Annotated in this window: 49 protein-coding genes and 5 tRNA genes (1 of these 54 cut by a window edge); 26 read left to right on the top strand and 28 right to left on the bottom strand. The window is 64.2% G+C overall.

Features of this window, described 5'->3' with window-relative positions; translation table 11 throughout:
• On the top strand, positions 1 to 600 hold a 600-nt coding region (locus tag R3280_RS03065), incomplete at its 5' end, for an exonuclease domain-containing protein (RefSeq protein WP_318997112.1).
• A gap of 66 nt (positions 601 to 666) precedes the next feature.
• Here the strand turns inward: R3280_RS03065 and R3280_RS03070 are convergent.
• On the bottom strand, positions 667 to 2,652 hold the full coding sequence (locus R3280_RS03070; protein WP_318997113.1) for an SDR family oxidoreductase: 1,986 nt from the start codon (positions 2,650 to 2,652) through the stop codon (positions 667 to 669).
• A gap of 359 nt (positions 2,653 to 3,011) precedes the next feature.
• Between R3280_RS03070 and R3280_RS03075 the strand changes: the two genes are divergently transcribed.
• The gene (locus tag R3280_RS03075) at positions 3,012 to 3,320 is read left to right on the top strand and encodes a hypothetical protein (protein ID WP_318997114.1); all 309 of its coding nucleotides are present in this window, start codon (positions 3,012 to 3,014) and stop codon (positions 3,318 to 3,320) included.
• Between the two features lie 37 nt (positions 3,321 to 3,357).
• Positions 3,358 to 6,213 (top strand): insulinase family protein, encoded by a 2,856-nt coding sequence (locus R3280_RS03080; protein ID WP_318997115.1) that lies wholly within the window; start codon positions 3,358 to 3,360, stop codon positions 6,211 to 6,213.
• On the opposite strand, the gene R3280_RS03085 is transcribed toward R3280_RS03080, so the two are convergent.
• Both R3280_RS03085 and R3280_RS03090 read right to left on the bottom strand, forming a co-directional pair.
• Positions 6,195 to 6,860 (bottom strand): TIGR04282 family arsenosugar biosynthesis glycosyltransferase, encoded by a 666-nt coding sequence (locus R3280_RS03085; protein ID WP_318997116.1) that lies wholly within the window; start codon positions 6,858 to 6,860, stop codon positions 6,195 to 6,197. The two genes, R3280_RS03080 and R3280_RS03085, sit on opposite strands and share 19 nt — an antisense overlap.
• Entirely contained in the window at positions 6,847 to 7,557 is a 711-nt protein-coding gene (locus R3280_RS03090; RefSeq protein ID WP_318997117.1) for a TIGR04283 family arsenosugar biosynthesis glycosyltransferase, read from the bottom strand. The genes R3280_RS03085 and R3280_RS03090 overlap by 14 nt, the downstream gene beginning before the upstream one ends.
• Before the next feature lie 88 nt (positions 7,558 to 7,645).
• Here R3280_RS03090 and R3280_RS03095 point away from each other — a divergent pair.
• Together R3280_RS03095 and R3280_RS03100 are read left to right on the top strand one after the other, a co-directional pair.
• Positions 7,646 to 7,722 (top strand) — tRNA-Arg (locus R3280_RS03095).
• A gap of 122 nt (positions 7,723 to 7,844) precedes the next feature.
• Positions 7,845 to 8,375: a YqiA/YcfP family alpha/beta fold hydrolase gene (locus R3280_RS03100; RefSeq protein ID WP_318997118.1), complete on the top strand. Its 531-nt coding sequence runs from the start codon at positions 7,845 to 7,847 to the stop codon at positions 8,373 to 8,375.
• A 1-nt stretch (position 8,376) separates the two neighbouring features.
• On the opposite strand, the gene nfsA is transcribed toward R3280_RS03100, so the two are convergent.
• Positions 8,377 to 9,114, bottom strand: coding sequence for an oxygen-insensitive NADPH nitroreductase (nfsA, locus tag R3280_RS03105; protein ID WP_318997119.1), 738 nt, complete (start codon positions 9,112 to 9,114; stop codon positions 8,377 to 8,379).
• A gap of 260 nt (positions 9,115 to 9,374) precedes the next feature.
• Between nfsA and R3280_RS03110 the strand changes: the two genes are divergently transcribed.
• Positions 9,375 to 10,091, top strand: a complete 717-nt coding sequence (locus tag R3280_RS03110; RefSeq protein WP_318997120.1) for a glutamine amidotransferase — start codon at positions 9,375 to 9,377, stop codon at positions 10,089 to 10,091.
• A 24-nt stretch (positions 10,092 to 10,115) separates the two neighbouring features.
• On the opposite strand, the gene R3280_RS03115 is transcribed toward R3280_RS03110, so the two are convergent.
• Positions 10,116 to 11,345, bottom strand: a complete 1,230-nt coding sequence (locus R3280_RS03115; protein WP_318997121.1) for an OmpA family protein — start codon at positions 11,343 to 11,345, stop codon at positions 10,116 to 10,118.
• Positions 11,346 to 11,580: 235 nt separating this feature from the next.
• Here R3280_RS03115 and R3280_RS03120 point away from each other — a divergent pair, with 235 nt between their 5' ends.
• Positions 11,581 to 13,680 (top strand): TonB-dependent receptor plug domain-containing protein, encoded by a 2,100-nt coding sequence (locus R3280_RS03120; protein ID WP_318997122.1) that lies wholly within the window; start codon positions 11,581 to 11,583, stop codon positions 13,678 to 13,680.
• Positions 13,681 to 13,683: 3 nt separating this feature from the next.
• On the opposite strand, the gene R3280_RS03125 is transcribed toward R3280_RS03120, so the two are convergent.
• Positions 13,684 to 14,034, bottom strand: coding sequence for a hypothetical protein (locus R3280_RS03125; RefSeq protein ID WP_318997123.1), 351 nt, complete (start codon positions 14,032 to 14,034; stop codon positions 13,684 to 13,686).
• 22 nt (positions 14,035 to 14,056) lie between these two features.
• On the bottom strand, positions 14,057 to 14,947 hold the full coding sequence (locus R3280_RS03130; protein WP_318997124.1) for a chemotaxis protein: 891 nt from the start codon (positions 14,945 to 14,947) through the stop codon (positions 14,057 to 14,059).
• Between the two features lie 192 nt (positions 14,948 to 15,139).
• Here R3280_RS03130 and R3280_RS03135 point away from each other — a divergent pair, with 192 nt between their 5' ends.
• On the top strand, positions 15,140 to 15,925 hold the full coding sequence (locus R3280_RS03135; RefSeq protein WP_318997125.1) for a ZIP family metal transporter: 786 nt from the start codon (positions 15,140 to 15,142) through the stop codon (positions 15,923 to 15,925).
• Positions 15,926 to 15,940: 15 nt separating this feature from the next.
• Here the strand turns inward: R3280_RS03135 and R3280_RS03140 are convergent, their stop codons facing one another.
• The gene (locus tag R3280_RS03140; protein WP_318997126.1) at positions 15,941 to 19,660 is read right to left on the bottom strand and encodes a DUF1631 family protein; all 3,720 of its coding nucleotides are present in this window, start codon (positions 19,658 to 19,660) and stop codon (positions 15,941 to 15,943) included.
• A 260-nt stretch (positions 19,661 to 19,920) separates the two neighbouring features.
• Here R3280_RS03140 and R3280_RS03145 point away from each other — a divergent pair, with 260 nt between their 5' ends.
• A complete protein-coding gene (locus tag R3280_RS03145) occupies positions 19,921 to 20,100 on the top strand; it encodes a hypothetical protein (RefSeq protein WP_318997127.1) in 180 nt (59 codons plus the stop codon).
• Positions 20,101 to 20,102: 2 nt separating this feature from the next.
• The gene (locus tag R3280_RS03150; protein WP_318997128.1) at positions 20,103 to 20,582 is read left to right on the top strand and encodes a DUF6231 family protein; all 480 of its coding nucleotides are present in this window, start codon (positions 20,103 to 20,105) and stop codon (positions 20,580 to 20,582) included.
• 6 nt (positions 20,583 to 20,588) lie between these two features.
• On the opposite strand, the gene R3280_RS03155 is transcribed toward R3280_RS03150, so the two are convergent.
• Positions 20,589 to 21,953 carry a ribonuclease J gene (locus R3280_RS03155; RefSeq protein WP_318997129.1) on the bottom strand — a complete coding sequence of 455 codons (1,365 nt, stop codon included), beginning with the start codon at positions 21,951 to 21,953 and terminating at the stop codon, positions 20,589 to 20,591.
• A 95-nt stretch (positions 21,954 to 22,048) separates the two neighbouring features.
• Between R3280_RS03155 and R3280_RS03160 the strand changes: the two genes are divergently transcribed.
• Positions 22,049 to 22,693 carry a hypothetical protein gene (locus R3280_RS03160; protein WP_318997130.1) on the top strand — a complete coding sequence of 215 codons (645 nt, stop codon included), beginning with the start codon at positions 22,049 to 22,051 and terminating at the stop codon, positions 22,691 to 22,693.
• A 59-nt stretch (positions 22,694 to 22,752) separates the two neighbouring features.
• On the opposite strand, the gene R3280_RS03165 is transcribed toward R3280_RS03160, so the two are convergent.
• Together R3280_RS03165 and R3280_RS03170 are read right to left on the bottom strand one after the other, a co-directional pair.
• A complete protein-coding gene (locus R3280_RS03165; protein WP_318997131.1) occupies positions 22,753 to 23,373 on the bottom strand; it encodes an L-threonylcarbamoyladenylate synthase in 621 nt (206 codons plus the stop codon).
• A 13-nt stretch (positions 23,374 to 23,386) separates the two neighbouring features.
• Complete coding sequence (locus tag R3280_RS03170) at positions 23,387 to 23,719, bottom strand: BolA family protein (RefSeq protein WP_318997132.1); 333 nt, start codon at positions 23,717 to 23,719, stop codon at positions 23,387 to 23,389.
• 207 nt (positions 23,720 to 23,926) lie between these two features.
• Here R3280_RS03170 and R3280_RS03175 point away from each other — a divergent pair, with 207 nt between their 5' ends.
• From R3280_RS03175 to R3280_RS03190, 4 genes are all read left to right on the top strand, one after another.
• A complete protein-coding gene (locus R3280_RS03175) occupies positions 23,927 to 26,143 on the top strand; it encodes a DNA topoisomerase III (RefSeq protein ID WP_318997133.1) in 2,217 nt (738 codons plus the stop codon).
• Between the two features lie 96 nt (positions 26,144 to 26,239).
• Positions 26,240 to 26,974: a response regulator transcription factor gene (locus R3280_RS03180; RefSeq protein ID WP_318997134.1), complete on the top strand. Its 735-nt coding sequence runs from the start codon at positions 26,240 to 26,242 to the stop codon at positions 26,972 to 26,974.
• Positions 26,975 to 26,978: 4 nt separating this feature from the next.
• Positions 26,979 to 28,610, top strand: coding sequence for a FecR domain-containing protein (locus tag R3280_RS03185; RefSeq protein ID WP_318997135.1), 1,632 nt, complete (start codon positions 26,979 to 26,981; stop codon positions 28,608 to 28,610).
• 33 nt (positions 28,611 to 28,643) lie between these two features.
• Positions 28,644 to 31,241 carry a CHASE2 domain-containing protein gene (locus R3280_RS03190; RefSeq protein ID WP_318997136.1) on the top strand — a complete coding sequence of 866 codons (2,598 nt, stop codon included), beginning with the start codon at positions 28,644 to 28,646 and terminating at the stop codon, positions 31,239 to 31,241.
• Positions 31,242 to 31,252: 11 nt separating this feature from the next.
• On the opposite strand, the gene R3280_RS03195 is transcribed toward R3280_RS03190, so the two are convergent.
• Positions 31,253 to 31,453 carry a fibronectin type III domain-containing protein gene (locus R3280_RS03195; protein WP_318997137.1) on the bottom strand — a complete coding sequence of 67 codons (201 nt, stop codon included), beginning with the start codon at positions 31,451 to 31,453 and terminating at the stop codon, positions 31,253 to 31,255.
• A 16-nt stretch (positions 31,454 to 31,469) separates the two neighbouring features.
• On the opposite strand from R3280_RS03195, the gene R3280_RS03200 reads away from it, so the two are divergent.
• Entirely contained in the window at positions 31,470 to 31,829 is a 360-nt protein-coding gene (locus R3280_RS03200) for a hypothetical protein (RefSeq protein ID WP_318997138.1), read from the top strand.
• A 194-nt stretch (positions 31,830 to 32,023) separates the two neighbouring features.
• On the opposite strand, the gene R3280_RS03205 is transcribed toward R3280_RS03200, so the two are convergent.
• Positions 32,024 to 32,100: transfer RNA gene (locus R3280_RS03205), tRNA-Met, on the bottom strand.
• A gap of 234 nt (positions 32,101 to 32,334) precedes the next feature.
• Complete coding sequence (locus R3280_RS03210) at positions 32,335 to 33,654, bottom strand: acetyl-CoA C-acetyltransferase (RefSeq protein WP_318997139.1); 1,320 nt, start codon at positions 33,652 to 33,654, stop codon at positions 32,335 to 32,337.
• A 215-nt stretch (positions 33,655 to 33,869) separates the two neighbouring features.
• On the opposite strand from R3280_RS03210, the gene R3280_RS03215 reads away from it, so the two are divergent.
• Positions 33,870 to 35,279, top strand: coding sequence for a 3-oxoacyl-ACP reductase (locus tag R3280_RS03215; RefSeq protein ID WP_318997140.1), 1,410 nt, complete (start codon positions 33,870 to 33,872; stop codon positions 35,277 to 35,279).
• Between the two features lie 139 nt (positions 35,280 to 35,418).
• On the opposite strand, the gene R3280_RS03220 is transcribed toward R3280_RS03215, so the two are convergent.
• From R3280_RS03220 to R3280_RS03245, 6 genes are all read right to left on the bottom strand, one after another.
• Positions 35,419 to 35,494, bottom strand: a tRNA-Val gene (locus R3280_RS03220).
• A 25-nt stretch (positions 35,495 to 35,519) separates the two neighbouring features.
• Positions 35,520 to 35,596 (bottom strand) — tRNA-Asp (locus R3280_RS03225).
• A gap of 68 nt (positions 35,597 to 35,664) precedes the next feature.
• Positions 35,665 to 35,740 (bottom strand) — tRNA-Val (locus tag R3280_RS03230).
• A gap of 130 nt (positions 35,741 to 35,870) precedes the next feature.
• The gene (locus R3280_RS03235; protein WP_318997141.1) at positions 35,871 to 36,143 is read right to left on the bottom strand and encodes a hypothetical protein; all 273 of its coding nucleotides are present in this window, start codon (positions 36,141 to 36,143) and stop codon (positions 35,871 to 35,873) included.
• Between the two features lie 136 nt (positions 36,144 to 36,279).
• A complete protein-coding gene (locus R3280_RS03240; protein ID WP_318997142.1) occupies positions 36,280 to 37,140 on the bottom strand; it encodes a DUF2846 domain-containing protein in 861 nt (286 codons plus the stop codon).
• Between the two features lie 150 nt (positions 37,141 to 37,290).
• Positions 37,291 to 38,217 (bottom strand): hypothetical protein, encoded by a 927-nt coding sequence (locus R3280_RS03245; protein WP_318997143.1) that lies wholly within the window; start codon positions 38,215 to 38,217, stop codon positions 37,291 to 37,293.
• Between the two features lie 185 nt (positions 38,218 to 38,402).
• Between R3280_RS03245 and purE the strand changes: the two genes are divergently transcribed.
• From purE to R3280_RS03275, 6 genes are all read left to right on the top strand, one after another.
• On the top strand, positions 38,403 to 38,894 hold the full coding sequence (gene purE, locus R3280_RS03250; protein ID WP_318997144.1) for a 5-(carboxyamino)imidazole ribonucleotide mutase: 492 nt from the start codon (positions 38,403 to 38,405) through the stop codon (positions 38,892 to 38,894).
• Between the two features lie 112 nt (positions 38,895 to 39,006).
• Complete coding sequence (locus tag R3280_RS03255) at positions 39,007 to 40,146, top strand: 5-(carboxyamino)imidazole ribonucleotide synthase (protein ID WP_318997145.1); 1,140 nt, start codon at positions 39,007 to 39,009, stop codon at positions 40,144 to 40,146.
• Between the two features lie 227 nt (positions 40,147 to 40,373).
• Positions 40,374 to 40,952 (top strand): superoxide dismutase, encoded by a 579-nt coding sequence (locus R3280_RS03260; protein WP_318997146.1) that lies wholly within the window; start codon positions 40,374 to 40,376, stop codon positions 40,950 to 40,952.
• 285 nt (positions 40,953 to 41,237) lie between these two features.
• A complete protein-coding gene (locus R3280_RS03265) occupies positions 41,238 to 43,298 on the top strand; it encodes a putative bifunctional diguanylate cyclase/phosphodiesterase (protein ID WP_318997147.1) in 2,061 nt (686 codons plus the stop codon).
• Between the two features lie 40 nt (positions 43,299 to 43,338).
• Positions 43,339 to 43,923 carry a LemA family protein gene (locus R3280_RS03270; protein ID WP_318997160.1) on the top strand — a complete coding sequence of 195 codons (585 nt, stop codon included), beginning with the start codon at positions 43,339 to 43,341 and terminating at the stop codon, positions 43,921 to 43,923.
• Positions 43,924 to 43,934: 11 nt separating this feature from the next.
• On the top strand, positions 43,935 to 45,905 hold the full coding sequence (locus tag R3280_RS03275; protein ID WP_318997148.1) for a M48 family metallopeptidase: 1,971 nt from the start codon (positions 43,935 to 43,937) through the stop codon (positions 45,903 to 45,905).
• A gap of 42 nt (positions 45,906 to 45,947) precedes the next feature.
• Here the strand turns inward: R3280_RS03275 and gspD are convergent, their stop codons facing one another.
• The 6 genes from gspD to R3280_RS03305 all read right to left on the bottom strand — a co-directional run bounded on the left by gspD (position 45,948) and on the right by R3280_RS03305 (position 52,441).
• Positions 45,948 to 47,894 carry a type II secretion system secretin GspD gene (gspD, locus tag R3280_RS03280; protein ID WP_318997149.1) on the bottom strand — a complete coding sequence of 649 codons (1,947 nt, stop codon included), beginning with the start codon at positions 47,892 to 47,894 and terminating at the stop codon, positions 45,948 to 45,950.
• A 47-nt stretch (positions 47,895 to 47,941) separates the two neighbouring features.
• Complete coding sequence (gspC, locus tag R3280_RS03285) at positions 47,942 to 48,775, bottom strand: type II secretion system protein GspC (protein WP_318997150.1); 834 nt, start codon at positions 48,773 to 48,775, stop codon at positions 47,942 to 47,944.
• Positions 48,775 to 49,566, bottom strand: coding sequence for a type II secretion system protein N (gspN, locus tag R3280_RS03290; RefSeq protein ID WP_318997151.1), 792 nt, complete (start codon positions 49,564 to 49,566; stop codon positions 48,775 to 48,777). The genes gspC and gspN overlap by 1 nt, the downstream gene beginning before the upstream one ends.
• 157 nt (positions 49,567 to 49,723) lie before the next feature.
• Positions 49,724 to 51,376: a chaperonin GroEL gene (gene groL / locus R3280_RS03295; protein ID WP_318997152.1), complete on the bottom strand. Its 1,653-nt coding sequence runs from the start codon at positions 51,374 to 51,376 to the stop codon at positions 49,724 to 49,726.
• An 84-nt stretch (positions 51,377 to 51,460) separates the two neighbouring features.
• A complete protein-coding gene (gene groES / locus R3280_RS03300) occupies positions 51,461 to 51,751 on the bottom strand; it encodes a co-chaperone GroES (RefSeq protein WP_318997153.1) in 291 nt (96 codons plus the stop codon).
• A gap of 162 nt (positions 51,752 to 51,913) precedes the next feature.
• Positions 51,914 to 52,441, bottom strand: coding sequence for an FxsA family protein (locus tag R3280_RS03305; RefSeq protein WP_318997154.1), 528 nt, complete (start codon positions 52,439 to 52,441; stop codon positions 51,914 to 51,916).
• 143 nt (positions 52,442 to 52,584) lie between these two features.
• Between R3280_RS03305 and R3280_RS03310 the strand changes: the two genes are divergently transcribed.
• Together R3280_RS03310 and R3280_RS03315 are read left to right on the top strand one after the other, a co-directional pair.
• Positions 52,585 to 53,346 (top strand): SDR family oxidoreductase, encoded by a 762-nt coding sequence (locus R3280_RS03310; RefSeq protein ID WP_318997155.1) that lies wholly within the window; start codon positions 52,585 to 52,587, stop codon positions 53,344 to 53,346.
• Positions 53,327 to 53,656, top strand: coding sequence for an MGMT family protein (locus R3280_RS03315; protein WP_318997156.1), 330 nt, complete (start codon positions 53,327 to 53,329; stop codon positions 53,654 to 53,656). The genes R3280_RS03310 and R3280_RS03315 overlap by 20 nt, the downstream gene beginning before the upstream one ends.
• Position 53,657: 1 nt before the next feature.
• On the opposite strand, the gene R3280_RS03320 is transcribed toward R3280_RS03315, so the two are convergent.
• Complete coding sequence (locus R3280_RS03320; protein ID WP_413468735.1) at positions 53,658 to 55,178, bottom strand: AmpG family muropeptide MFS transporter; 1,521 nt, start codon at positions 55,176 to 55,178, stop codon at positions 53,658 to 53,660.
• A complete protein-coding gene (locus R3280_RS03325) occupies positions 55,099 to 55,581 on the bottom strand; it encodes a YajQ family cyclic di-GMP-binding protein (RefSeq protein WP_318997157.1) in 483 nt (160 codons plus the stop codon). Before R3280_RS03325 ends, R3280_RS03320 begins: the two co-directional genes overlap by 80 nt.
• A gap of 236 nt (positions 55,582 to 55,817) precedes the next feature.
• Between R3280_RS03325 and R3280_RS03330 the strand changes: the two genes are divergently transcribed.
• Positions 55,818 to 56,683, top strand: the 5' portion of a protein-coding gene (locus tag R3280_RS03330) for a response regulator (protein ID WP_318997158.1). 106 nt of this gene lie beyond the right edge of the window; 866 of the gene's 972 nt are visible here — the first part of the coding sequence; the start codon lies at positions 55,818 to 55,820; the stop codon falls past the right edge of the window.

Consider the following 56,683-nt stretch of genomic DNA (forward strand, 5'->3'; position numbering starts at 1 on the left):
AGACGAGGTCCCCGAAGACGAAGAACGACGCCTGCGCGGTCGGCGAGCCCGATCCGGCGGCCCGGCCGCCGACCGTGTCACCGGTACAGCCCGCGAGGGCTCCCACCACGAGCGCCCCGGCCGCCCCCCCCCATCGAAGGCGCCAATCTGGAGCAGTCGGCGCTGGATTTCACCGGTATCGATCCCTACGACATCGAACGGGAGGCGGTGCCGGAGCGGGAAGCCCTCAGTGAGATCCTCAGCGCCGTTCGCAAGGCGGTGAAGGCCCACGGCTGCAAACGGGCGATCCTGGTGGGCCACAACGCCACCTTTGATCACAGTTTCCTGTTTGCCGCCGCCGAGCGCGCCGACATCAAGCGCAACCCTTTCCACCCTTTCTCGACCTTCGACACGGCCACCCTCGCAGGCCTCGCCTATGGCCACACGGTGCTGGCCCAGGCCTGCAAGCTGGCGGGCATTCCCTTCAGCAACAAGGAAGCCCATTCAGCCGCCTACGACGCCGAGAAAACCGCTGACCTGTTCTGCGGCATCGTCAACCGCTGGAAACAGCTCGGGGGTTACCCGCCGCCTGAGCCGGCCGATCCGGACAGCGCGGCCTGACGGACCGACCAAAAAAAACCCGCCACAGCGTGAACTGTGGCGGGTTTTTTCTTTCAGGGCAGACTGTTACCAGTAGATACCCCGCATGATGGCGGCGAAGGCCACCTGCTCACTGGACACCTTGGGCTTGGCACCACCGGGCACCCCGGCGGCCGCAGTGCTGTCCGGGAACATGCGGTAACCGGTGTTCATCACGATCTCACCCATCTTTGGCGCCACCGCATGCAGCACCTGGGCAAAGGTGCCCAGCCGTGTGGCGATGCGCTTGGGCCGGTAAACGATGGCGTCCGCCACCATGTCGGCGGCCTCGTCCGGCGTTAACGTCGGCACCTGATCATAGATCTTGGTGGGGGCGATCATCGGGGTCTTCACCAGCGGCATGTTGATGGTGGTGAAGGTGACGTTGCGATCCGACCACTCCGCGGCGGCACAGCGGCTGAAGGCATCCAGCGCGGACTTCGACGCCACATAGGCGGAGAAGCGGGGCGCATTGGTGAGCACACCAATGGACGAGATATTGACCACATGGCCACGGCCACGCTCCAGCATGGAGGGAGCGAAGCCCATGATCAGGCGCACGGAACCGAAGTAGTTCAGCTGCATGGTGCGCTCAAAATCATGGAAACGGTCAAAGGACAGGTTCAGTGAACGGCGGATGGAACGGCCGGCGTTGTTCACCAACACGTCCACGTGGCCGTGGTTGTCCAGCACGGTCTTGATGAACCGGTCGGCGTCCTCCATTTCAGAGAAGTCACACTGGTAGGCGTGAACGCTGGCGCCACGGGCCTCCAGCTGCTTGGCCACTTCGGCCAGGCGCTCTTTCTTGCGGGCACCGATCACCAGGATGGCACCGGCGTCCGCCAGCTTCTCGGCGGTGGCCAGACCGATACCGGAGGTGGCACCGGTGACCACGCAGACCCGGCCCTCGACAGCGCCCTTGAGGGTGCGGTCCTTGAACAGGTCCGGGTCCAGGTGACGCTCCCAGAAGTCCCAGATCACCGGCGCGTAGCTTTCCAGCCGCGGCACTTCAATTCCGGTTCCCTTCAAAACCCGCTCGGTCTCACGGGCGTCAAAGCGGGTCGGATAATTGATGAAGGACAGCACCGAGGGGGGAATACCCATGTCGTCCAGCAGGGCGCTGGTGATGCGCTTGACCGGCGGCAGGTTCTTTACACTCTGGCGGATGAAGGGCGGAATGAAACCGAACATCCGGGAGTCCACCCGCATGGCCATGCGGGGCGCATGACCGGCCTCGGCGAAAATGTTGAGGATCTCGCCCACCTTGTAGGGGTCGGTATCCACCAGGTGGAAGCAGTTGCCGTCCTCACCGTCCAGGTGGGCGATGTGGTCCAGGGCATCCACCACGAAATCCACCGGCACCACGTTCAGGCGGCCGCCCTCGATACCGATGGTGGGTACCCACTGGGGCAGCGCACGGCGGATCTTCTGAATCAGCTTGAAGAAGTAGTAGGGGCCGTCGACCTTGTCCATTTCACCGGTCTTGGAGTGGCCGATCACCATGCCCGGGCGGTAGATCCGGAACGGCACCTTGCACTCGGTGCGCACCACCTTCTCGGACTCATGCTTGGTCTTGAGATAGGGATGGTCGAGTTTCTCGGCTTCCTCGAACATGTCCTCCCGAAAGGTGCCCTTGAACAGGCCGGCCGCCGCAATGGAGGAGACATGGTGAAAGCGCTTGGCATCCATGGCTTCAGCGGCATTGATGGCGTTGCGGGTACCCTCGATGTTGGTGGCCGCCTGGGCGTCTTCGTCGGCGCCCATGTCGTAAACCGCCGCCAGGTGGAAAAAGTGGTCCACATTGCCCTTGAGCGCCTTCAGATCCTTGGCACTGATGCCCAGCTTGGGCTTGGCCAGGTCGCCGATCACCACCTTGACCTGGTCATCGGTGGCACCCCAGCGCTCCTTGAGCTTGTCGATCTTGAAGCGGGACTCCTCCCTCACCAGCACATGCACGGTGCCGCCACGAGCCAGCAACTTCTCTACCAGAAACCGGCCAATGAAACCCGTTCCACCTGTCAGAAAGTAATTCATCGATACTCCATCCTGCTTGTCGTTTTATTTTCCTGCGATCCCCGCGTGGGGCCAATCGCCAGACGCCCGAAAATCGTGTCGTATTCTACGTAATTGAGTTTCTCATGTATTGTACTTTTTTAGAGCAAATGCTCTTTAAGCCCTTGATTTACATAGAGCAAAAACTCTAATCTCGCCGCCGGACCGGGCCCTGCCGGCAACTGTCGCGGCCGACAGTCTAGATTGAGATTAGCACAGCACCGCCAGGCTGCCCGCCGGACCCGGCGCCATGGTCCAGGCCATTAAAAGATCGACATGAAATGCACTGACGCCGATGACATAATCGGGGTTCCCTTCGCCATCAGATACCGGATATCACCATGCCCAGACAGCCCAAACCGGATGCCAACGCAGATCGTTACATCGCCATTGCCCGAGCCTGCCTGAGAGCCATCAACGACACCGCGGCCAACCAGGGCAGCCGGGAGGAAAAGATCCAGGCGGTCTACCAGGCCATCGACGACGCCTTCCAGCAGGAATTCGCGGATTACCGTCAATCCACCGCCGTCATGGCCAGCGTATTGGAACGTATCGCCTCGGGTGATCTGGACGGCGAGGCCGCGGCCAGTCTTGCACGCAAGACCCTGGACCAGCAGCCGCGCCAGACCCGGAACAGCATCGTCCACTGAGCGGCCTCACCCGATTCCATCACGAACGGAGCACGCCATGCGGTTCACACCATCGCCAACAGAGTCCGCGCGCAAGCGCCTGTCGTTTGTCCTCCTGATCCTCCTGACGGCGCTGGCCCCGCTGGCCAATGCCGCCGTCACGCCCCTCAAGAGCCCCAACGATGACAACCGCTACCGTTACCTCACGCTGGACAACGGTCTTGAGGTTCTGCTGGTGTCCGACCCGGACTCCGACAAGGCGGCGGCCTCGCTGAATGTGTCGGTGGGCAGTGGCGATGACCCGGCGGATCGGGCCGGCATGGCGCATTTTCTCGAGCACATGCTGTTTCTGGGCACCGAGAAGTACCCTGAGCCGGGCGAATACCAGCAATTCATAAAGAGTCACGGCGGCAGCCACAACGCCTTTACCGCCTTCCAGGACACCAACTATTTCTTCGACATCCAGGCCAGCTTTCTTGAGCCGGCACTGGACCGCTTCGCCCAGCAGTTTTCCGCGCCGCTGTTCACGCCTGCCCTGGTGGAGAGGGAGCGTCGGGCTGTGCATTCCGAATTCAGTTCCGGCCTTCGAGACGACGGCCGGCGCATCTACGCGGCCAAGAAAGCTGCCGCCAACCCCGAACATGCCTTCAGCAAGTTTTCCGTGGGCAACATAACCACCCTGGAGGATACCGAGACGAATCCCCTGCGACCGGATCTGCTGGAATTCTGGCGCAATCATTACTCTGCCAACATCATGCATTTGGCGGTGTACGGGCCGCAAAGCCTGGACGAGCTGGAGGCCATGGTGCGGCCCCGGTTTACCGAGATTGAAAACCGCAAACTGGAACCGATGGTCCATGACCAGCCCATCTACCGACCCGGGTCACTGCCGTCACGGCTTGAGGTGGAGGCGCTGAAAGACCTCCGCCGCCTGACGCTGACCTTCCCGATCCCGTCCCAGCGCGAGCATTACCGCAGCAAACCGGGTCACTACGTATCCAATCTGCTGGGGCACGAAGGCCCGGGCAGCCTGTTCGACGTGCTGCGCCGTGAAGGCCTGGTGGAAAGTCTGTCCGCCGGCAGTGGCCTGGAAACCGGCAGCCACAGCACCCTCGAGCTGAGCATGACGCTGACTCCGGAAGGCCTTGAGCACCAGGACCGGGTGACCAGCCTGGCCTTCGACTACATCGACAAGGTCCGCGACCAGGGCATCAGCGAGCGCCGGTTCGAGGAGATGCAGCGCCTGGCCCAGATCGATTTCCGTTTCCGCGAGACCCCGACGCCGATCCAGCAAGTCATGCAGCTGTCCATGCAGATGCAGCACGTGGCGCCGGAGGACGTACTGCGGGCGCCCTACCTGATGGAGCGCTTTGCGCCGGAGCTGTACCGCGAAATCCTGGCCGAACTCCGTCCCGACAATGCCCTGGTGACCGTGGTGGCGCCGAGGAAACCCGACGGTGAGGTCCAGAAGACCCGCTGGTACCGAACCGTCTACAAAGTCGAGCCGACCACAGCGCAGGCCCTGCGCCAACCTGACCTGCCGAAGCTGGCGGCGGAACTGGCGCTGCCCGATGCCAACCCCTTCATCCCGGAAGAACTGGAGATGGTGGCCGGCGAGACCATGGCGGCCCCCAAGGAGCTTGCGCCCCTGCCCAGGGACCTGGACGGCCTGGAGCTGTGGTATGCCCGGGACACCCGCTTCGACACGCCGAAAGCCAACGTCTATCTGAGTCTGCGCTCGCCGCTGCCGCTGGCGTCTGCCCGCAACCATGTGCTGGTGCAGCTGCTGGTGGACGCCATCAACACCAACCTCAATGCCTGGGCCTACCCGGCCCGCCTGGCGGGCCTGGATTACGCGGTCTATCCCCATCTGCGGGGTGTCACCATCCGGGTGGGCGGCTACAGCGACAAGCTTCATACCCTGTTCAGCCGCATCCTGGCCCAGGTTGCCGATCCCATGCTGGACCAGCAGCGTTTCGAGATTGCCCGTAACCAGCTGGTGGAAAGTCTGCTGAACCAGGCCAAGGAACGTCCGGTGGAGCAGGCCTCAAACTTCCTGCAGAGCGCCCTGATCCAGGGTACCTGGACCACTGACGAGAAGCTGGCCGCGGCCCGCGACGTCAGCCTTGAGGAGCTGAAGGCCTTCAGCGGCCGCTTCCTCGACCAACTGGACCCGGTCATGCTCACCCATGGCAACCTCACCCTGGCCTCGGCCCTGAACCTGAGCCGCCTGACCCGGGCCGTGGTGCTGGAGGACACCGAAATGGTGACGGTGAATCGCAGCGGCGTGCGTGACCTGCCAGCCGGTGAGACCGAGGTGAGCCTGCAGGTAGAGCATCCGGACACCGGCTACCTGCTGTACCTTCAGGGCAGCAACACCGAAATGGAAACCCGGGCCCGCTACCGCTTGCTGGGCCAGATCGTCAGCAGCCCCTTCTACGAGGAAATCCGCACCACCCGCCAGCTTGGCTATGTGGTCTACGCCACCCCCTACGAAATGCTGGAAACCCCGGCCCTGGGGTTCGTGATCCAGTCACCGGAAGCCACCGGCCCGGCCCTGGATCAGGCTGTCCGTGAGTTTTCCGGCCAGTTCCGGCAGACCCTGACGGGCCTGACCGACGCCGAGCTGGAACGGGAAAAACAGGCGGTGGTCAGCCGGCTGCTGGAGCAGGATCGCACCCTGTCAGAGGTGTCTGAGCGCTACTGGCGGGAAATTGATCGCAACCAGACCGGTTTCAACTCCAGGGAACTGCTGGCGGATGCCGTGCAGCGGACCGGTCTTGACCAGCTCCAGGCGCTCTATGAGTCCGCCGTCATGGAGCGAAACCAGGCGTTGCGCATTATTACCAGCCCGGAGCCGGGCAACGCTGAACAGAAGATGGAGATGCTTAGGGATCAACCGCCGGTGGACTGATCCGCCGAGGCCCAGGCCATGAACCGGTGCCAGTCCGCCGGTTCGTCCACATCCCAGCGGGGCTGCAGTTGGGTCACCGTGAGCCCCGCCGCCGCCAGGCGCTGGCAGGTTTGCGCCAGCACCTCCGGTGTGCCCCACTGTATGCCCGTCAGCATGGCCGGCACCACGCGGCGGGCGCCGATCAGCACATAGCCGCCGTCATCCGATGGGCCCAGCACTACGTCAGCATGATCCATGGCCGCGATCGCCTCGCGCACATAATCCGCGTCCACCGACGGGCAGTCGCTGCCAACGATGATGGCACGGTCGTATCGCGTCAGGGCCCGGCCGAGGGCATCCTCCATACGCTCCCCCAGATCTGCGCCGGCCTGGGTTTTCTGCACCACGGCACGCTGACTCAACGCCGCCACCAGCTCCCTGGCCGCCGCCGGTGTCTCGGCCACCGGCCGGTCCCACCAGAACTGCATGGTCAGGTTGGTGGCCGAAAGCTGGGTGAATACCGAGGTGGTGAGCTGCAGGTGGGCCGCTAGCGCGCCCTGCTCCCCCAGTTCGGGAATCAGGCGGGTTTTGACCCGCCCGGCCTCCGGCCACTTGGCGAACTGCATCAGCAGTGTGGATGGCGCCTTGACAGCCTCACTGTCGGACATCGGATCGGTACTCCCTCGCCAGTGTTTCCGGGGCGACGCCCCGCCAGTAACGCCACCGCAGCCGCCACATCAGGACGATCGTGCGCCAGGGGCCATGAATTTCCCAGCGCCGGCTGCTGGTGACCACCGGCGCCCGGATGCACCAGGGCGCCGAGGCCAGCCTCAACCGGCTGCACAGTTCCACATCCTCCATCAAAGGCTGCTCCTCGAAACCCTGCAGCGCCTCAAAGGTGGCCCGGCGCACGAAGATCGCCTGGTCGCCGGTGGCGATGCCGGTCAGCCGCGAGCGCTGGTTCATGAACCAGCCGATGACCCGGAACAGCGGTCTGTCGCCGCTCAGGCGCACGTCGAAACGGCCCCAGTGACGAGCCGACGCCGCAAAGCGCATCAGCTCCGGCCGTGCTTCGGCCGGCAAGCGGGTGTCGGCATGGAGAAACAGCAGGATGTCGCCCGTGGCCTCGGCGGCGCCCGCGTTCATCTGGGCGGCCCTGCCACGGCCGGCCACCAGCAGCCGATCGCAATGAGGCCGGGCCCGCTCGGCGGTACCGTCATCACTGCCGCCGTCCACCACGATCACCTCATGGCCCGCCTGTCGCCAGGGTGCCAGTGCCGCCAGCGCCGCCTCGATGCCCGCCGCCTCCCGCCACACCGGCAGGATCACACTGACCCGGACTGTACCCGGCTCCGCCTGTCCCATAATCGCCCTTACCAACCCCTGCCTGTGAAAACAACGCGCCTTGAGCCCCAAGGCCGCTGCCGCTATCATAGCGCCCTTGCCGTACCATGTCTCAGTAGCTCAGCTGGATAGAGCAGCCCCCTCCTAAGGGGCAGGTCGCAGGTTCGAATCCTGCCTGGGACACCACCTTCCTGCGCTGCTCATCGGCGCAGTCCGCTTCGCGGCCGATGACTACCCTGTTCAGACTCCCTGCGTTACGCTGGCCGTAATACCGCATTCAAATCACCAGCCACCTGCAAGGAGCCGAGATGTCTACCAATACCCTGCACGTCTTTCTTTCCCACGGCCTGGAAAGCGGCCCCGAGAGCACCAAGATCCAGGCCCTCAAGGCCGAGGCGGAAACCTTCGACAGCGTCGAGGCCGTCGCCCTGGATCACCGCAACACCCGGGATCCGAAAGAACGGCTGGCGCAGATGCGCGAGGCCATGGAATCGGCGGGCGCTTATGGCTACCGCAGTGTGCTGGTGGGTTCGAGTATGGGAGGCTGGGTCTGTGCCCAGACCAGCGCCGACACCCCGGTGCTGGGCTGTTTCCTGATGGCGCCGGCGCTGGGCATGAAGGAATACCCCGAATCCAGCCCGGTCATCCAGGCCCGCCACTGCCAGATCATCCACGGCTGGGAGGACGACGTGGTGGAGCCCATGCCGGTGGTTCTGCTGGCCCAGGAGCAGACCCTGCCCATCCTCGTGTTGCCGGACGGACACCGCCTGCAGAACAGCCTGGACCGGGTGGTGGCCGAATTCCGGCTGTTCATGCAGCGCTGCCTGGGTGAGGCCTGATCTACTTCATCTCAAAGCCCTGTTTTGCCAGGAACTCGCGCATGTGGGGCCGCAGCTTGCCGGTGAACAGCGGCATCAGCTGCTCCGACCAGGTGGTGTCCTTGTTGCCGCCGGTACGCTCGAGGTAGTAGCGGTTCATGGTGTCATCGAACTCCCTCACCTGCCGGCTGTCCTCGTCACTGTGGTAGCGGTCTTCCTTGAGAATGGCCTCCAATGGCAACCGGGGCTTCACCTCGGGATCCTGGTCGGCGTAGCCCATGCACAGACCAAACACCGGGTAGACAAACTTGGGCAGCTCCAGCAGCTCGCTGATAGGGCCGGGGTTGTTGCGCACGCCACCGATATAGCAGATGCCTAGGCCGGCGGATTCCGCTGCTACCGCCACGTTCTGCGCCATCAGGGCGGCGTCCACGGTGGCGACTATGTGCTGTTCGGTCATGCCGGTCTGAACCTCGGCCCCGGCCCGGGCGGCGGCATCGATAGAACGCTTCATGTCGGCGCAAAACACCAGGAAGTCGGAGCAGTCCGCCACATAGGATTGCCCCCCGGCCAGCTCGGCCATCTGCCGGCGCTTCTCCGGGTCCCGGATGTGGATAATCGAGCAGGCCTGGACGTGGTTGGAGGTGGCGGCGCTTTGGCCGGCCTCAAGAATGCTCCGGAACAGATCCCGGGGAATGCTCTGACCGGTGAACTTGCGAATGGATCGATGGGATTTCAGCAGATCTATGACGGGATTCATGGCGCCTCTCTGGATGAGTGAGGAGTGATTACGGCTGCCTGCCCTGGCCGACGACGTTGTGGGATCTTGAATGCTTCACAAAACGGGGACCAGTGTCAAAAGCACGACCGGTGGTTACCGGCGTTCTGTCCGGTCCGCCCCTGCGCAGCTGGCATGCGGGAGGCCCGGTCCGGCACTGGCCTGTATTGCTCCGCCCGCGGCAGAAAAGGTACTGTCAAACGAGAAAAACCGATCAGTACGTCACCTCAGGAGACACCCGCTTGAAAAAACTCGCCATCCTCAAGACCGGCAGCACCTACGATCACATCCGGGCAGAGTACGGGGATTTCGAGGACTGGTTCCGGGCCGGACTCGGCACTGGGCTGGCCATCGAGGTGGTGGACGTCAGCCGTCAGGAGCATCCGGGTGAACCCCGGGACTGGGACGGCGTGTTGGTCACCGGTTCACCGGCAATGGTGTCGCAGCGGGAGCCCTGGTCGGAACAGACCGCCGAGTGGCTGGCCCGTGCGGTGGCAGCGTCATTACCCGTGCTTGGGGTCTGCTACGGCCACCAGTTGCTGGCCCACGGTCTGGGTGGTCGGGCCGATGACCGGCCCCAGGGACGCGAGTCCGGCACCTTCGAGATCCGGCTGCTGCCGGAGGCCGCGGACGACCCCCTGTTCGGCCAGCTGCCGGATCGTTTCCTGGCCCACCTGACCCACCGTCAGTCGGCGCTGAGCCTGCCAACCGGCGCGGTGCGGCTGGCCCACTCCGAGCACGAACCCAATCAGGCCTTTCGGCTCGGCCCTTGTGCCTGGGGTGTGCAGTTCCATCCGGAATTCACCCCCCAGGTGATGACTGCCTATCTCCGGACCCAGGCCGATGCCCTGAGCGCCGAGGGCCAGTCCCCGGAGGATCTGCTGGCGGGGGTGCGACCTTCCGAGGCGGCGGCGTCCCTGCTGGCGCGGTTTGGCGAACTGGTCAAACGGGGCGTCTAACCCCGGTGACCGGCTTCGGGCACCTCACTCTACCGTCGACAGGGCCTGGGGCCGGATGGTGAGCGAGTCCGGGTAGAGCAGCACTTCGATGCGACGGTTCTTGCGGCGGCTGGCAGCGTCGGTTTCTGCCACCAGCGGGCGGGTGTCGGCGTAGCCCACCGCCTGCATGCGGTCGGGCTGGATACCGGTTTCCTTCAACACGCGCACGGCAGATGCCGCCCGGGCGGCGGACAGCTCCCAGTTGGTGGGGTATTTGTCCTGCAGGGCCGGTGTAATGGGCCGGCTGTCGCTGTGACCCTGGATGCTGATCTGGTGATCCGGGAAGCTGACCAGGGCATTGGCCAGTAACTGCAGGGTTTGGCGGCCGGAGGCACCGATGCGGGCGGAGCCGGAGTCAAACACGATACTTTCCGGCAGCTTGATCACCGTGGTGCCGTCCTCAAGCCGCGACACCAGGGTTTCCTTCTCATTGCTCAGTTCCTGCAGGCGGCTCTCGAGGGTGTCCATGGCGGCTCTTTCGGCCGCCAGCCGGGCCTCCAGCTCCGCCACGGTTTCCGAGGCGGTCTCCGCCCTGGCCTGCTGGAGCGCCAGCTGCTCACGGGCCTGGCGGTAGCGGCTGGTGGCGGATTCCCGCTCCTGCGCCAGTTCCGCCAGCTCCGCCCGTTGGCGCTCGACGGTCTGCCGGGCCTCGGCGAGCGCCTGTTCAATATCGGCTTTCTCGGCCGCAAGGCGCCGTTCTGCCTCGGTCGCCACGGTGAGGGCCGCGCTGAGCCGATCCCGCTCCGCCGCCAGCGCTTCGACTTCCTGTTTCGCTGACGCCAGCTCGTCGGTCAGTGCCGAAACCCTGGCCTGACTCTTTTCCAGGTCATCGCCGAGGCGCCCCAGCAGGGTCTGGGTGGCATTGAGTTCCGCCGCCAGCCGATCCCGCTCCGACTCCAGCTCGTCAACCGTTCGGGTAAACTTGCGCAGCTCTTGCTCGGTGGCCGCCAGGGCCTGCAGGGCCTGGTCCAGCTCCGCCTCAAGCTGGTCGGCGCTGGTGCTGCGCTGGGCCAGACGCTGGCGGGCCCCGGCCAGTTCGTCCTCGAGCCGGCGGCGCTCAGCCATGAGCCGGTCGATCTCGCCCTCGGCCAGGGCAAGCTCGGCGTCCAGTCTCTCACGGTCCGCCTGCCGACTCTGGTAGAGGTGGTACGCCAGGACAGAGGCCGCAATGAGCAGAATTACCAGGACAACGGACAACCAACCTTGTCGAGACATGCGACTTTCCCTCACCTGACGCGCCGGACTTCGAGGTCTGCCAATGAGTCTAGCAGAGCCCCGGCAATCCGACCCTGGCTCAACAGTACTTCCTGTGGGTTACAAACTGCGGCGCTAAAAATTCCTTTACCGACTTACATCCGTGACCAGATTACTATAAATTAATGCCTGGTCGTTGTTGCATGGACCCATCGGCTGAAACACTACCCGAACTACTACAAGAACACTGTCCATCATGACTCCACCCGCAGTAAAAGACCGTACCCGTTCCATCGTTTTCCTTGGCACTGTCAGCTTCTTTACGGCCCCATGGGCCCTGGCCCAGGACACCCCTGAGAGCTCCGGCATGGACGAAGAAATCATCTTCGACGAGGCCTGGCCGGCCGACCAGGGCCTGATGTTCGAATCCGACGTGCCCGAAGTGCTCACCACCACCCGCCTGCGCCAACCCAAATCGCGGGTACCGGGCACCACCACCGTGCTGCAGGGCGACCTTATCCGTCAGCTGGGCATTCTTAATCTTGTCGAGGTCTTCCGGCTGGTACCGGGCATGACCGTGGCCGAGGTAGGCAGCAACAAGCCGGTCACCAGCTACCACGGCACCGTGGCCTTCGACCAGCGCAGGCTCCAGGTCCAGATCGACGGCCGTACCGCCTACCAGCCCAACCTGGCGGGGGTGGAATGGCAGGCCATGCCGGTGGCCATCGAGAACATCGAACGCATCGAGATCAGCCGCGGACCCAACGCCGCCGCCTACGGCATCAACGCCTTCCTGGGCACCATCAACATCATTACCCGATCACCGGAAGATACTCAGGGCGTGCGCCTGCGCACCACCTACGGCAGCGGCGGCCACAAGACCCTGTTCGGCTCGGTGGGGGATGTCAGCGAGGATCACGGCTGGCGGCTGTCCTACCAGCGCCGGGACGATGACGGGTTCGATTATCAGATCGAAGGCGGGGAAGAAATTCCCTTCCACGACGGTTACTCCTTCAACCTGGTCAACTACGATGCCAACACGCGCCTGACCAGCAACCAGAGCATCGACTTCCGCGCTGGCATCATCGAGGGCGTGGACGAGGAAGACCGCTTCAAGATGGGGGATTACGAGACCAACCCCGACATCGATGTCTACGACTATTACCTCCAGGCCCGCTGGAACGTGAGGCTGTCGGACCGTCACTTTTTCCACATCCAGAGCAGCTACCAGGATTACAACCACCGCCAGCGCTGGCGCTGGTGCCCCGAAGGCTTCGGCCGCTGTTTCGACACCAACCAGGACATCGATGAATCCCGGCTCGAGTTCGAGCTGCAGGACACGATCACCTTCAACCCGAGCCTGCGGCTGGTATCGGGCATCGATTACCGCCACGACCAGGTGGTGTCCGACACCTATTTCAACGGCGAGGAGAACAACTACCAGGGCCGAATCTTCGGCAACCTGGAGTACACCCCGATCGAGCGCCTGACCCTGAACTTCGGCGGCAGCTGGGAGCGCACCACCAACCTGGAGGGTAATTTCTTCTCACCCCGGGTGGCGGCCAATTTCCAGCTGGCGGAGCAGCATACCCTGCGGTTTGTCTATTCCAAGGCGGTCCGCATCCCCAGCACCTTCGAGCAGAATGCCGACTGGGGCTACCGCATGACCAACGTCACGCCGCCGGGGCCCAACGGTGAGTTCGAGGGTGAGCGCTTCATGCCGTCCGAGTTCGAGTTCGTCCAGACCGAGCCCTTCGACGAGGAAAGGATCACCTCCCATGAGATCAGCTATTTTGGCCAGAAGCGGTTTGCCGGCGGCCTGGCGTCCCTGGAGGTCAAGTACTTCCACGACTACATCCGGGATGTGATCAGCGGCTTCCTGAACCCCGAGGACTGGAACCTGGAAAACAATACCGATCTGCTGCAGCGGGGTTTCGAGGTGGAAACGTCCGTTGAATTCCAGGCCAGCCAGTTCCGCGTCACCTACGCCTACATGGACCAGGACGGCACCTACACCGGTGAGCCCCAGATCCCTGCCCTGACAGAGAAGCAGAAGCGCCGCTTCATTGACCTGGAGAGCCGCCTGACCGCGGAGCACTCCGGCAGTCTGGCCTGGATCCAGCGCTACGCCTATGACATTTCATCAGCAACGGCGTTCTACTGGACCGACAGCCTCAAGGAAAACCAATTCCAGCGTATCGATTTCCGCCTGGCCAAGGCGTTCCACCAGCCCCGCCTGAGCTATGAGCTGGCGTTCATCATGCAGCACTATATGGACGACCAGCCGCCCCAGAGCGTGGACAACAACATCCGTGACCTGAACCAGTACTTTGTCGAAGCCAGCCTGCGGTTCTGAAAACTACTGGATCTGGATCGAAGGCGTATCGTCCATGGTATTGGCCCGGTAATCGCAGATCCGGCAGTCCTCCACCTTGACGGTGGGGGGCTGGGCTCCGCTCCAGGGCAGCTCGGCACGACCACCCACGATCAGTTCGGTTCGCTGCACCCCGTCCAGCCGGTAGGTCACCAGACTGCATTGGCGGCTGAACGCATTCAGTACGATACGGTCGGTTTCCACGCTGGGCAGCACCTGACAGAGCGCGATTTTGCGGCTGCAGTCGCAGGGACTCTCATCCAGCGTCGCTGCCGTCAACGGAGCCGCTACCGCCAGCAACGCCAGCAACCCAATTAATGACCTCGATTCACCCATCAAACCCTGCTCCTTTAGCGGGTCACTCGTGTTGGAGAAACTCGGCGCCCCGGAGCATGGCCTGCAGCAGCTCCTCGGCATCAAACTTGGTGAGCGCCTCGTTGGCCCCTACCTGGTTGGCATAGCTCAGGCTCATCTCACTGTTCAGGGAGGTGTGCAGAATGATGTAGGGCTGGCGCAGAGAGGTATTGTCCCGCACGTTGAACGCCAGTTCGTAGCCGTCCAGGCCGGGCATCTCGATGTCGCTGACCAGTACGTCCACCGGTGACCCGTCCCGGGCACCCGCCAGAATGCGGTCCAGGGCGTCCTGGCCGTTACTGGTCACCTGATAGGAGATGTCCTTGCCGTCCAGCACATCGGAAAGCTGTTTGCGGGCCACCTGGGAGTCGTCCACCAGCAGGATGTTGAGGGCTTTCAGCTTCTCGCTCTGCACATCCGTCAGGGTCAGACTCTGGACATCCACCGCGCTGGGATAGACCAGTGACAGCAACAGCTCCACATCCAGCAACTGCACCGTTTCGTCATCCACCTGGATCAGGCCGGTCAGGAAGGCCTTGTTGCCCAGGGCCTTCGGCGGGGGCATCACGTCCTTCCAGTCGGTTTCTATGATCTTGCGCACCCCCCGCACCAGAAAACCCATCTCCTTGCGCTGGATGTCGGTGACGATGATCGAGCCTTTCTCGCGTTCCTCCGCCGACAGGGGCGGATAGCCCACCGCCGCGGCCATGTCGATCACCGGCACCGCGGCACCCCGGAACGTCATGGTACCGATCACCGCCGGGTGGCTGTGGGGCAGCTTGATCAGCCGGGTCATGCCCATGATCTCGCGGACCTTGAGGGTGCCGATGGCGAAGGATTTCCGGCCAGTCAGGTAGAAAAGCAGGAGTTTCTGGGGATGGGATCTGTTGGACATGGATACCGCCGAGCCTGGTGTTTGGAGACGCCGGGCCAAAGCCCGATGGAGCCAGTATAACCGCTCCGGTTTGACTGCATAAACGCCGGATTGCACCCTGAACCAAACCGCGATGGCTGAGCGTAAGCTACTGTATACTCATCGCGAATCCCCCGGTGCCGGTAATACCCCGTGCCCGATTCAGGAGTTTGAATGCTGGAAGACGTCAACATTGTAGTCCTCGGCACGGTGGCCAGCCTCATCGCCGGCATGGGCACCGGCCTCGGCGCCTTGGGGGTTTTCCTGGTGCGCAGGCTGTCCGACCCGCTGCAGGACAGTCTGCTGAGCGCCGCCGCCGGCGTGATGCTGGCGGCTTCCTTCTTCTCGTTGCTGCTACCGGGCATCGAATACGGTGAGCAGCTGACGGGCCAGACCTGGAGTGCCGCCCTGATCGTCATCGCCGGATTGCTGATGGGTGCCCTGGCCCTCTACGCCATCCACCAGCGCCTGCCCCATGAGCATTTCAATCTGGGCCGGGAAGGCCCGGATGCGGCCCACATCCGCCGGGTATGGCTGTTCATCATCGCCATTGCCCTGCACAATTTCCCCGAGGGCATGGCGGTAGGCGTGGGTTTTGGCGGCGGCAACATCGGCAACGGCCTCGCCCTGGCGGTGGGCATCGGCCTGCAGAACATTCCCGAAGGCCTGGCAGTGGCGGTGTCGCTGCTGGCCATCCAGCACTCCCGGATCAAGTCGTTCGCCCTGGCCTTCCTGACCGGGCTTGTCGAGCCTCTGGGCGGTCTGTTCGGGGCCGGCATGGTGTGGCTGGCAGAACCCCTGATGCCCTGGACCCTGGGCTTTGCCGCCGGAGCCATGCTGTTCATCATCAGCGACGAGATCATTCCGGAAACCCACCGCGGCGGCTACAAGACCCTGGCCACCTTCTCGCTGCTGGGAGGGTTTGTGGTGATGATGTTCCTCGATGCCACCCTGGGCTGAGGTGCCAGGCAGAGTTCAGCTGCCCGCCGGCCTGCTGGCAACCGGCGACTGGGACAGGCTTTCCAGGGGCTTGGGACGGGCAATCCCGAAGCCCTGGGCGTAATCCACCCGGATCTCCCGCAACGCCTCGAGGGTTTCCATGTCCTCCACGTATTCGGCAATGGTGCGGGCACCCAGGAAGTGGCTCAGCTCGTTGATGGAGCGAACCATGGCGTAGTTGGTGAGATTGTCCGCCAGCCCCCGGATGAAGACTCCGTCAATCTTGACGAAATCCACCGGCAACTGCTGCAGATAGGCGTAGGAGGACAGTCCGGTGCCGAAATCGTCCAGCGCAAACCGGCACCTGAGACGTTTCATCTCCATCATGAAGTCCGCCACGTAGTGCAGGTTGGCCACCGCCGCCGTCTCGGTGACCTCGAAGCAGAGTTTTTCCGCGGGCACCTGGCCCTGGCGCACCCGCTGCTCCAGATAGGCCAGGAAGCCGTCGTCGCTCAGAGAGGCGCCCGAAAGGTTGATATTGAGGGCGCCCAGAGCCTCCACCTGGGCCGGGTTGGCGGCCATCCAGTCAAAGGTGTGTTCCACCACCCAGCGATCCACCCGGGCACTGCGGCGATAATGCTCGGCAGCCTCGATGAAGGGCTGTGGCGACACCTCCCGGCCCCGGTCATCGGTCAGCCCCAGCAGAATTTCATAGGACGGCAGGTCCTGAGCGCCGTCAATGGGGGCAATCCTCTGCGCACGCAGCGACAGGCCACCCTTTTCCAGGGTGCGGTCGATGGTGGATACCCAGGACAGCATGGTTTTCTGGTTCTGCTGCTGGCCCACCCCCACGAGCTCCACCCTGTCACCACCGGCCTTCTTGGCGCCCTTGAGGGCGAGGTTACTCTGGTTCAGCACTTCGCTGCTTTCCGGCGACTCCGGGCTGAACGGGTTGACGCTGATACTGACGGTGGTGGGGAATTCCTTGTCATCGTGCCGGAAGCGGGCCTCCCGGATACTCTTGCGCAGGCGCTCCGCCAGATCCAGCAGGTCTGCCGTTGCAACGGGCGCCAGCGCCAACCCGAACTCGTTGCCGCCCAGCCGCCCCAGCAGGTTATGCTCCGCCTCCGGCCGGGCCTGGCGAATGAGGTCGGTGATGGACTTGAGCAGGCTGTCGCCGGCGGCGGTACCATAACTGGCGTTGACCACACTGAACTGGTCGATGTCGAAACACAGCAGGCCACCGTCCATCTCGTCGCTGCGCAACCGCCCCAGCAGCAGACCCAGCTGTTTTTCGAATTCGTGGCGGTGCATGCAGCCGGTGAGCGGGTCGTGGGTGGCACGGTGGGTCATTTCCCGATGCAGATCCTGCACGATGTCATACAGGCTCTGGTCGATGAAGGGCACCTCATCCTGTTCCACCAGGGCGATCTCACCCCGCTCAAAGCGCTCCACCAGTTCGTGCAGCTGGAAGTCCACCTCATGCATGCCCTGGGAGGTGAGGAAAACGAAGCGATAGACGTCCCTGCCACCCCAGACCAGGCGCATGCGTTTGTAGCTGCCGTTGGGCTGGCGCTCGGCGATCCAGTCCCCGACCTGCAGCTGGTGGGCCCGGCGCGACCAGCGGCTGGCATCGGGGGCTGGCACCGGCGGCGGCGCTTCGTGGCTTTCTCCCACCGGATACACCACCACTTCCTGGCGGGGGGACGGCGCCTCATCGGACAACTCCGCTGCCAGGCGACGGAGCACATCCCGTTGCCCCTGGGGATGGCCGAGGCTCGCCAGGGAGCGCTCGACCATCTGCAGCAGGGCTCCGCTTTCCAGTTCCCGTTCGAAAGCCAGTTCTTCCCGCCCTGCATCCGGTCCCAGCCACGCCAGAAGCTGGGCCAGCAGGTCAAACTGCTCCGACAGCGCCGCACTCTCCGGACCCTCCTTGAGCAGGGTCAGCACCATCAGCTGGTCCCAGCCCTCCGCCAGCAGATCCAGCACCACCGAGGGCACCTGCTGGCCGGCCAGCAGGTCGTTGAGTCGCAGCCGCACGTGCTGCCGGGCCTCGCTCAGGCGCTGCTGGCCCTCCAGGGTCTTGGCGATACGCTCGGCGTTACGCAGGAACGACTGTTCCTGGCGCTGAACCAGGGTCCGCAGCCGTCCTCCCAGTTCCCTGAACAGGCCATCATCAAGACGGTCGGCGCTCACCAGCCGGTCGATCACATCCGATACCGTGCGCTCCAAGTGCTGGCTTGAGATGCGCTCTGCCAGACACAGGCTCATCAGGTCGTTGACCATGGCCCGGGCCGGGTGGGATTCGTCGCCGAGGAAGGCAGGGTTGGAGAGCATCACCTCGAACACCGGCAGTTTGAGCTGGTCCAGTTGCTGCTTCAGGTTGTCCCGCAGCCTGGGGGACGCCGCCAGGGGGTCGAACAGACGGTCCACCAGCCCGGCCCGGTCCCAGTCCTGGCTACCCAGAGCCTGCATCAGCTGCGGGTGACTCTGGCCGGCATGTTCCAGCAGGCGGGTCAAACGGCCCTGGTGCTGGGCCAGTTTCTGGCCCAGGGCGGCCCGCAGGGGCTGCAACTGCGACATGAGTTCCCCGGCCGATGCGGCCGGCGTAACGGGTACCCTGTCCGGCTCGCGAACCAGCGCCATCATCCGCAATACCGCGCTACGGTCGGTATCGCCATTGCGGATGGTTCCGTTGCCGGCCCCGGCTGCAACCGGGTCAGGCCGGTCCGTGACCTCCAGGCCGGCCCGGGAAGCCGGTTCCGACGGCCAGGTCAGGGGCAGCTGCTCCATGTCCAGCACCCGCAGGCCATGCTGGCGGAAACTCTCCAGCAACGCCCGGACCATCACCGGCCAGTGTTCGTTGAGTGCCGCACGGAAACCCTGGTACAGCAGGTGGCGGGCCCCGGATTCCAGACCGGCCTGGAAAGCCGCGTACTGCAGGCACTGGCACAGCGGTATGGGGGCCAGCGGGTTGCTGCGCTCATTGATGTCGGTGAGGGCGAGTTGGGCCACCGCCTGGTTGATCTGGAAGCAGCGATTGCGATGACCGGTCACCAGCGACGAGGCCACCGCCTGCAGCTCCAGCCAGTCCTCGAACAGGACCTTGTCCACCACCGCCAGCTTTGGCCTCGGCTGGACCGGCGCATCGCCATTATCCAGGGCCTGCAGAAACGGCTGCCAGTACGCCCGGAAAGCCCGCTCCAGCCGCCCACCCTGAGTGGTGAGCAGCTTCCGCAGGCCCTTAAGCTCAGTGACATCCGGCAGGGAGCCGGACTGCTCCAGGCGGGCCCGGACAAGCCCGAGGGTTTCTTCGGCGGTGGTCTGCAGCAGCCGCCCCATCAGCTCCCGGCAGCATTCCTCCAGCAACTGCCAGAGCCGCTGGCGGGTAGCGGAATCCACAATCGCTAGACGGCGGTGGGTGGGTTGATTGCGGATCAGGCTCTCCACCAGCTCCTGCGCCGGATACAGAAAGGCCACGCCAATGCTGGTGCCCGACACCCGGCGCACCCGTGCCATGGCGCGAACGTGACGCTCCCGGCCGGCCTCGGTGAGGAAAAGATGCACTTCCAACACCGGCGCCCGGGCGCCGGCCAGGTGCGTCAGCAGTTGCCCGGACGGCAGGTTCTCCAGCCACATTCCACCTGCGCACACGTTGGCCAGTTCGCAACCCACCGGGTCGAAACCACGGGCCACCACCAGCGCTTCATGGCGAACCGGGTGGCGATAGTGGTGACGGCGATCAGCAGTCGGCATGGCGGGCTCCCGGCCGAACGGGGGAAACGCGATCCGGGCGGAGCATTGCGCCGCAAAGAGAGGGACCGAGTCGAGGGCGAGAGACGAACGGCTGGGTGTGAGACAACATCAACGGCATCCTGTCCAACTTCTAACCCCCAAGTTTAGGCCAATTCGGAGCTTAATACCGAACGAAATCCACGGTATCACCCGCGGTCGTCCAATGCGGGCAGGTTTGACGTACACTTTGATAACGTCGACAACCCTGACAGGAGGACGCCATGTCCGTTGTGAGCCAGATCAACGCTGAACTCGAGCAACTGCCCGCGGCCGCCCGGCAGCAGGTCCTGGAGTACGCCCGCGCACTCCGCCAGGGCCTGGAACACAGTGCGGCCCGGTCCGAGGCTGAAACCGAGGATGCCGAGCAGGTGGAAAGACAGTCCACCCTGGGCCATTCCTGACCATGGCACCCTCACCCACCAGCGTGCTGCAGGACCTGATCAGCCACTGCCAGCCCAGACGTCTGCTGGCGATCGGGCCACTCGCCGGGGAACTGGCCCGGGCCTGGCTCAGCCACCAACCGGAGGCTGAGATCGCGGTGGCGGAGTCGCCGGACATCGCGGCTGAAGCTGATCTTTCCCGGCCCCACGACCTGGCCCTGGTGACCGACACCCTGGAAGCCCTGAGCCCGCAGCAGGCAATCCTGCTGCTGGGACACCTGCGCAACTTCGGCACCCAGCAGATCGCCGCACTCAGCGACGACCATCGAGGCCTCGAATTCAGTGACTTCATCGGCCTGGGCTTTGTCCGCCAGGCCCATTTCGAGGGCCCGCCACCGCAGACCCTGTTCACCTACAACCTGGCCAGCTACAACCGCAAGCGGGACTGGAACAACGCCCGCAACTGGGCCAATCCCGAGATGTGGGACAAGGCCCGCTGGTAACGCCGCCTAGGACAGCGGTGTCAGCGTGCCTTTCACCAGCCCCCAGCGACCGGTGGGCGCCGCCCCCCGGCGAATACCCGCCACCGGTTTGATCATGAACAGGTCGCCGTTTTGGCCCACCAGCTGCCTGGGCACCCCCACCGCCTTGGCCAGGCCGGCGTTGGCCGCCATGTGAACGGCTTCGCCATGAACGGGAATCGCCACCCGGGGCCGCACCCACTGGTACATCAGCCGAAGCTCGTCCGCCGCCGGGTGGCCCGAGGCGTGGATCGGCAGCTCGGTCTGGTCGGCGGTGATGACTTCCACCTGTCTGTCCCGTAGCCGGTCCACCACGCGCTGGATGGCGTCTTCATTGCCGGGTATGGCGCGGGCGCTGAACACCACCCGGTCGCCCGGCTCCAGGGTCAGGTCGGGATGACTGTCAGCCGCCAGGCGGTGCAGCGCGGTTCTTGGCTCGCCCTGGCTGCCGGTGGCCACCGCCAGTACTTCCCGTGCCGGCAGGTAGCCCAGGTGACCGGGCTCGATCAGGTCGGAGCGGCTGTCCCACAGGTCCGCGGCCCGGGCCGCCGCTGCCATGTTCATCAGCGAGCGCCCGAGCAGGCCCATGTAGCGGCCGGTTTCCCGTGCCACCGCCGCCAGGGTGTGCAGGCGGGCAATGTTGCTGCCAAAACAGCACACCACCACCCGGCCTGGTGCCGAAGCCACCACTTCCCGAAGACCGTGGCGCAGCTGGCCTTCCGAATGGGTGTGACCGGCCACCAGGGCGTTGGTGGAATCACAGACCATGGCCTCGACGCCCTCTTCGCCCAGTGCCTGGAAGGTGGCAGGGGAATAGCCATGGCCCAGCACCGGGTGATCGTCCAGCTTCCAGTCACCGCTGTGGAACAGGCTGCCGGCGGGGGTGCGGATCATCAGGGCGTTGGGATCGGGAATGGAATGGGTCAGGGCCAGCCACTGCACCTCGAACGGGCCGATGCGGCGGCGTTCGTCCACCGCCACCTGAAAGATCGGCACCTGCTCCAGCAAGCCGAATTCCGCCAGCTTGCGGCGCAGGATCTCCGCAGTGAAGCGGCTGGTATAAACCGGGCAGCGCAGCAACGGCCACAACAGGGGTACCGCCCCGATGTGGTCTTCGTGGCCATGGGTGATCACCAGGCCCGCCAGCTGCTCCCGGCGGTCGGCGATGAAGGCGGGGTCCGCCATCAGCCGGTCGGCGCCGGAATCGGCCCCGGGCTCGCCGGGGCGGGGAAAGGTAACGCCGCAGTCCACCATCAGCCACTGGCCGTCATGGCCGTAGAGGTTGAGGTTCATGCCGATCTCGCCGCATCCCCCAAGCGGCAAAAACCAGAGGTCCTTTTGATCAGGTGTCATAGGGTCGGTATCCCGAGTCGTTCAGAATTTTTTGGCGCGAAAACTGCTTATACCCTGGAAAACGTCTGTTTTACGTCGGCACGGGAGGGTTCGTTGTGTCACTACTCACTTCGCTGGCTCGCGCCAGCGCCAGTTTTCTGCAGGCCACCGAGCAGCGCGGCCAGGCCACGCCGGCGGCCGGCACAGCGCCGGCCGCCAAGGCTCCGGAGCAGGCCAGCGGCAAGCGCGACGGCGACGTCACCCTGAATGGCGGCGATCTGCCCAAGGCCTGGTCCCGGCTGGCGGTCAAGCAGTACAAGACTGACGTGGGGCAGGATTCTGCCTTCGTCAAAGAGACTCTGCGGCACAAACTTGCCGAGTACAACCTGAACCCGGCCACCCGGGTGGGCCTGGAAAAATCCGCTGACGGCAGGCTCAGCCTGAGCGCACGGCTACCGGAAAACACCCGGGTGCAAATCGAGCAGGATCTAAACAACAACAAGCCGTTCCGCGAGGCCTTCAGCCGCCTCAGCGTCAACGAGCCCACCCTGGCGTTCGTGGACACCGCGGTTAAGCTCAATCGCGCCTACGGTGTCAGCAACCCCCTGCTGGATACTCTGGTAAGCGAGAATCAGCAATTCAATGGCCTGCAGGACCTGGTCCACCGCTACGACAGCCTTCGCCGCACCGTCAGCTCGGAGCAGGTCGAAGCCGCCGGTGGTCAGCGTGGCTACGCCTTCAGTTTCAATGCCCAGGCCTGACCAGCCCTGGGCCCTTCGCCCATGCCTGGCCACGGCCGGCGCGGCTTGATTGGGCCGGCTTACTGAAACGGCGCCGGGTCGCCCTTGCCCACCCGCGTCACGGCGGGAATCTGATCGGTCATGTCCACCACGGTGGTGGCTTCCGCGCCGCAGAAACCGCCGTCGATGATCAGGTCCAGCTCGTGCTCCAGACGGTCGCGGATCAGTTCCGGGTCGGTCATCGGCTGCTCGTCCCCGGGCAGGATCAGGGTGCTGCTCATGATCGGCTCGCCCAGTTCCTCCAGCAGCGCCTGCACAATGGCGTTGTCCGGCACCCGCATGCCGATGGACCGGCGCTTGGGATGCATCAGGCGGCGCGGCACCTCGCTGGTGGCGGGCAGGATGAAGGTGTAGGGGCCGGGCGTGAAGTTCTTCAGCAGCCGGTACTGGGTGTTGTCCACCTTGGCGTAGGTGCCGATATCCGACAGGTCCCGGCATACCAGGGTGAAATTGTGCTTGTCGTCCAGCCGGCGGATGCGCTTGATGCGGTCCGCCGCCTGCTTGTCACCCAGATGGCAGCCGATGGCGTAGGCGGAGTCGGTGGGATAGACCACCACCCCGCCCCGGCGCAGGATTTCCACCGCCTGGTTGATCAGCCGCTTCTGGGGGGTTTCCGGGTGAATCTGGAAAAACTGGCTCATATCGGCTCCCCGCTCAGGCCTGACGCGCCGGGTCGCGCTTGGAGCCACCCATGCACTGGGGCGAATCCGGCGCCGTGCCCTGACGCTCGGCCCATTCGGCGGGCGTGTAGAGGTGCAGGGCCAGCGCGTGGACGCCTCCGGCCAGTTCCGCGGCCAGGGTGCGGTAGATGGCCTGGTGACGCTTGACCTTGCCCATCCCCTCGAAAGCCTCCGCCACCAGGGTGACCTTGAAATGGGTTTCCGAGTTCTTCGGCACACTGTGCATGTGGCTCTCGTTCTCCACCTGCAGGTGGACCGGCTGATACTCGGCGTTCAGTTTCTGCTCTATGGCCTGTTGCATGGACATTGCCAGACTGCTCCAGAATCGATCGTTTCGAAGGTGCGGCTGATACCGGATGACCCGTCCTGACCATGGCCCCGGCACTGTTCAGCCCTTGCCCGCAGTGTACACCAGCCAGCGCTGGACTGCTTGACACTCCCCGGCGGATTGGCCATCTTCCCTGTCCCTTGTTCACCACCCGGAAGCCGGACCGGTGCCGGCCGCTGATACCCCATGCGCCTGTTCATCGCTGAAAAACCCAGCCTGGGCCGCGCCATCGCGGCTGCCCTGCCCGGCCCCATGGCGAAAGGCCAGGGTTTCCTGCGCTGCGGCCAGGGCGATGACGCCGTGGTGGTAAGCTGGTGTATCGGCCATTTGCTGGAACCCGCCGAACCGGGCCAGTACGATCCCCGCTGGCAGCGCTGGCACCTGGCGGACCTGCCGGTGTTCCCGGACCAGTGGCAGCTCGCCCCGAGGGACAGCGCCAGGCAACAGCTGACGGTGCTCTCCGGCCTGATCCGCAAGGCCAGCAGCATCGTGCACGCCGGCGACCCCGACCGGGAAGGCCAACTGCTGGTGGACGAAGTCATCCGATATGTCGGCGCCACCTGCCCGGTGGAGCGGGTGCTGATCAACGACCTCACGCCCCAGGCCGTCGCCCGCGCCATCAGCCGGCCCGAGGACAACCGTCTTTTCCGCCGGCTGTCCCATTCCGCCCTCGCCCGCCAGCGCGCCGACTGGCTGTACGGCATCAACCTGACCCGGCTTTACACCCTCAATTACCGGCAGCAGGGCGAACAGGGGGTGTATTCGGTCGGGCGGGTCCAGACACCGGTGCTGGGGCTGGTGGTTCAGCGGGATCAGACCATTGCCCACTTCGAGCCCCGGCCCTTCTTCCGGATCCAGGCCCATTGCCGCGCCACCGAAGCCGAAGACGACACACCCTTCGTCGCCCGCTGGCTGGTGGACGAGGCCTATCGGGATTACCTGGACGAGGACGACCGCCTGCTGGACCAGGAGGTGGCAACGCGCATCGCCGCCGACATCGAAGGCCGCCCGGGCACCGTCACCCAATCCCGCTTCCGTGACCGCAAGGAGCCACCACCGCTGCCGCTGTCACTCTCGGTGCTGCAGATCGAGGCCGGGCGACTGTTCCAGATGGCCGCCAAGGACGTGCTGGACACGGCCCAGAGCCTGTACGAAAAGCACCAGCTGATCACCTACCCGCGCTCGGACTGCCGTTACCTGCCGGAAGGTCATTTCGAGCAGCGCCAGGGTGTGGTGAACGCCATCACCCGGGTGGCCCCGGAACTGGAGGGGGCCGCCGGCAGCGCTGACCTCAGCTTGCGCTCGGCGGCCTGGAATGACGCCAGGGTGGATGCCCACCACGGCATCATTCCCACGGCCCGCAGCCTGGCCCCGGCCCGCCTAAGCCCTACCGAGGCGAAAATCTACGAACTGGTGGCCCGCTATTACCTCATGCAGTTTCACCCTGACGCCATCCACCTGGAGGGCCGGCTCGAGATCCGTATTGGCCAGCACGCTTTCCGGGCGTCGGAAACGGCCGTCTTCAGTGCCGGCTGGAAGAGCCTGGAGCTCCGGCAACGGGAGGCCGCGGTCAACGCCGAGCGCACCCCACTGCCCAGACTGGACAAGGACGAGCCGGTGCTCTGTGAGCGCAGCGAAGTCACCGAGCGCCAGACCCAGCCGCCCCAGCATTTCACCGACGCCACCCTGCTTTCGGCCATGACCCACATCGCCCGTTTCGTCAGCGACAAAGAGCTGCGCAAGACCCTGCGGGAAACCGATGGCCTGGGCACCGAGGCCACCCGGGCCAGCATCATCGAGACCCTGTTCCGGCGGGACTACCTGAACCGGGAGGGCCGCTTCATCAAATCCACCGCCAAGGGTCAGGCCCTGATCGGCGCCCTGCCGGCGGCCATCAGCCGACCGGACATGACCGCCCGCTGGGAGGCCACCCTGGAACAGATCCGCCAGGGCGAGGGCGATCCCAGAGCCTTCATCGCTGCGCTGAAGGAGCAGATCCGGGCCTTCATCCAGCAGGCGGGGACCACGACTCACCCGGGTGCAACGCCGGCGGCGACGGCCGGGCAAGCGCCGGTTGCCGAAGGCATCCACTGCCCCAAATGCCGGGCCCCCATGCGTAAACGCAGCGGCAAGTTCGGCGAATTCCACGCCTGTACACGCTTCCCGGCCTGCAAGGGAACCCGGCCCCTGGAAAACTCTATGCCGAACGACGGTACCGGCCAGAAACCAATACCCTGCCCCAAGTGTTTTTCACCCCTGGTGCGCCGGCAGGGCAAAAAAGGTTGGTTCTGGGGCTGCAGCAATTACCCCGGTTGCCGACAAACAGTAGACGACCTGGACGGCAAACCGGCGCTGCCCAACGATCCCGGGCAGGCCCCGTTGTTACGCAAATCTACAGAATGACACGGACCCGGGCCCCGGGATTTGGCAGAATAGGATCCGTATCAATAGACTTGCCGTCGCTTTGTGTCGGGTTATCTTGGGAGTGGGAGTAGCTTCATGCGAATTGCGTTGCTGGAAGACGAAGCGGAACAGGCCCAGCATATCCAGTCGATTTTGGCGGAAAAAGGCCATCACTGTGATGCCTTCGGCACCGGCCAGTCGTTCCTGAGCGCGGTTCAGCACCGCAGCTACGACCTGCTGGTCCTGGACTGGCAGATCCCCGACATGACCGGCGTGGACGTCCTGCGCCAGATACGGGCGCAACTGGACTGGCCCATCCCGGTGGTATTTCTGACCCAGCGGGATGGCGAGCAGGACATCGTCCAGGCCCTGGACGCCGGCGCTGACGATTACCTCTCAAAGCCGGCCCGGCCGGCGGAGCTGATGGCCCGCATCAACGCCCTCGCCCGCCGCACCAACCCGGATGCGGACAAGGAAATCCTGGCCTATGGCCCCTTCCGCATCGACACCCGCAGCCGCATCATTACCCTGCACGGGGACGCCCTGACCCTGACTGACAAGGATTTCGACCTGACCCTGTTCCTGTTCAAGAACCAGGGCCGGCTGCTGACCCGGGATGTATTGCTGGAGCGGGTCTGGGGCGTCAGCCGCGACATCAACACCCGCACCGTGGACACCCACATGAGCCGGCTGCGACGCCGCCTGGGCCTGAACCCGGAGAACGGCTTCCGCATCAAGACCATCTACCAGCGCGGCTACCGCCTGGAGGCCATGGCCGTGGCGCCCGCTGGCGCGCCAGAGACCGACGAGCCCCAGGCCCTGGATGCATGACGGCATGATCGCAGCGGGCATCAACAGGGTCCTGCCGACCCTGCTGGCAGTCTTTCTGGTGTGTACCGGTGCACGGGCGGAACTTCCGGTCACCACCGGGTCCCATGCCGGCTACGCTGCGCCGATGGGCGACGACCGCCCGGAGTGGCGCTACAGCCTGCAGGCGGGCGAATCGCTGTCGCAGGTGGCATCGGACCTGCTGTCGCCCCAGTACACCAGCCAGCAACTGGCCCAGTACAACCGCATTGGCAACCCCGCCCTGCTCAAAGGTGGCGACCGGATCCGCATCCCCCTGCTCTGGCTCAAGCGCCAGCCGGAGCCAGCCACCCTGGTGGCCGCCTCGGGCCAGGGTTACATCCGCCTTGGCGGTAATGGCCAGACCCTGCCACTTGAGGCCAGCGCCCTGCTGCGGGCCGGCGATGAGGTGGTTACCCAGAGCGGCAACGCCACGCTGCGCTTGGCGGACGGCTCCACCGTGCGGGTTCACCCCAACAGTCACCTGATCTTGAACCGGCTCACCCAGTATGGCCGCAGCGGCATGGTGGACACCCGGCTGCGGCTGGAGCGGGGCCAGGTCAGCACCGAGGTGGAGCCGCTGGTAGAGGGCGGCGCCCGCTTCGAGATCGAAACCCCCTCCGCCGTTTCCGCCGTGCGGGGCACCCGTTTCTCTCTGGAAAGCACCAGCGGTGTCAGCCGGTTGCGGGTCACCGAGGGCACGGTAGCCTTCGGCCCGATCGGCAGGAGCCAGCCGATTCCTGCCGGCTACAGTGCCACTGTAGACGCGCGCACGCCCAGGCTCCTGGATATCCGCCGCCTGCCGCCGGCACCACAGACCCAGCCCCTGCCGGACCAGCTCACCCGGCTGCCGGTAACGCTGGCCTGGGCCGACGATGGCGCGCCGGCCCACCAGCTGGAGGTGTTTGACGCCGAAACCGGGCACCCGGTGCTGAGCCGACGCACCCAGGACACCTCGATGGACCTGGGGCAGCTGGATAACGGCCGCTACCGGGTTCAGGTGTCGGCTCTGACCGGTAGCGGTGTGCCGGGCCTGGCCTCGGAACAGGAGATCGATGTTGCACTCCAGGCCATGGCCGCCGAACTGGTCTCGCCGGCCCCCGGCGCCACCGTCGACGACGACATGCCGGAGTTCCGCTGGGAATTGCGCAGCAGCAACGAGGTGGCCCGTCTGGAGGTGTCCGAGCGCGAGGATTTCGGCACCCTGGTGGCCAGCAGCGAATGGGCCGAGGACACCAGCGCCCTGCCCTCCCGCCCCCTCAGCCCCGGTCAGTATTACTGGCGGGTGGTGACCGAAGCGGGTGGTAACTCGGTGGCCAGCACTGAACCCCGCGCGGTAGTGGTGAACGGCACGCTGCCCCCGGCCCGGATTATCAACATCAATTACATCGACAGCCAGGTCCGCATCTTCTGGCAGCGGGTGGACACCGCCAACAACTACCTGCTTCAGCTGGCGGAGGACCCTTCTTTCCGCAACATTGTGAAGGAAGCGACGGTCGGAGATACTACCGCAGCCTTGCGCCTGATTCCGGGTAGGCGGTATTTTGTACGCTTGAAGGCGTTGTCCGAAGGGCCTTTGGCGAGCCGCTGGGGGCCGGGACGGGAGCTGTTTATCGAGTGATCCTCGAAATCTTTCCAAAGTGACACGGGGCCCATGAAACGGGATTGGCTGTTCTCTCAATACATATCCTGGACTCTGGCCCTGCCCCTCATTGCGGCACTGCTGCTGATCAACCAGACCGAAGCTCCCGAGCGGCTCGACCGCTGGCTCTATGACGCCCTGATCACCGCTTACCCGGCGGCCGCGGCGGACGACCTGGTGATTGTCGGTATCGACGAGCAGAGCCTCGAGCAGATCGGTCGCTGGCCCTGGCCCCGCAGTGTCCACGGCGAGCTGGTCCGCAAACTGGACCAGGCCGGTGCCCGCACCATTGTGTTCGACGTGCTCTTCCCGGAGCCCAGCCCTGAAGACCACGCCTTTGCCGCCGCCATGGCCGAGCATCAGCGGGTGGTGCTGGCGCTGCACCTGGCGCCACCGGCCAGCAACCGGCTGATCACCGACGTCCTGCCCGCCCGGCCACTAACCGAGGCCGCCGCCGCCCTGGGCCACGCCCATGTGGAACTGGATACCGACGGCCTGGCCCGGGGCCTGTACCTTTACAACGGCCTCAGCGACCGGCTCTGGCCCAGCCTGGGCCTGGCGGCCCACCAGCTCAACAGCATCGCCACCCCGACCGGTGCCGAGCCGGCCGAGGAGGCGGCGCCGTTCATCAACGTACGCCGGGACTTTGTTGCCGTACCGCTGGCCGGTCGTGCCGGTACACTGCCCACCGAATCCTATGTCGAGGTACTGAACAACCCGCCCCGGCCCGAGCGTTTTGCCGGCAAGACCGTGTTCGTCGGTGCCACGGCGGCCGGCTTTGGTGACGTGCTGCCAACCCCATTCTCCGGCCACGCCGACCCCATGTCGGGGGTCGAATTCCACGCCAGCGCCTACTCTGCCCTGAAGACCGACGCCCTGATCCACCGGCTGGAGGGCAGCATCCGCTGGTGGCTGCCGGCCCTGGTCCTGTTGCTGCTGTCGATCAGCCTGCCCCGGCTGCGGCCCTCCAAGACCCTGTCGGTCTGCTTGGGGCTGGCTGCGGCCCTGATGCTGGCAATGGCGGCCGCACTGCTGTTCGGGGGTGTCCATGTGCCGGTGGCCATGGCGTTGCTGATGCCGGTGCTTGCCTTCCCGGTCTGGAGCGCCCGGCGGCTGTCCATGACCAACCAGTTTCTCAACCGGCAATTGGACGCCCTTGGCCGGGGCCGGCAGCTCAACCTGTCAGAACCCGCCAGCCGGCACCCGGCACAGCTGCTGGAGCACCTCCGGCACCTGCTGCAGGCCCGGGGCTGGTGGTTGTCCGACGGCGACGACGTCCTGAGCTGTGACAACCTGACAGCGCAGGACCGCCCCAGCCTGCCGGTGCCGGGCCGATGGGTCCACCTCAACAACCAGAGCTGGATCCGACTGCAGCGAGGCAGCAAGAGTTACGACCTGGGCCTGCTGCTGCCCCACTCCCTCACCCGGGAAGCCAGCCAGCGCTACCTGGAGCGCCTTGCCCTGGCCAACCGCCGGGCCGCCCTGCGGCCACACCAGATCCGGGAGAACATTTCCGGCCGTATCGAGCGGGTGCGGCAGGCCACCGAGCGCCTCAACAGCATGCAGGCTTTCATCAGCCGCAGCTTCGAGCGCATGCCGGACGGCATCATCGTGGCGGATGCCCTGGCCATCATCCAGTTCACAAACGGTCATATCGAGGAATGGTTCGGCGAGCCCCGCCCGAGTCTCATCGGCATGTCACTGACCCGCCTGCTGCAGGGCCATGACCCCCGGGAGACGCCACCCTGGCACAAGACGGTGTCCGAGACGCTGACCCTGCAGCAAAGCCGCACGGTGGATTTGCGGGTGCGGGGCAAGGATTTCCTGATTCACTTCGCGCCCTTCGACCTGCCGGACAGTCACCAGAGCGGCATCATTGCCAATATCGCCGATATTTCCGAGTTGCGGGCCCAGCAACGCCAGCATCGCGAGGCCATCGACTTCATCTCCCACGACGTGCGTTCGCCGCTGGTGTCCCAGCTGGCGTTGATCGAGCAGCTCAAACGCAGTCCCCAGGCCATCGAGGCGGGCCAGCTGGACCAGCTTGGCCGCCTGGCCCGGCGCAGTTACCAGCTGGCGGAGGAGTTCGTGCAGCTGGCGCGGGCCGAACAGCTCACCGAAACCCGGTTCTATGAGTGCGAATTTCTCGCCATTGTCGAGAATGCCCGCGACAGCGTCAGCGAGCAGGCGGCGGAGAAAGGCATTCGCCTGCAGCTGTTGGGCAATGAGGATATCTGGCTCAGCGGCAACGCCGAGCTGCTGGAGCGGGCGGTGATCAACCTGCTCACCAACGCGGTGCAATACAGCGACAGCGGCTCCACCGTCACCATCCAGGTTTTCGAGGCCGGCCACCAGGCCTGCCTGACGGTGAGTGACGAGGGGGTGGGCATAGCGCCCGACGAACTGCCGTACCTGTTCGACCGTTATCGCCGCCAGAAAAGCAGCGAACTGTCGGGCAATCACGGCGCCGGACTGGGACTGTCATTTGTCAACGTCGTGGTGGAGAAGCATCGGGGCGAAATCAAGGTGGAGTCCGAGGAAGGTGCAGGCTCCACCTTTACCCTGAAGCTGCCGGTGGCAGCCCCGCGATCGCCGTTCGGAAGGCACTGACGGCCACCCGGTCAGATGGTCTTGCTGACAATCTCGGACGGCGCGCTCACCAGGCCGTCCACGTCCACGACCTGGATGGCAAAGTACCAGCGGCCGTTACTCAGATTGGCGACCGTGTAATCCATGGTGCTGGCTTCATTGATCTCTATGCGACGGTCCAGGTTGTTTGCGTTCTGGCCATAAAGAATGACGTAGCCCTGCAGCTCTCCCATTGCCAGGCCCTCGCCATTGACCCGCGTGGCCGGCGCGTTCCAGCTCAGGGAAGCGGTTTTGGCCAGGCCTGTGGAGGCCGTACCGGTGCTGGCGGTATCACCACCGGATCCGCCGCAACCCGCAAGAACAAGCACCAAGCCAAATACTGTAAAAATCCTGGAAAATGATTTATTGACGCACTTCAGCATACTTCCGCACCATTTTTCCGACGACTTTGTGAAATCTTATGAAATCAGCTGGGCAGTGTGCGTGCGGTACGTCTTTTTTTCGATTACAGATTTGTCAATTTTTTGTCACAGCAAGTTGCCTAAACCATTGATGAATGACGGCTGGCGCCGCTTTTTTACAAGAAATGAAATCAACATTTTTATATAACTGGCGGGAGTGAAAGCGGAAAGCTAATGAGAAAATGGCACAAGAAAATGTGACATCCTGTTCATGATAGTTTGAGGAATGGAGAAATCGTAATCATTTGACCAGGCTTTGAGGGCCTTTCAGGCCTGCGCAATGGCCGGGGCTTGTGGGGCGCGCAATAAAAAAGGCCAGTCCGAAGACTGGCCTTTCAAAGATGGTAGCGGGGGCAGGATTCGAACCTACGACCTTCGGGTTATGAGCCCGACGAGCTACCAGACTGCTCCACCCCGCAATAAAACTTTGTGCTCACATCTAACTCTGAGCTTCCCTGATGGGTCGGCTCAGAACCCGAAGGTTGAGAACTCCCTTCGGCTTTTTGCAAGTTGGGGAGCCCGACGAGCTACCAGACTGCTCCACCCCGCAATAAAACTGTTGTCGCCGTCGGTACTTGGCACCTGTCGACGAGGAACGGCATGTTACGAGTCCATGCCGTACAAGTCAACGGCAACTCAGCGTCTTTTCGGAATCAACGCTCCAGGATCGCGGTAACCCCCTGGCCGCCGGCGGCGCAGATGGAGATGAGACCACGGCCACTGCCCTTCTGGGCCAGTTGCTTGGCCAGGGTGGCGATGATGCGACCGCCGGTGGCGGCGAAGGGGTGCCCCGTGGCCAGACTGCTGCCCTTGAGGTTCATCTTGTCCCGGTCGATGCTGCCGAGGGGTTTGTCAAGGCCCAGCCGCTCCTTGCAGAAACGGGGGTCCTCCCAGGCCTTGAGGGTGGACAGCACCTGGGCGGCGAAGGCTTCGTGGATCTCGTAGAAGTCGAAATCCTGGAGGCTGAGGCCGGCCTTTTCGAGCAGACGGGGCACGGCGTAGGCTGGGGCCATGAGCAGGCCCTCCTTCTTGTCGACGAAGTCCACCGCCGCGACCTCCACGAAAGTCAGGTAGGCCTGAACCTCCAGCTTGTGCTCCCGGGCCCAGTCTTCGCTGGCCAGCAGCACGCAGGAGGCACCGTCGGTCAGGGCGGTGCTGTTGGCAGCGGTCATGGTGCCCCGCTCACGATCGAATACGGGCTTGAGGGAGGCCAGCTTCTCCAGCGTGGTGTCCGACCGCAGGATGTTGTCCCGGTCCAGTCCCGCCAGGGGGGTCATCAGGTCCTCGAAAAACCCTTCCTCGTACGCGGCAGCCAGTTTCTTGTGGCTCTCCAGCGCCAGCTTGTCCTGGTCCTCCCGGGGAATACTCCACTCATGGGCGGTCACCTGGCAGTGCTCGCCCATGGACATGCCGGTACGAGGCTCGCTGTTCTCGGGAATGCTGGGTACCAGGTGCTTGGGGCGGAAACGGCTTATGGCCTTGAGGCGCTCGCCGGCGGTCTTGGCGCGGTTCAGGTCCAGCAGGATTTCCCGCAGACCCTCGCCGACACCGATGGGGGCGTCTGAGGTGGTGTCGGTGCCACCGGCGATACCCACATCGATCTGCCCCAGGGCGATCTTGTTGGCCACCAGGATGGCCGCCTCCAGACCGGTGCCGCAGGCCTGCTGGATGTCGTAGGCGGGTGTTTCCGGCGCCAGGCCGGCGCTGAGCACCGATTCACGGGTCAGGTTGAAGTCTCGGGAGTGCTTGATCACCGCACCGGCCACCACTTCGCCCAGGCGCTTGTCCTGGAGCTTGAAACGATCCACCAGGCCGCGCAGGGCGGCGGTCAGCAACTCCTGGTTGCTGATCTTGCTGTAGACGGTGTTGGAGCGGGCGAAAGGAATGCGATTGCCGCCAATGATCGCAACCCGACGGATGGCCGGTGCGCTCGCCGGTGTCTTGCTGGGGGTGCTGCTTTTGGTCTGTGCCATAATGTCGTCCTGTTCAGTTGTCGTGGTGCGCCTGCGGGCGGAATCGATATCTTGAAGCTTTGCAGTCTAACGCCCAGTCGCGGTCACTCATTGGCATCCCTGACACCGGCCATACTGGGTGCAGTCAATCCAAATTCAGACGTTTACCCTAACATGGTTGCCAGTCCACATCGTTGATCGCGCCTCACTGGCCAAGGAAGCATAAGGAACCTACCATGTCCGATCTCTACCTCAAGTTCGTCAACACCCCCTTCGGCAAGACCGCCGCCCAGTCCCTGGGCCTGCCCTCCCCGGTCCCCCTCCGGCGCCAGGATGGACCCGGCGAATCCCTGCCCACCGGCGATGTCCTGTTGGGGGCGGCAAACGGCGGTAAGGCTGTGAAGGAAGTCGGCAGCCTGCTGGCCGGCACCGACGCCAGCCTGCATCACGCCGACAGTGTCGAGACCCTGGTGGACTCCGCTGGCGCCGGCCAGCAAAGCAGGCCTGTGGACCTGACCGCAGAGATCAGCCAGAGCTTTGAAGCGCTGGTGTTCGACGCCACCGGCATCAAGGACACCAGGGAGTTGCGGGCACTTTACGACTTCTTCCACCCAACCATCCGCAAGCTGGGCCGTAACGGGCGGGTGCTGGTGATCGGACTGGATCCCGGCAACTGCCGGAAGCCGGCCCAGGCCGCCTCGCAACGGGCACTGGAAGGTTTCGTTCGCAGTGTGGCCAAGGAGATCGGCAAGAAGGGCGCCACCGCCAACCTGATCTGGATGGCCAGCACCGCCGCCCGGCAACTGGACTCCACCGTGCGCTTTTTCCTGTCGTCTCGTTCGGCCTACGTGTCCGGCCAGTGCGTCCGCATCGGCAAGAGCGCCGGCACCGTGACCGTGGACAATCAGGCCAGGCCGCTGGACGGCAAGGTTGCTCTGGTGACTGGCGCCTCCAGAGGCATTGGCGAGTCCATTGCCGAAGTGCTGGCGCGGGACGGCGCCACCGTGATCGCGCTGGACATCCCCGCCGCCAAGGAGGACCTGGAAAAGGTGGCCAAGCGCATCGGCGGTGAGGCCCTTGCCTGTGACATTACCGATGACAAGGCACCCAAGACCATCGCCGACTTTGTCGAGAAGGGCTACGACGGCCTGGACATGATCATCCACAACGCCGGTATCACCCGGGACAAGACCCTGGGCAACATGCCTGAGCATTTCTGGGACATGGCGATTGCGGTCAACCTTACCGCCGAGGAGCTGATCAACGACGCCCTGCTGGAGCGGGAGCTGCTTCGGGAGAACAGCCGGATTGTCTGCGTGTCCTCCATCAGCGGCATTGCCGGCAACTTTGGCCAGACCAACTACGCCACCTCCAAGTGCGGCGTGATCGGCTACGTGGAGGCGCTGGCGCCCCAGCTGAAGAACGGCATGACCATCAACGCCGTGGCGCCGGGCTTTATCGAGACCCAGATGACCGCCGCCATGCCGCTGACCATCCGTGAGGCCGGCCGGCGCATGAACAGCCTGTCCCAGGGCGGCCTGCCGGTGGACGTGGCGGAAACCATCGCCTGGTACTGCAGCCCTGCCTCCACCGGTGTGAACGGCAATACCGTGCGGGTGTGCGGGCAGTCGCTGATTGGGCGCTAGGTTTTCGCTTTGGGCGCCTGTGGCGCCTACCCCTCTCCCTGGCCCTCTCCCACAAGGGGAGAGGGGAATTAGCCAAACGCCAGACACGACAAATCACCGCAGGAGCGGTTGGCGTCGAATCGGAAATGAAGAGGAAAAATGGTGGGTGGTACTGGGATCGAACCAGTGACCCTCGCCTTGTAAGGGCGATGCTCTCCCAGCTGAGCTAACCACCCGGGAATTCGCTACTAGCGTAATAGATGGCGGAGCGGACGGGACTCGAACCCGCGACCCCCGGCGTGACAGGCCGGTATTCTAACCAACTGAACTACCGCTCCACTGTGTTCCGGCGAGCTGCTGCCGCCAGAACCTGCACCCGGTTTGGGAAACCGGAGCTACCGAAAAATGGTGGGTGGTACTGGGATCGAACCAGTGACCCTCGCCTTGTAAGGGCGATGCTCTCCCAGCTGAGCTAACCACCCATTTTTTCGGCTACCTGCTTGATTTGGCGTTGCCATCTCAACCAAGTGAGAGGCGCATTTTAAGCATTTGGATGGCACTGTCAAATCTTTTCCGAGATTTTTCCAGCTGCCGTTTCCGGACCCGGAAAGTTCAGGCCTTCTGCTTGCGGGCTCCGGCTTTTGCCGGTGACTTCGGAGCCTTCTTCGCCCGCTTGCCCTGCCCCGCCAACTTCGCCTTGCGCTCCAGCTCGAGCCGGCCGATCCGGGTCTTGCGATCCTCCGGCAGGGCCTTATCCGCCAGCGAGCAGTTCAGCCGGTCAAGCCGCTCCCTGGCCTGGCTCACGCCTTCTTCCACGGCCCGGCGCAACCGCGGGCCCCACTCGTCGGCAAGATGGGCCAGACGCTGGCCTACTGACTGCCTCAAAGACATAACCGACAACCTCTTCCACAGGATGTGAGACAAGTCTAGTCTTGAGGTGCCTGTCAGACAATTGTGCAGGCTGCCGGAGAGGCGGTTTTTTCGGCCAATCGTGCCGTCGCGCCTGGGGGCCGGGCGGAGATCAGAAGATCCACCAGCCATCGCCCTCGGCCGCTTCCCGCTCTTTCTCCAGCCGTGAGTAAGCCTGCTCGCGCTCACGGATCTTGCGGTCGGATTCCAGCGGCACCGTGGGGCCACCGCCGAACGGCCAGTACCAGGGTGCTTCCCGGTATTGGCCCGATGCCTTCAGACGCTCGATTTCCTCTTCACGGGCCTCTTCCAGGGCGGCCATGTCGCGCTCGTAGTCATCGTCCTGGTTCACCTCCACAAGGGAGGTGGCGGCATGGTTGGGCGCCAGCATGTCACTGTTCAGAAAGCGGGTGGACATGATTTCGTCCGGTCCCATGGCCACCTCCCGGGTCACCAGACGCAGGTCGCCCTGAGCCAGCGGATGCTCCGGGTCCAGGGCGGGATGGGGCGTTTCCGGCGTGGACACTTCGCTGTAGCGCAGATAGTAGATCTGCCCCGGCTCCACCGTCAGGGTGGCATCGGCGATCAGACTCAGGCTGAAGCTGTTGAGGCCCTCCAGTCCCAGCAAGGGCCGGCGCATGGCGATGTGACGCTCGCCCGGGGCCACTTCCAGCCAGGTATAGCTGTCGTTACGGAAGTTGAAGTAGTGGTGGTCGTCCACGTAGACGCTGGGGGACTCGATCTCATCCGCCGCCCACTGGGAATGGGGGCGGTAGAAATAGATCAGGGCGTTGTCCCGGCTCCACTGGTCGTTGGCAATATGCACGAAATCCGGGCCGGACACCGGATGCAGGAAGCCCCCGGTGCTCTTGCCAATGGACTGGTAGACGGTACAGCCGGACAGCAGCCCCAGGGCCAGCACAGTCAGGACCAGGGACCAGCGGGGAGCGGCGGGGTATAGGCGTGGGATCATCGGCGGCGCATCTCTTCGGTCGGTATCTGGGGACCGATGATAGCAACTGCCGCGAGGCCGAAATGAGAGCTAACGCAAGGGCTGGATACAAAGCGTTACAGGGAGCGGAGCCGGCGTCTTCACCGGCCCCGCTCAGCTAAAAACCCGGCTTCAGGGTGTCTTGCTGAGCTGGTCCACCTGCTCGGACAGGCGCACCAGGCGGGCGGTCAGCTGGGCCCGGGCCGCATCGATGGAATCGATCGCGTTCTCCACTTCGGCAAGACGCGCCTCGGTCTGGCTGATGCGGGCCTGGGCACGCTCCAGCTCGGCAAGATCCTTCTCCAGCGCGCTCACCCGGCCCTCCAGACCGCCGGCGGCCAGTTTCTGCTCCTGAACGAACCGCTGCAGCTGCTGCTCAACCCGGGCATTGACCCCATTCAGCTCTTTGCGAAGTGCGTCCACCGAAGCCTGCAGCTCGCTGTCCAGGGCGGCCTGGGCGTCCAGCCGGCGGCCCTGGGCGGCCGTGTTTTCGGTCAGGCTGGCAAGCTGGCTCCTGGCCTCGGCCAGGCCAGTCTGGAGGGAATCGATCGCAGTGCTGTTGCCGTCGACCTTCCCGGTCAGCGTTTCGATGGCCTTGCCCTGGGCTTCCAGCTGAGCGCGATTGCGCTCGTTGGCCAGCACCCAGAGTTTGCGGATTTCGCTGTTGGCGGTCTCGATCAGCGCCCTCTGGTCCTGCAACCGCTGCTCGATGCTGGTGCCGCGCTCCTCAAGGGTTTCGCCGGTCTCGGACAACTCGCCCTCGAATCTTGCCAGCGCCAGCTTGCTCTGCCGGGCCCAGTAATCGGCCTCCTCCAGCTGGGCGCTCATGGCCTCGATGCGTTGCTGCTGCTGGTACCAACCAGCCGCAGCCGCCAGCGCCACGACCACAAGCAGCAAGACCAGCAGGCCATTGCCTCGCCCGCCACCGCCACGGGGCTTGTCGGCACCGGGGGCGGGGCGGCCCGCGGGTGGCTGTGGTTTCTCGGCTTCGGGCCGTTGCGGAGCCGTCTTGCGGGGTTCGGCTCTGAGCTCATCGTCGTCGGGACGAATGGGTTCCATAGTTACCTCTGGGTTGGTGACGCTACAGCAGACATAAGTGGCTGATAATACCGCCTTGCCGGCAAGCCACCAAATGGCGGGTAGAAACTGCGCCGGCCCCCGCCACCAGCCATCGTGCCATTTGCATGGATCCCGGCCAGTCCATACAATGTCCGGCTTTCCCGAAGACGCTCAGGACCTGATCTATGCAGCCGCTTGTTGGCCTTATTATGGGCTCCAAATCGGATTGGCCGACCATGGAGCATGCCGCCGAGATGCTCGACAAGCTCGGCGTGGCCTATGAAACCCGCGTGGTGTCCGCCCATCGCACGCCGGACCTGCTGTTCGACTACGCCAAGACCGCGGCGGATCGGGGCCTGAAGGTGATTATTGCCGGCGCCGGTGGCGCTGCCCACCTGCCGGGGATGGTGGCGTCCCAGACCTCGCTGCCGGTACTGGGGGTACCGGTCCAGTCCAAAGCCCTGAACGGCCTGGACTCGCTGCTGTCCATCGCCCAGATGCCCGGTGGCATCGCCGTGGGCACCCTGGCCATCGGTCGCGCCGGCGCCACCAATGCCGGTCTGCTGGCGGCCCAGATCATCGGCACCTTCGACGACACCGTGCGCGGCGCCGTGGATGCCTTCCGCGCCAGCCAGACCCAGAGCGTACTGGACAACCCGGACCCGCGTCAGGGCTGAGCCCGGTTCAGTCGGACCGGCTGCCGGTTTATACTCACAGCAAGCTTCGAACCGAGGTAAGAGTCATGGGACTGCCAGCCACGCCAGCAACGCCAACATCCGGAGTATCCCTATGAGAATCGGCGTACTTGGCGCCGGCCAGCTCGGGCGCATGCTTGCCCTGGCAGGCTACCCCCTGGCCAACACCTTCGTGTTCTATGACCTCTCCGGCCACCCCAGCGTGGGACTGGGGGAGATCATCATCGACCGGGACGGTGAGCACCTTGCCGATTTCCTGAGCCGGGTGGACCGGGTCACCTACGAATTCGAGCACCTGCCGGTGGAAGTGGCCGAGATCATTGCCAGGACGGTGCCGGTGCATCCCACGCCACGTTCGCTGCAGGTATGCCAGAACCGGGAGGCGGAGAAAACCCTGTTCGGCGACCTGGGTATTCCCACGCCGGAATGGCGCATGGCCGAAAGCGCGGCCGAGCTGCAGAGGGTCGCCGAGGAGCTGGGTTGCCCGGTGGTGGCCAAGTCCAATACCGAGGGCTATGACGGCAAGGGCCAGGCGGTGCTGCAGTCGCCCGAACAGGCCGCTGAAGCCTGGGCGGCCATCGGCCACAAACGGGTGATGGTGGAAAAGTTCGTGGATTTCCGCCGCGAGGTGTCCATTATTGCAGTGCGGGGCGAGGACGGTGAGCTGGCCATCTACCCCATGGCAGAGAACGTGCACCATCAGGGCATCCTGCGCTACTCCATCGCGCCGGCACCGGAGCTCGATCCGGAGATCCGCAGCAGTGCCGAGGGCTACATCCGTACCGTCATGAACGAGCTCGGCTATGTGGGCGTAATGGCCCTGGAGCTGTTCGAGACCGACACCGGCCTGGTGGCCAACGAGATGGCCCCCCGGGTCCACAACTCCGGCCACTGGACCATGGAAGGCGCCGCCACCAGCCAGTTCGAGAACCACATCCGCGCCATCACCGGCCAGCCCCTCGGGGATGTCAGTGCCCGCGGGGTGAGCTGCATGGTCAACATCATTGGCGAACACGGCGACCTGCGGCGGGTCCTGGAGCTGCCCTATACCCACCTTCACCTCTACGACAAGGCCGAGCGACCGGGTCGCAAACTGGGCCATATCAACGTGCTGGCAGACGACTACCAGGAACTGGTGTGGCGGGTGCGCAACTGCGCCGAATTTCTGCCGGGCGCACCGGTCCTGAGCTGCTCGCTGAACCGGCGGTCAGGCCAGAATCGTCCCCAGGGTTGAAATCCGGTCTGCCAGCCCCGATCTTTACAGGACCGCGCCGGCGGACCCCCGTTCCGCCGCGCCCGCTCGCACGCCGAGGGCCAGCGCCGGCCTTCTGTAAGGGCCCACCCCGTGTAACGGTGAGCCATTTGCGTTATTGTTTCGCATATAAAAGTCAATAAACCCATCACGGGCGATCCCGCCGGGGTCAAACGTGGTCAATTGAGAGAAACAGGGAGAACGACCTCATGGCATTTGAACTTCCTCCACTGCCGTACGAAAAGAACGCACTGGAACCACACATCTCCGCAGAAACCCTCGAGTACCACCACGGCAAGCACCACAATGCCTATGTGACCAAGCTCAACAGCCTGATCGAGGGTACCGACCACGCCAACAAGTCCCTGGAAGACATCATCAAGAGCTCCAGCGGCACCCTGTTCAACCAGGCGGCCCAGGTCTGGAACCACACCTTCTACTGGCACTGCATGAGCCCCAACGGCGGTGGCGAACCCACCGGTGCCGCCAAGGACGCCATCGAGAAGGCCTTCGGATCGTTCGAGGACTTCAAGAAGGAGTTCAATGACAAGGCCGTGGCCAACTTCGGCTCAGGCTGGACCTGGCTGGTGAAGAAGCCTGACGGCAGTGTTGCCATCACCAACACCAGCAACGCCGAAACCCCGCTGACTGGCGCGGACAAGCCGGTACTGACCGCCGATGTGTGGGAGCACGCCTACTACATCGACTATCGCAATTCCCGCCCCAACTATCTGGAAGCCTTCTGGAAGCTGGTGAACTGGGACTATGTGAACAAGAACCTGGCGTAAGCCCGGACTGCTTGTGAAAACGCCCGCACCTGCGGGCGTTTTTTTTGGCTCCGGCCCGCCGGATCTCGGCTATGCTCTCCTGATAAGCTGCTTTCCCGGCAGCAGCGCCGGCGGGCAACATTTTGAAACGGTCCGGCGGGGATTATTCTGGAAGAATATGGCCCATCTGCCATTCCAGTACCCGCCGCCCCATACGCCAGACGTGACCGGGCGGGTCGCCAGGGACGACATTGCCCCGGAGGCAGAGGCACTATTCCAGGCAACAACGATAATAACCGGGGCCGAATGAACACACGCTTTGAGCTGAGACATCGTCTGGGCTACCGCATCCTGAGATGGGTTCTGTCCGTTGCGCTGGTCAGCGGTGTCCTGTTGAGCACCACCCAGATCATCCTGGACGCCCAGCGGGTCTCCGACGAGCTGGACCAGCAGGCCACCCAGACCCTGGCACTGGTCAGGGACGCCGCCACCCAGGCGGTCTTCAGTATTGACGCCGAACTGGCCCGCCAGGTGGTCGACGGCCTGTTCCAGCAGGACGCCATCCGTTACGCCCGCATCGCCCATCCGGATGGCGAACCGCTGGCGGAAAGCAGCCGTCCGCTCCGGCAGGCGCCCTACCGGCCGATGACAGACTCCATCTTCCAGGCCGAGCGGATCTACCAGATCAGCCTCTCCCGTCGCGCCAACCCGGACACCAACTACGGCACCCTGACGGTGCATTACGACACCGCCCTTACTGCCGCCCGGTGGCTTGAGCGCGCCACCCTGACCTTCACCTCCGGTATTGCCCGGGCCGTGATCCTTGGCCTTGTGCTCTATCTGGTCTACCACCTGCTGCTGACCCGGCCTTTGCTGCGCATCATCAACTCCCTGGCCCGGGTCAATCCGGACCATCCCGATGACCGGTTGCTGGAGATCCCCAAGGGCCATGACCGCGACGAACTGGGTCTATGGGTCAATGCCACCAACAACCTGCTGGTGGCCATTGCCGAGAACCAGGCCAAGCACCGGGAGGCGGAAGACCGCGCTACCCGGCTCTCCCGCTACGACAACCTGACCGGCCTACCCAGCCGTGAGACCTTCCTGGGCCTGCTGAGCACAGCGCTTGAGGAGCACCGCCGCAGCGGCCAGATCATCTCGGTGTTCTGCTTCGGTATCGACGACTTCAAGGGCATCAACGAGCAGTTCGGCTACCAGGCCGGGGACCAGGTACTGCAGAAGGTCGCCGACCGCCTGTCCGGCGAGCACGGCGGTGCCCACCGGTTCGCCGGCCGACTCGGCAGTGACCAGTTTGTGGTGATGGAGCAGAACCTGAAAGATGACTATCACGCCGCCGCCACCGCCGAGTGGCTGCTGCAGGTCATCGCCCGGCCGATCGAACTGGGCAATCGCGAAGTGTCCGTGTCCGCCACCATCGGTATCGCACTCTTCCCGGCGGACGCCGAGCATGCCGACCAGCTGCTCCAGCGCGCCGAGCAGACCATGACCCTGGCCAAGGCCGCCAGCCAGAACTATTTCCAGTTCTACGTCGCCAGCGTCGATCAGCAGATACGGGACCGCAAGCGCCTGGAGAAGGACCTCTCCATGGCCCTGGCGGGGAACCAGTTCCATCTGGTCTACCAGCCCCAGGTCAACCTGGAGTCGCGCCGCATCATCGGTGCCGAGGCCCTGCTGCGCTGGAACCACCCGGAACGGGGTCTGGTGCCACCGGACGAGTTCATTCCGCTGGCGGAACTCAATGGCAGTATTGTCGAGATCGGCGAGTGGGTGCTGGACCAGGCCTGTTGGCAGGCCGCACGATGGGCCCGGGTCAACATGCCGATCCGGATCGCGGTCAACCTGTCAGCGGTGCAGCTCAAGCAGCCGGATATTGTCAGCCGCGTGCTGGCCACCCTTAAACGGCACGCCATACCCCCTGGCCGACTGGAGCTGGAAGTCACCGAGACCGCCTTCATGGAAAACCTGGAAGACGCCATCGCCAAGCTCAGGCAGCTCCGCGCCGAGGGCATCAACATTGCCGTGGACGACTTCGGCACCGGCTACTCCTCACTGACCTACCTCAAACGCATGCCGGTGCAGCACCTGAAAATCGACAAGCAATTCGTCCAGGACCTGCTCAGCAATGAGGACGACACCCGAATTGCCAACACCATCATCGACCTGGGCAAAAGCCTCAACCTTTCGGTCATTGCCGAAGGGGTGGAGACGGAGGAGCAGGAGTATTACCTGCGCCAGCGCGGCTGCCAGCTGGCCCAGGGCTACTATTTCAGCCGGCCGCTGCTGCCGGAGCTTTTTGAGGCATTTGTAGGGGATTTTCATCGCAAACTGACCGAGAATAACACCTGACCGCTTCCCTCCCCGTTGTAAACAAGGAGTTCGTATGGACATGACTACCCTGATCGGCCTGGTGGTGATCGCGGCCGTTGTGGTCTTCGTGGTGATGATCTACAACCGCCTGGTGGCCCTGAGGAACCAGTTCAAGAACAGCTTTGCCCAGATCGATGTGCAGTTGCAGCGCCGCCACGACCTGATCCCCAACCTGGTGGAGTCCACCAAGGCCTACATGGCCCACGAGCGCAATACCCTCACTGAAGTCATGCAGGCCCGCAACAACGCGGTCAGCGCCCAGAAGGAAGCCGCCCGCGATCCGGCCGACGGCGGCAAGATCCGGAAACTCGGCAGTGCCGAGAACATGCTCACCAGGGCCCTGGCCAACTTCTATGCGGTGGCGGAGAACTACCCCGAGCTGAAAGCCAACGAGACGGTCCAGCAACTGATGGAAGAGCTCTCGAGCACAGAGAACCGGGTGGCCTTTGCCCGCCAGGCCTACAACGACACGGTAATGACCTACAACACCTTCCGCGAGCAGTTCCCCAATAACCTGGTGGCCGGCTTTCTCGCCTTCAAACCCACCTCCCAGCTTGAGCTGGAGAACCCGGAGGCCCGCCAGGCCCCGAAAGTCGCCTTCTAGGAGCCCTGATCATGGCAGTACAGGGCTTTTTCGACCGCCAGGCCAGCGCCCGTCGTAACACCGGCTGGCTGGTGCTGCTGTTTGTCACCGCCGTGGTACTGATCACCCTGGCGGTCTGTGGGGTCGGCTACTTGCTCACCCGCAGCCAGACCAGCCACTGGAGTTTCGACGCCTGGCTGCTGAGCCAGCACGGCCTGGTCACGGCCGCCGTGGTGGTGGCGCTGATCGGCGTCGGCTCGCTGGTGCGCTGGGCTGACCTGGCCGGGGGTGGCGACCGGGTCGCCCGCATGGTCAACGCCCGCCTGCTGGACCCCTCCTCCAGCGATCCGGACGAACAGCGCCTGCGCAACATTGTCGAGGAAATGGCGATTGCCAGCGGTGTACCGGTGCCCCAGCTCTACCTGATGGACCAGGAAACCGGCATCAACGCTTTTGTCGCCGGTTACACCCCCAACGAGGCGGTGATGGTGGTCACCCACGGCGCCCTCACCCAGCTCAGCCGGGACGAACTCCAGGGTGTGGTGGGGCACGAATTCAGCCATATTCTCAATGGCGACATGCGCCTCAACGTGCGCCTCATTGCCCTGCTGGCGGGCATCCTGATGATCGGCCAGATCGGCAGCTTCCTGCTGCGCAGCTTCCGTTTCCGGTCGTCCTCGTCATCACGCAGCAGCGGTCGCGGTCACGGCCTGATCGTGATTGCGGGGCTGGCACTGCTGGTGATCGGTTATGTCGGGGTGTTCTTCGGGCGGCTGATTCAGGCGGCGGTGTCGCGCCAGCGGGAGATGCTGGCGGATGCCTCCTCGGTGCAGTTTACCCGCAATCCCGAGGGCATCGCCGGCGCACTGTACAAGATCGGCCTGAAGGGCAGCTACCTGGACCATACCGGCCACGCCAGCGACATGAACCACATGTGCATCGGCGAAAGCGCGCGCATGAAATTCACCCAGCTGCTGGCCTCCCACCCGCCGATTGAGGAACGCATCAACGCCATCCAGCCAGGCATGCTGGCCCGTCTCAAGAGCCGGCTCCGCGATACCCGCCCGGCCGAGGCAACCAACATCCGCCCGGATCCGGTGGCCGGAGCCGCCGGCTTCGTCACGCCCTTGCGGGAGACCCTGCGATCGGTCACCGCGCCTCTGGCCAGCCAGCGCCACGAAACCACCGCCGACGCAGCGCTGTCCCGCCATGCCGGTACCGTCAGCGAGGCCGGCGAGGCCTATGCCCAGAACATGCTCCGCCAGTTGCCGGCCACCTTCCGCAGCCTGCTCTACACCCGCGCCGGTGCCATACAGCTGTGCTATGCCCTGCTGGTACAGGGGGAATCCGAGGCCGTCCGCCAGGAACGCCTGGCCATGCTGCCCGCCCAGGGCCCGCTGGCACTGCAGCGGGACTTGCTGGCCAAGCTGCTGCCGACCCTGGAGGGCGCCGAGGGGGCGCTGGGCTTCGTGGCACTGGAACTGGCCATGCCGGCCTTGAGGAAGCTCGATCCGGAGGAGGTGGAGGCCCTGCAGGGCCATCTCAAGCGGCTGATCGCAGCGGACGGCCGCCTGAGTCTGTTTGAATTCGCCCTGGCCAGTTTCCTGGCCCGCCACCTGGCGCCGGGGTCGGCCCGGCCCGTGCAGGTCAGGTTCCGGTCCTACCGGGGTGTGGAGCAGAACCTGGCCTGCCTGTTCAGCCTGGTGGCCCGGGCTTCGTCAGATGAGCCGGCGGAGGTGAAGCGGCTCTATCGCGAAGCCATGGCGGGGTTTCTGGGAACCCGGATGGACCTGCAGGCGCCGGCGAAGGTGACCATGAGGGATCTGCAGCAGGCCCTGGCCCGCCTCAACCAGCTCTCGCCATTGCTCAAGCCGGCGGTAATCGATGCCTGTGGCCACTGCATCCTGGCGGACCGCAAGGTGAGCACCCGGGAATACGACCTGATCCGCCTGGTGGCGGACCAGCTGGACTGTCCATTGCCGCCCCTGACGGTAGCGGCCTGACAGTCGAGCATGGGGTCAGATGAAAGCCTTCATCTGACCCCGTCACTCCTGAAGCGTCTGCCCCGCGCCGGCGTCAAACAGCGTCTCGATGGGCGGCTGGTTCTTGTCGCCGGTGAGGCCCAGCTTTTCCCGCACACCCAGGTTCACTTCCCACAGGCCGTTGTACTTCTGGTTGGTGGCGGCCACGGTGTCGCCCTTGTCCAGCATGATGGTGGGTCTCAGGAACACCAGCAGGTTGCGCTTGACGCGGGTTTCGGACTCCGAGGAGAACAGCCGGCCCAGGTAGGGAATGTCCCCGAGCAGCGGCACCTGGCTGCGGTTGATGCGGTAGTCCTCGGTGATCAGGCCGCCCAGCACGATGGTCTCGCCATCGTCCGCCAGCACGGTGGTCTTGATCTCCCGTTTGTTGGTGATGATGTCCGAGGCCGCCTCGATGCTCTCCGCCACGTTCTCGGTGGTCTGCTCCACCACCAGCCGGACCAGGCCGTCGGCGCTGATGCTGGGGGTGACCTTCAGGGTCAAACCGATATCCCGGCGCTCGATGGTGGTGAACGGGTTATTGAGGCCGGCACTGGTGTTGGTGGTCTGGCCAGTCCGGAAGGGCACGTTCTGGCCGACGATGATCTCGGACTCCTGGTTGTCCAGGGTGATGATGCTGGGGGTAGACAGGAGGTTCGCGGCGGTGGAGGTGGACAGCGCCTGCAGCAGGATGCCCCAGGTGATGCCGTCCTCATCACGCTGCCCGGCACCCAGGGTCAGGCCGCCGGTGGCGGGCGAAATGATCTGGTCCGACAGGATGGCGCCGATGACGTCCCCGATGCTGCGGCCGACATTGCCGAAATTGGACCCGGCTACCGGTGTCGACTTGCCGGATTCGTCACCCACGGCCACCTGGACCCCCAGGTCCTCCCCCAGTTCGTCACTGATTTCAACGATGGCGGCTTCGATCAGGACCTGGGCCCGGCGCACATCCAGCTGGCCGACGATCAGTTCCACTTCCTGCATCATCGAGGGCTCGGCACGCACCACCAGGGCATTCAGGCCCTCATCGGCAAACACCGAGAAGCCACCGCGCTGACCACTCTGGCCGGCGGCGCCCTCGCCTCCCTGAGGCGCGATACCGCTCATGACGCCCTTGAGGATCTCGGTCAGGGTCTGGGCATCGGCGTGGCGTAGCCGGATGACCTGGGTGCTGCCGCCGGTGGCGGAAGGCTGGTCCAGCTTGCGGATCAGGCCGCGCATCTTTTCCCGGAAGGTTTCATCGCCCCGCAGGATCAGGCGGTTGCTGCGCTCATCGGCGGTCACGCTGTACTTGCGGGTGGCCTCGTTGGCGCCCTTGCCAAGTTCGTCCGGGGCCAGCTCCTTGAGCAGGGTCACCAGGTCACCCACCCAGGCCTCCCGGAGCTGGATGACCTCCACCTCGTATTTGGAGGGGCTGTCCAGCTCCCGCACGATGGACTCGATGCGATCGATATTGGACGCATGATCGCTGACGATCAGTGCATTGGCAGCGGCAACCCCCGCGAGATGACCGTACTTGGCCACCAGGGGGCGCAGAATGGGCACCAGCTCCAGGGCATTGGCGTTATCCACCTGGATCACCCGGGTAATCAGCTGTTCGGAGGGTATCTCGGTGAAGCGCCCCAGGGATTCGGCGGACTGTTTGGCGTCCACCTGCTGCACGATCTTGATGACTTCCTCACCGGGGATGGCGGTAAAGCCGTGGACCTGCAGCACCGCCAGGAAAAGGTCGTAGATTTCGTCCTTGTTCATGGGCGCACTGGACAGCACCGTCACCTTGCCCTTCACCCGCGGGTCCACCACGAAGCTGTAGCCGGTGATATCCGCCACCTGGGTCACGAAGGCCCGGATGTCGGCGTCCTTCAGGTTAAGCCGCCAGGTCCCCTCCGGCTCCTGCGCCATGGCTGCCAACGGCAAGAGTAAGGCAAGCAGCAGGGTCCGCAGGAAGAAAAACTTTGGGTATGTCATGCAGAGGTCGCGTCCTGTTTGAAAAGCCCGATCGTCGCTTTGTTATATTACTGGGGTAAGGCATAACTTACTGTGAAGCGGGCGCCGCCCCGTTCTATCTCTATCTCAAGCTGGCCCTGGGAGCGCCAGGACTCCAGCAACTGGGTGTCCTGCGTCAGGTCACCCAGGGAATGGCCATTGATGGCCGTGATCACATCGCCCTGCTGCAGGCCTATGGCGTTCAGCATGGCGCTGGAACCGTCGTAGACGTAACCGCTGGCACTGCCCTCTTCCACCGGTTGCAGGCCGAACGGCTGCAGTGCCTGGGCGCCCTCTGCATCCAGGCGCTGTCTGGCTTCGGCAACGAACTCATCCGCCGAAGAGATCTGGGCCACCGGTTCCTCGGTGATCAGCTCGCTGGATACGGACTCCTCGAAGGTAAGCGTCTCGAACTGGCCGTTACGCTTGATCAGGATACGGGTGGGTTCCACTTCCACCAGCTCCACATTGCCCGGCAGGCTCTCGCCGACGCGGTAGTGTGCCGTGACTCCGTCGGTTCCTGCAACTATAGCACTGGACAGGTCCGGCTGCTCCGACACCATCACCCCCTCGAGCCGCAGCCGCAACCGGGTTTCCGGCGCCGAGCGGCGGATCACATCTGCCACCGGCGCGTTCCTCGGCGGTTCGCCGAACAGGTCGAAGGCCGCCAGGGTGGAACCGGTAAATTGGGCCCCACCAGCGCTGGTCTGGGCCTGGACCGGCGGCACCGGACGTTCCTGCCAGGCGATCAGCCAGGTCATGCGGGCCAGAACCACCGAAAAATAGATCACCAGTCCCACCAGCAGTAAGTTGGCCAGCCAACGCGCCGGACGCTGGAACCTGGGCATTCTTGCCGTCGCCATCAGCCCGCTCCCGGCAGCAACGGCTGCCTGACCCGGAAGATGACATCGCCGGGCCGGGCCGCGGCGGACCAGTTCTGACCGGCCAGATCCACCAGCCTCTTGTAGACTTTCAGCTCCAGCATGCCGTCGGCAAAGATGTCGGCCTGGGCCGCGGGTTCGCTCTGGCCGGCCTGGGAGATCGCCAGTGACAGGTGCTGATCGGCGTCGTTGAGCACCGCCTCCATGGGCGGAAAATTGGCGCTCTCCATGCGGTTGCCCATGGGCCAGGTCACCTCGCCGCCGGGCCAGCGGGCCAGGCCGCGGGCCTCGGTCAGACGGCCATCGGCCCAGCCGACGCTCAGCCTCTCAACATCAATATCACCGGCCAGCAGCGCCCCGCCGCTGCGGCGGATCAGCTGCTCGAATTCCCTCACCCGCACGGAACCGTCGGCGCTCAGCCGCGCCTGCCCCGGCCAGGCCAGCACCGCCTCACCCTGGAGGCCGGAAGATACGGTGTTCACGGTAAAGCGCACCGGCAGAGACAGCTCGGTCAGGGACGGCATCTGAAGGTCCCAGGTCAGGTGCAGGGGGTGATTGTAGGCGGTGATGGCGGCGGCGCCCTGCCAGACCTGACCGGAGACAGAACCCACCTGGACCTGCGGCGGCAGAGACACATGGGGCGAGAAACGCTGCCAGAGCCAGCCCGCCGGCACCGTAAACAGCAGCACCAGGGCATAGACCAGCAGACCCAGGAGCAGGAGCCAGACGACCTTGGCAGGGCGCAGGAAAGCGGGATGATCGGGTTTTGTCATACGGGGTCTGGCGTGGTGGGCTCACATCAAAAGCGCAAGCCTGAGTCTAGCAAAGCCCACGGGGGAGTTCATGACAAAAAACAAAAAAGCCCCCTGGCTTCACAGCCAGGGGGCTTTTTCGGTCTTCAGGGCGTGTTGCCTGGAGGGCCCGGGGGCATTACATCATGCCGCCCATGCCTCCCATACCGCCCATTCCACCCATGTCGGGCATGCCGCCGCCGGACTTCTCGTCTTCCGGCTCGTCGGTGATCATCGCCTCGGTGGTGATCATCAGACCGGCTACGGAAGCGGCTGCCTGCAGCGCAGAGCGGGTGACCTTGGCGGGATCCAGGATACCCATCTCAAGCATGTCGCCGTACTCTTCAGTGGCGGCGTTGTAGCCGTAGGCACCTTCGCCGTCACGGACCTTGGCAACCACAACGGAAGGCTCGCCGCCTGCGTTGTACACGATCTGGCGCAGGGGAGCTTCCATGGCGCGACGCAGGATGTTGATGCCGGCCTTCTGCTCTTCGTTGATGGCGTCAGCCTTGGCCAGTGCCGCGATGGCACGGATCAGGGTCACGCCACCACCCGGTACGATGCCTTCTTCAACGGCGGCACGGGTGGAGTGCAGGGCGTCCTCGACGCGGGCCTTCTTCTCCTTCATCTCCACTTCGGAACCGGCGCCTACCTTGATGACGGCAACACCGCCAGCCAGCTTGGCAACCCGCTCCTGCAGCTTCTCCTTGTCGTAGTCGGAGCTGCTGTCCTCGATCTGCTTGCGGATCTGCTCAACGCGGGCTTCGATGTCCGCGGCAGCACCGGCACCGCCGATAATGGTGGTGTTTTCCTTGGTCAGGTTAACGCGCTTGGCGGTCCCCAGGTCATCCAGAGTGGTGTTCTCCAGGCTCAGACCCACTTCCTCGGAAATCACGGTACCACCGGTCAGGATGGCGATGTCCTGCAGCATTTCCTTGCGACGGTCGCCAAAGCCCGGGGCCTTGACGGCCGCGACTTTCACGATGCCGCGCATGTTGTTGACCACCAGGGTCGCCAGTGCCTCGCCTTCGATGTCTTCGGCGACGATCTGCAGCGGCTTGCCGGCCTTGGCCACGCTCTCCAGCACCGGCAGCAGTTCGCGGATGTTGGAGATTTTCTTGTCCACCAGCAGGATGTAGGGGTCATCCAGTTCGGCGGACATGTTGTCCTGGTTGTTGATGAAGTACGGGCTCAGGTAGCCACGGTCGAACTGCATACCCTCGACCACATCCAGCTCGTCTTCCAGGCCACGGCCTTCCTCGACGGTGATGACGCCTTCCTTGCCGACTTTTTCCATGGCATCGGCGATGATCCGGCCGATGGTCTCATCACCGTTGGCGGAGATGGTGCCAACCTGGGCGATGTTGCGGCTGTCGTCGCAGGGCTTGGCCATCTCACGGATCGCCTTGACGGCTTCCGCGGTGCCCTTGTCGATGCCGCGCTTCAGGTCCATCGGGTTCATGCCGGCGGTCACCGCCTTGATGCCCTCGTTCAGGATGGCCTGGGCCAGCACAGTTGCGGTGGTGGTACCGTCACCGGCGGTATCGTTGGTCTGGGAAGCGACTTCCTTGACCATCTGGGCGCCCATGTTCTCGAACTTGTCACGCAGCTCGATTTCCTTGGCCACGGACACGCCGTCCTTGGTCACGGTGGGCGCGCCGAAGGACTTGTCCAGCACCACGTTGCGGCCTTTCGGGCCCAGGGTTACCTTGACTGCGTCCGCCAGGACGTTGACACCAGCGACCATACGCTTGCGAGCGCTATCACCAAATTTGACGTCTTTAGCTGCCATATCTCTTCTTTCCTGTTCGTGAAACCCAATCGTTAATTGTCTTCAAATCCAAACAATCGGATGGAATGAATGCCAGGCGCCGGATTACTTCTCCAGCACGCCGTAAATGTCGCTCTCGCTCATGATGAGCAGCTCTTCACCGTCCAGTTTGACGGTGTTGCCGGCGTATTGGCCGAATACCACGGTGTCGCCTACCTTGACCGCCAGGGCGCGAGTTTCGCCATTGTCCAGGATGCGGCCATTGCCTACAGCGATCACCTCGCCCTGGGACGGCTTTTCCTTGGCATTACCCGGCAGCACGATGCCACCCGCTGTTTTCTCTTCTTCTTCCTTACGGCGCACGACAACGCGATCGTGAAGCGGACGAATTTTCATTGCTCGATTTCTCCAATAGTCAGACTGTGTTTGGCAATGACAGTTGCGTGGAACGCCGGAGTCGTTAAACGGCTGTTTTTCCGCCATTTATCGCCTCCGACAAACTTGTGTTCCCTATGTGGGGCCCGCCCTTTGCATTTCAACGGGGCGTCGAAAAAATTTTTACTTTTTTTCGATGCGGTCGGAGCCGTCCCGGGAGCGGCCCTCAGGCTCCTCCTCGTACTCCCCTTCGATGACGTCATCATCCCCGCCGGGCCGCCGGGATCGACCGCCAAACGGATCCTGGTCGGCAAAGGGGCCGGAGCCGGCGCGGAAATAGAAACCCCGGCTCTGGGACGACGCCACCATGCGTTTCAGGGCCTGACCGGCCAGCCAGTGGCGGCTGCCGGGGATGAGACAGAGAAAACCGATGGTGTCGGTGACAAAACCGGGGGTCAGCAGCAGGGCACCGCCCACCGCCAGGATCAGGCCCTCGGCCACTTCCCGGGCCGGCAGTTCGCCGCTGTTGAGGCGCTGGTTGGCCCGCAAGAGCGTCGACAGACCCTGCTGGCGCAGGAGGGCGGCGCCGATCACTGCGGTCAGCAGGACCAGCCCGACCGTATTGAGGGCGCCGATGATCGTGCCCACCTTGATCAGGATGGTCATCTCGACCACGGGCATGATCACGAAGATAAGAAGGAAAACGCTCATTCATCTGCCTTTGTCTGAATGCTGCCTGATGGCGAACCAGCAGGCCTGACACGCCCCTTGCCGGCTGGGGGGCAAACGGAACTCTGGTATACTGCGCGGCTCTGATGACGGCAACACAGCTTAACCATTACTTAGGGCACAACATGAAACTTCAAGATTCCGTGATCGCAATCACCGGCGGCGGCCAGGGCCTGGGCCGCGCCATGGCGGAGTATCTGGCAGGCAAGGGTGCGCGGCTGGCACTGATCGACCTGATGCCGGAGAAACTGGAACAGGCGGTGGCCGCCTGCAAGGCCGCCGGGGTGGAAGCCCGGGCCTACGTCTGCAACGTGGCCAAAGAGGAAGAGGTGGAGAAGACCTTCGCCGACATCAACCGGGATTTCGGCCAGCTCAACGGCCTGATCAACAACGCCGGCATCCTGCGGGACGGGCTGATGGTCAAGGTTAAGGACGGCGAGATCGTCAAGCGCATGTCCCTGGCGGAATGGCAGGCGGTGATCGACGTCAACCTGACCGGCGTCTTTCTCTGTGGCCGGGAGGCCGCCTCCCACATGATCCGGAACGGCGACAAGGGCGTGATCATCAACATCGCCTCCATTTCCCGCGCCGGCAACATGGGGCAGAGCAACTACTCCTCCGCCAAGGCCGGTGTGTCGGCACTGGTACCGGTGTGGGCGAAAGAGCTGGCCCGTTACGGCATCCGGGTGATGGGCATTGCGCCCGGCTTCATCGAGACCGAGATGGTGGCCTCCATGAAACCCGAAGCCCTGGAGAAGATGACCGCCGGCATCCCGCTGCGCCGGATGGGCAAGCCCGAGGAGATCGCCTCCGCCGCTGCCTTCATCTTCGAGAACGACTACCTGTCCGGACGGATGATCGAGGTCGATGGCGCCCTCCGCCTCTGACCAGGAGCCCAGCCGGGAGCAGCGGATCTGGCAGGTGGTCTGCCTGATCCCCGCCGGCCGGGTGGCGGCCTATGGCCAGGTGGCGGAACTGGCGGGGCTGCCCGGCCTCGCCCGTTTTGTCGGCCGCGCCCTGGGCCGCCTGCCGGACGGCCACCAGGTGCCCTGGTATCGGGTGCTGAAGAGCGACGGCCGCATCGCCATGCCGGCTGGCAGCGAGGGCCACGAGAACCAGAGCCGGTTGCTCAGGGAGGAAGGCGTGGAGGTGACCGATGGCCGGGTGGCCATGAGCCGCTACCGCTGGCGGCCTTGAATCAGCGCCGGGGCTCAACCGGACCGTCACTATCGGTTTCGTTGTTGGCGTCAGCGATGGCGTCGTTCGCGCGGGAGACCGCATCCAGGCGCTCACCGTGGCGCATCATCCACAGCGCCAGCACAATGGCCGGAATCCCCATCAACGCCGAGAGAAAAAAGAACTCCACGTAGCCAAAACCGGCCACCACCATACCGGAGAAGCCCCCCAGGAACTTGCCCGGCAGGGTCATCAACGAGCTGAACAGGGCGTACTGGGTGGCGGTGAAGGACGCACTGGTCATGCTGGAAAGCCAGGCAATCAAAGCCACGTTGGCAATGCCGCCGCTGAGGTTATCGGCACTGACCACCAATGCCAGCAGTGCGATATCCGCAGGCTGCTGGGCGATCACCACGAACAGCAGGTTGGTGGCTGCGGTCAGCACCGCCCCCGCCACCAGGATCGGCCGCACCCCGTAACGCACCACCAGCACGCCCCCCAGCAGCGAGCCGCCAATGGTCATGAAGAAGCCGAAGATCTTGGTGACATCCGCCACCTCGGTCTTGGAGAAACCCATGTAGGTCAGGTAGAAGGGGTTGGCCATTACTCCCATGGCAATATCGCTGATGCGGTAGACCGCCACCAGCACCAGGATCAGGATGGCCAGCTCCCGGTAACGGCCAAAGAAATCCACGAAGGGGCCGGCCACCGCCGCCGAGAACCAGCCGGCCAGCTTCGCCATGCGGGGAGACAGGTGGGTGCGCTTGGCGGTCTCCCGGGCGATGGCATCGGCGAGATCTTCCGCGGCACTGAAATGATTCACCCTGGGCTCCCGTACCACCAGCACCGTCAGCACACCCACCCCCACCAGCAGCGCCATCACCTCGTAGGACACCTGCCAGGACCAGAACTCGGCCAGGTAAAGCGCGCCGGCACCGGCCACCAGCAGCGCCACCCTGTAGCCGAAGATATAGGTGGCCGCCAGCGCCGCCTGCAGCCTGGGTTCGGCGATCTCGATCCGGTAGGCGTCGATGGCCACGTCCTGGGTGGCGGAGGAGAAGGCCACCAGCAGGCCAAATAGGGCCATCATGGTGGGGTTGACGGTAGGGTCGGTGCGGGCCATGAGCACCAGGCCGGCGGCAATACCCAGCTGGGCCAGCAGCATCCAGCTGCGGCGCTTGCCCAGCAGCCGCCCCAGCAGCGGCAGCGGCAGGCGGTCCACCACCGGCGCCCAGAGCACCTTGATGGAATAGGTGATGCCCAGCCAGCTGAAGAAGCCGATGGTGGCGGTCTCCACCCCCACGTCCGCCAGCCGGGCGTTGAGGGTGGAAAACACCAGCAGGAAAGGCAGCCCCGCCGAGAAGCCCAGAAACAGCAGCGCAATCACCTGCCACCGGGTGAAGGTGTAGAGGGTCTCGGCCAGGAAGTCGCGGCGGTGGCGGTTCAGGATCGTGCGGCCCTCGTCAGTCGCGGAAGTTGTTGAACTGCAGCGGCAGATCCAGGTCCGCCTCCCGCAGCATGGCGATGACCTCCTGCAGGTCATCCCGTTTCTTGCCGGTGACCCGGACCTTGTCGCCCTGGATGCTGGCCTGGACCTTGAGTTTGGCGTCCTTGATCATCTTGACGATCTTCTTGGCCATGTCCGTCTCTATGCCCTGCTGCAGCTTCAGGTGCTGCTTGATCAGCTTGCCGGATTTGGTCTCGTCACCCTCGGCCAGCGCACGGCTGTCGATGTTGCGTTTGGCGAAGGCCATCCGCAGCATGTCCATCATCTGTTCCAGCTGGAATTCCTGCTCGGCACTCAAGGTGATGCCCTTGTCGTCCAGCTCAAAGTCGGCGGTCACGTTCTTGAAGTCCCAGCGATTGCCCAGCTCACGCTTGGCCTGGTCCACGGCGTTGGTGACTTCGTGCATGTCGATTTCGGAAACGATGTCAAACGAGGGCATGGTGGTTGCTCCGCAAGTGCGGACCCGATCACAGCCGGCGCCCGGCCTGGCGGCGCTGCCGTCGCCACTAGGCGATCGAATCCACATGTTTTACATTTAGCCAAAGCCTGGCGTTGTTAAAACGGTATAATGGCGCCGCTGCAGCCAATGCCCGGCCAGCACGCCGAAGGTGCCAAATCATAACAAGAGCGAGGCGGCACCGCATCTGACAATGGACTGGTGAGTAGTCGAAAACAATGCCGAACCTAGACCTTCCGATTCTCGTGGTGGACGACGCCAAATTCAGCAGCACGGTGGTCAGCCGGGCCCTGCGCAACGCCGGCTATCGCGATGTTCGGGTGGCCAATAACGCCCCCGCCGCCCTCAAGCTGATCGAGGAGCGCCCGGTGAGCGTGCTGATCGCGGACTGGCTGATGCCGGAGATGGACGGCCTGCAGTTGACGGACCGGGTGCGACAGCAGGACGAGCAGGAAAACCATTACACCTACATTATTCTGCTCACCGCCCGGGAGGGCGTCGGCGCTCTGGCGGAAGCCTTCGACCGGGGCGTTGACGATTTCATCTACAAATCCGACATGAGCAAGCAGCTGGTCTCGCGCATCTACGCCGCCGACCGCATGGCCGACCGCCAGAACACCCTGCTCACCGCCAACTCCCTGCTGATCGAGAACAATCGTGAGCTGGAGGCCACCAACATCATTGACCTGGAAACCGGCCTCTGCAACAACCGCTACGCCCGGGAGCGCCTGTCCCGCAGTCTGCGGGAAGCCGAAGCGCGGGGCGGCGCCACCGCCTATGTGCTGGTGGGCATCCGCAACTGGCAGGCGCTGAAGCGCCAGCACAGCCCGGCCACCATGAGCGAGCTGGCGGTCGGCATCGGCCGTCGCCTGAGCCACCTGATCCGCCCCATGGATGCCCTCTGCCGGGTGGGCGACAACCAGTATGCCCTCATTGCCCATTTCGCCAACAGCGACCACTGCACCACCACGGCCTTCCGCCGGGTCTTCGATGGCATCAACCACAAGGCCCTCAAGACCACCGCCGGCTACATCTCGGTGGAAGCCGGTATGGTGCTGTGCAAGGCCGACGCCCAGGCCGGCAC

It is taken from the genome of Marinobacter sp. (assembly GCF_033722195.1).
In the GTDB taxonomy this organism is placed as follows: Bacteria; Pseudomonadota; Gammaproteobacteria; order Pseudomonadales; family Oleiphilaceae; genus Marinobacter.

What these genes read in the sequence shown, in the direction of transcription:
- R3280_RS03070 (WP_318997113.1), bottom strand. Translation starts at nt 2,652, where the DNA reads ATGAATTACTTTCTGACAGGTGGAACGGGTTTCATTGGCCGGTTTCTG.
- R3280_RS03075 (WP_318997114.1), top strand. Translation starts at nt 3,012, where the DNA reads ATGCCCAGACAGCCCAAACCGGATGCCAACGCAGATCGTTACATCGCC.
- R3280_RS03080 (WP_318997115.1), top strand. Translation starts at nt 3,358, where the DNA reads ATGCGGTTCACACCATCGCCAACAGAGTCCGCGCGCAAGCGCCTGTCG.
- R3280_RS03085 (WP_318997116.1), bottom strand. Translation starts at nt 6,860, where the DNA reads ATGTCCGACAGTGAGGCTGTCAAGGCGCCATCCACACTGCTGATGCAG.
- R3280_RS03090 (WP_318997117.1), bottom strand. Translation starts at nt 7,557, where the DNA reads ATGGGACAGGCGGAGCCGGGTACAGTCCGGGTCAGTGTGATCCTGCCG.
- R3280_RS03100 (WP_318997118.1), top strand. Translation starts at nt 7,845, where the DNA reads ATGTCTACCAATACCCTGCACGTCTTTCTTTCCCACGGCCTGGAAAGC.
- nfsA (WP_318997119.1), bottom strand. Translation starts at nt 9,114, where the DNA reads ATGAATCCCGTCATAGATCTGCTGAAATCCCATCGATCCATTCGCAAG.
- R3280_RS03115 (WP_318997121.1), bottom strand. Translation starts at nt 11,345, where the DNA reads ATGTCTCGACAAGGTTGGTTGTCCGTTGTCCTGGTAATTCTGCTCATT.
- R3280_RS03120 (WP_318997122.1), top strand. Translation starts at nt 11,581, where the DNA reads ATGACTCCACCCGCAGTAAAAGACCGTACCCGTTCCATCGTTTTCCTT.
- R3280_RS03125 (WP_318997123.1), bottom strand. Translation starts at nt 14,034, where the DNA reads ATGGGTGAATCGAGGTCATTAATTGGGTTGCTGGCGTTGCTGGCGGTA.
- R3280_RS03130 (WP_318997124.1), bottom strand. Translation starts at nt 14,947, where the DNA reads ATGTCCAACAGATCCCATCCCCAGAAACTCCTGCTTTTCTACCTGACT.
- R3280_RS03135 (WP_318997125.1), top strand. Translation starts at nt 15,140, where the DNA reads ATGCTGGAAGACGTCAACATTGTAGTCCTCGGCACGGTGGCCAGCCTC.
- R3280_RS03140 (WP_318997126.1), bottom strand. Translation starts at nt 19,660, where the DNA reads ATGCCGACTGCTGATCGCCGTCACCACTATCGCCACCCGGTTCGCCAT.
- R3280_RS03145 (WP_318997127.1), top strand. Translation starts at nt 19,921, where the DNA reads ATGTCCGTTGTGAGCCAGATCAACGCTGAACTCGAGCAACTGCCCGCG.
- R3280_RS03150 (WP_318997128.1), top strand. Translation starts at nt 20,103, where the DNA reads ATGGCACCCTCACCCACCAGCGTGCTGCAGGACCTGATCAGCCACTGC.
- R3280_RS03155 (WP_318997129.1), bottom strand. Translation starts at nt 21,953, where the DNA reads ATGACACCTGATCAAAAGGACCTCTGGTTTTTGCCGCTTGGGGGATGC.
- R3280_RS03165 (WP_318997131.1), bottom strand. Translation starts at nt 23,373, where the DNA reads ATGAGCCAGTTTTTCCAGATTCACCCGGAAACCCCCCAGAAGCGGCTG.
- R3280_RS03170 (WP_318997132.1), bottom strand. Translation starts at nt 23,719, where the DNA reads ATGTCCATGCAACAGGCCATAGAGCAGAAACTGAACGCCGAGTATCAG.
- R3280_RS03175 (WP_318997133.1), top strand. Translation starts at nt 23,927, where the DNA reads ATGCGCCTGTTCATCGCTGAAAAACCCAGCCTGGGCCGCGCCATCGCG.
- R3280_RS03180 (WP_318997134.1), top strand. Translation starts at nt 26,240, where the DNA reads ATGCGAATTGCGTTGCTGGAAGACGAAGCGGAACAGGCCCAGCATATC.
- R3280_RS03185 (WP_318997135.1), top strand. Translation starts at nt 26,979, where the DNA reads ATGATCGCAGCGGGCATCAACAGGGTCCTGCCGACCCTGCTGGCAGTC.
- R3280_RS03190 (WP_318997136.1), top strand. Translation starts at nt 28,644, where the DNA reads ATGAAACGGGATTGGCTGTTCTCTCAATACATATCCTGGACTCTGGCC.
- R3280_RS03195 (WP_318997137.1), bottom strand. Translation starts at nt 31,453, where the DNA reads ATGGGAGAGCTGCAGGGCTACGTCATTCTTTATGGCCAGAACGCAAAC.
- R3280_RS03210 (WP_318997139.1), bottom strand. Translation starts at nt 33,654, where the DNA reads ATGGCACAGACCAAAAGCAGCACCCCCAGCAAGACACCGGCGAGCGCA.
- R3280_RS03215 (WP_318997140.1), top strand. Translation starts at nt 33,870, where the DNA reads ATGTCCGATCTCTACCTCAAGTTCGTCAACACCCCCTTCGGCAAGACC.
- R3280_RS03240 (WP_318997142.1), bottom strand. Translation starts at nt 37,140, where the DNA reads ATGATCCCACGCCTATACCCCGCCGCTCCCCGCTGGTCCCTGGTCCTG.
- R3280_RS03245 (WP_318997143.1), bottom strand. Translation starts at nt 38,217, where the DNA reads ATGGAACCCATTCGTCCCGACGACGATGAGCTCAGAGCCGAACCCCGC.
- purE (WP_318997144.1), top strand. Translation starts at nt 38,403, where the DNA reads ATGCAGCCGCTTGTTGGCCTTATTATGGGCTCCAAATCGGATTGGCCG.
- R3280_RS03255 (WP_318997145.1), top strand. Translation starts at nt 39,007, where the DNA reads ATGAGAATCGGCGTACTTGGCGCCGGCCAGCTCGGGCGCATGCTTGCC.
- R3280_RS03260 (WP_318997146.1), top strand. Translation starts at nt 40,374, where the DNA reads ATGGCATTTGAACTTCCTCCACTGCCGTACGAAAAGAACGCACTGGAA.
- R3280_RS03265 (WP_318997147.1), top strand. Translation starts at nt 41,238, where the DNA reads ATGAACACACGCTTTGAGCTGAGACATCGTCTGGGCTACCGCATCCTG.
- R3280_RS03270 (WP_318997160.1), top strand. Translation starts at nt 43,339, where the DNA reads ATGACTACCCTGATCGGCCTGGTGGTGATCGCGGCCGTTGTGGTCTTC.
- R3280_RS03275 (WP_318997148.1), top strand. Translation starts at nt 43,935, where the DNA reads ATGGCAGTACAGGGCTTTTTCGACCGCCAGGCCAGCGCCCGTCGTAAC.
- gspD (WP_318997149.1), bottom strand. Translation starts at nt 47,894, where the DNA reads ATGACATACCCAAAGTTTTTCTTCCTGCGGACCCTGCTGCTTGCCTTA.
- gspC (WP_318997150.1), bottom strand. Translation starts at nt 48,775, where the DNA reads ATGGCGACGGCAAGAATGCCCAGGTTCCAGCGTCCGGCGCGTTGGCTG.
- gspN (WP_318997151.1), bottom strand. Translation starts at nt 49,566, where the DNA reads ATGACAAAACCCGATCATCCCGCTTTCCTGCGCCCTGCCAAGGTCGTC.
- groL (WP_318997152.1), bottom strand. Translation starts at nt 51,376, where the DNA reads ATGGCAGCTAAAGACGTCAAATTTGGTGATAGCGCTCGCAAGCGTATG.
- groES (WP_318997153.1), bottom strand. Translation starts at nt 51,751, where the DNA reads ATGAAAATTCGTCCGCTTCACGATCGCGTTGTCGTGCGCCGTAAGGAA.
- R3280_RS03305 (WP_318997154.1), bottom strand. Translation starts at nt 52,441, where the DNA reads ATGAGCGTTTTCCTTCTTATCTTCGTGATCATGCCCGTGGTCGAGATG.
- R3280_RS03310 (WP_318997155.1), top strand. Translation starts at nt 52,585, where the DNA reads ATGAAACTTCAAGATTCCGTGATCGCAATCACCGGCGGCGGCCAGGGC.
- R3280_RS03315 (WP_318997156.1), top strand. Translation starts at nt 53,327, where the DNA reads ATGGCGCCCTCCGCCTCTGACCAGGAGCCCAGCCGGGAGCAGCGGATC.
- R3280_RS03320 (WP_413468735.1), bottom strand. Translation starts at nt 55,178, where the DNA reads ATGACCTGCAGGAGGTCATCGCCATGCTGCGGGAGGCGGACCTGGATC.
- R3280_RS03325 (WP_318997157.1), bottom strand. Translation starts at nt 55,581, where the DNA reads ATGCCCTCGTTTGACATCGTTTCCGAAATCGACATGCACGAAGTCACC.